Below are 57671 nucleotides of genomic sequence, written 5' to 3'. Positions count from 1 at the left end.
CAACGAGTTCTACAAGCACGTCAGCCATGACTGGCAGGACCCGCTCGAGGTCATCCGCATGCAGGCGGAAGGTACCTTCGAGTACACGGCGTTGCTGTTCATCCCCTCGCACGCGCCGCTCGACCTGTTCATGCGCGATGCCAAGCACGGCGTGCAGCTCTATGTGAAGCGCGTGCACGTGATGGACGACTGCGACGCGTTGATCCCGGAGTATCTGCGGTTCGTCAAGGGTGTCGTCGACTCGCAGGACCTGACGCTGAACGTCTCGCGCGAGCTGCTGCAGCAGGACCGGCAGATCCAGCTGATGCGCAAGCGGCTTGTGAAGAAGGTGCTGTCGTCCATTAAGGACATGCAGGCCAACAACCCGGAGCGCTACAAGACGTTCTGGACCGAGTTCGGCCGCGCCGTCAAGGAAGGCCTGCTGTCCGACTTCGACAATCGCGAGACACTGCTGGAGATCTGCTCGTTCGACTCAACGCACTCGTCGACCGAGCAGACCACGCTGCGGTCCTATGTGGAGCGAATGAAGGAAGGTCAGGAACACATCTACTACGTGACCGGCGAGTCGCGGTCCATCGTGGAGAACTCGCCGCACATCGAGGCGTTCCAGGCCAAGGGGTACGAGGTTCTGCTGCTGACCGACCCGGTGGACGAGATGTGGGTCGGCGCCGTGCCGGAGTTCGACGGCAAGAAGTTCCAGTCGATCGCCAAGGGCGCCGTCGACCTCGACGGCAAGGACGAGTCCGAGTCCGACGACGCGAAGTCCGAGCAGCGAGAGGGCTACGCCGACCTGCTTTCCTGGCTCAACTCGACGTTGAGCGAGCAGATCAAGGAAGTGCGGCTGTCGTCGCGGCTGACGACGTCACCCGCGTGCCTCGTCGGCGAGGAGTACGACATCACGCCGACGCTGGAGAAGATGTACCGGGCTATGGGCCAGGAGATCCCCACCGTCAAGCGGACGTTGGAGCTGAACCCGGATCACCCGCTGGTGACGTCATTGCGCGACGCGCACGCCAAGCACCCCGGCGACCCTGGCCTCGTGGACACCGCCGAGCTGCTACACGGCATGGCGCTGCTGGCGGAAGGTGGCGAGCTGGCCGACCCGGCACGGTTCACGCGACTGCTGGCGGATCGCCTGGTCGGCGCACTGCCGGACGACGGTGCGGACGACGCGGACGGCGCGACGTCGAAGGGCGACGCGAACTGAGGCGTCTCCGCGCTGCGAGTTGATCAGCTTCCCGCTCGCCGTGGCCATCGGAACCGGTAGGAAACGGACACCGGTTGGTCACGCACCGCAGGAAGTTGGTCAACTTTCCCGTGCCACACCCGGCTGAGGCAATGAAAGACGCTTTGGCGCTATTTGGGCATACCGTGGGTGCTATAGATCCCTCACGGATTTGACACCCGGTCATCGCGGTGATGCCGGCATCTTGCCGCCCGCGCCGGACATCACCGACGTCACCCGCACCGACAGCGCCGGTACCGGTGAGCGGGAACCGGCCGCAGTGGACGGCGACGGCACGGAGCCGGACACCGACACCTACTGGACCAACCAGACCGGCGATGACCTCCAGGTCAGCTTCACCGGTGGGCGTACCGGCTACCAGGTGCAGGTCGTTGACGGTGACGGCAATGCGGTGACCGCCCCACAGGAGATCACCAGCGACGACGGCGGTGGCACCATCGCGGGGCCAGTCGGCACTGACGACGGTCGGCAGGTGCGCGGCGTGCGGCTGATCAACGCCGCCGGCGCCGGAGCCGCGACGTTCTTCGACGTCGTCGTCGACCGCACCGCGCCTGCGATCGCGAACGCCACCGCCAGCGGCGACCAGGTCACGGTGACCTTGACCGAGATCATCGCGTTCGGCACCGACTTCGCCAGCGACCGGTGGGCCTGGGAACACGTTCCCGGCGGGCGCGACTACTACCAGGCACAACAGGTCGACACCACCGACCGGCGCGACCAGCGACTGCTCACCGTCGAACTGGACGGCAACGGCGAGTTCTGCGGCGTGGACTATCTGTTCGACAACGGCTCAGGAGCAAGGAGGTATGAAGACCGTGCCGGCAACCTGCTCGCCGACACCCTCCCTTGACGCGAGCCGGGTCCCCGCCACCACACGCGCGGGGAAACCCCCGGCACACGCCAACAACGACAACCAGCACCACAGGAAATGAGAACCAGGCCATTCCTCTCGGGCAGCAACCTGGACAGACCGATCGCGCCCCAGTCGGTCGCGCAGCTCGATGCCGAGTCGCAGGCCGGGGACATCGCAGTCCAGCGCGCCAACGCCCTCGGCCGAGACCGGAAATCTGGACGTCGATTGCCGGTCTCGGTGCCGGCCCCGCGACAGCGATCATTCGATGCGATCGATCCGTAGTACCACCTGACCCGATCTGGCACGCCAAGTCGACAGCCATCTTCTATAGGCCCGCAAAAACGGGAGGTGAGACGGCCGGTCTCCGGCCCCAGTTTTGCAGGCATGCTTTGCAGGAAGCAGGCCCCCGCCCGGGATGAGCGGGGGCCTGCAGTGGTGTCAGTTCGGCTCGCGCGACGCGGTGTCGCCGTCGTGCTCGGCCGGCTTGCGTTGTTTGTTGCGTTCGACGTAGCGGACATTGGCTCGACGTTCAGCACGCCGTTTGAAGGTGGGGTCGTCGCTGCGAACCACAATAGCCCGAAGCCCTTCATGAGCCTCCATAACTGTTTCGCCGAGCCAGGTATCGCCTGGTTCGAGTCCGGGCCATCGGTGGAATCCGACCACCCACTCGACGGGCTCAGCCAGCCGTCGGGATGTCGTTGTCGTGGGCGATGTGGTGCCTGATCTGTTCGGCGAGGTGGTCGCCTCGGTCGTCGGCTCCTGTCGTGTCGTCGTGGTCGGTTGCGCGGTCTCCTTGGTGGTCGGCTGAGGTGCGGACGACGTCGTGGTGGTCGACTGTTCTGCGGCGACCGGCGCGGGGTCGACTGCCGATTCGCTCGGTGTCCGCGCCCCGCACGAGGTCAGCAGCAGGACGAGCACACCGACCACTGGCAACAGCGGAAGTGGTTTCATCAGCACATCCCGTCTAGAGCGTGTCTCCCGATTCATCGGGCGAGCATGACGGTGGCGGCGAGGAGTACGCCGCCGAAGTAGGTCCGCGCGTACTTGTCGTAGCGGGTCGCGATTCCGCGCCACTGCTTGAACCGGCCGAAACCGCGCTCGACGGTGTTGCGCTGCTTGTAGAGCTCGGGGTCGAAACCCGGTGGCCGACCACCGGCGGACCCCTTGTCCTTACGGCGTTTGGCCTGGTCGGAGCGCTCGGGGATGGTGTGCCGGAGGCGTCGCCGCCGCAGTTCGCGGCGAGTCGACGGGTGTGAGTAGGCCTTGTCCGCCAGCAGGCGATCCGGCCGGTGCCCGGTCGCGGCCAGGGCCTCGAGCAACGGCGCCAGGCGCGGATTGTCCCCGGCTTGCCCGGCGGACAGCAGCATGGCCACCGGGCGGACACCGGAGGTGACCAGGGCGTGGACCTTGGTGGTCAATCCGCCGCGCGAACGACCGATCGCGTGGTCGTCCGGCTCGGAAATCTTGTCATTCGACCTGGCCCCCTGTGTGGTCCGCGGAGGGCGCGCCGGCGGCATGCTGGTGCGCCCGCACGACGGTGGAGTCCACCGACAGCAACCAGTCCAGCTTGCCCGTATCGGCGTGGTCGGACAGCACATGCTCGAAGATCCGCTCGTACGTGCCGTCGCTTGACCAGCGGCGATGCCGCTTCCACAAGGTCTGCCAGGGGCCGAACTCAGCGGGCACATCACGCCACGGCGATCCGGTGCGAAAGCGCCACGCGATCGCTTCCAGCACCTGACGGTGATCACGCCAGCGCGCACCACGCCGCCCAACATCAGACGGCAACACCGGCTCGATCGACTCCCACAACTCGTCCGTGATCACACCAGTTCTGATCATTCACCGATCATCAGCGAACCACCGGCCGATATTCGGGAGACACGCCCTAGTCATCAGCACACTCCGTCCAGGGATGGGAATGGTTTGCTGCACTGTGTTGTTGACCAGGCTCCGAAGTTGAATTTGTTGCGGGCCCGGACCCGATACCAGTAGGTGACACCTGCTGTGCGTCCGGTGTCGGTCCAGCTCCGTGCGCCGGATCCGAGGGTCGCGACATGGCTGTAGGGGCCGGACTCGCTCGTCGCCCGTTGGACTCGGTAGTCGACGATCGGCCAATTGCAATCATGTTTCGGCTTGGTCCAGGATAGGTCAATCTCGCCGACAGTGCTGCCAGGTGTGGCGTCGAGGTTGCGCGGCGGATACGGCCCGAGATGCACCACGCACTTCATATCCACTCGGCCGTACCCGAATTTCACGTCTCGACCCGACGGACCGAGGTCGACCGAGGTGTTCTGCGCGCGACCTCGCATTTTCGTGTGGGAGTATCCGGGGAATCTGGTCCACGCCACGGCTAACGCGCCGGACACATGCGGGGTGCTCATGCTCGTGCCACTGCCATAAACGTAATCGCTGTCGTCTCTGTTGTAGGTGCTGCGAACGAGTGCGCCCGGCGCTGACAGTTCGGCTGTGGTTCCCTTGGAGGTGAAGTCGCACGATGTTTGTGCTTCCGTGGTGCAGGTCACCGCGATCACCTCGGAAAGCTTGGCCGGATACTCGACACAGAAGCTGCAGGACCCGTTTCCGGACGCCCCGGTGAGCAACCGATTTTTCGTATCGTAGGCATAATCGACGGCATCCGCCTCCGCCGTCGAAAAACCACCTCCGTAGCTCATATTGATCACCAGCAGGTCTTCACTTCGATTAGCGCACCATGTGATCCCCTGTGCGGAATCGAATGCGTTGCCTGGCAGCACCTTGCCGACATAGACACCGACATGCCCGAGTCCGGCGATGCCGGCGTTGTTGTTCTTCTTGGCGACGGCGATGCCCGTCACATGGGTGCCGTGCCCGTGATCGTCATAGGGCGCTGATCGGCCATTGATGAAGTCTTTCCAACCCCGCCACCGCACTGCGTTGGGGATATCTTCGTGGGTCTTCCGCGCGCCGGTGTCCAGGACGCAGACGGCAGCGCTGATATCGCCCGATGTTACATCCCAGGCCTGTGGTGCGCCGATCTGCCGGGGACCGTACTGGTCCGGCCACAACGGGTCGTTGGGAGTAGCTGCAGCCTCACGAGGAGCGTTTACCTCGACGTAGCGCACATTGGGATGAGCGTTCGCCTGCGATTCAAAGTCTTCCGCGGTGTCGGTCTCGACTGTCAGTGCGCGCAGAATCTCGCTTCGCTCCAGAATCACCTCGCCAGCGAATTCCTCAGCATCCGCGACCACGGAAAAGTCGTGGAATCCAACCGTGTATTCTACGGGTTCCGCGAAACTCGACCATGCGGGCGTCGCGGACACCATCCCCGCGGCCACCATTATCCATACCGTTAATGCGACCCCGGCACGCCGAACGATGCGACGAGTTGGCCTGATTTCCGACGCCGGATTATGTTTCGCCAATGTTCCGTCCATATTATTTTGTCCTTTTCTACCCACTTGGACCCGTGCACGCGGACAACACGCTGCCGCGACAGATGAGCGCGGAGGTACCCGAGAAATGGATATCGTGGAATGTGTGCCCGTAGAGCGAAGATTGTTAGATATACCTCTGCGAATAGTTCTTAATTTTCACATTAGTCCCAGATCGCTATAAACCGCTGAATAGGTACTAACTTTGTAAATCAAAATTACTGCTCGTGTTGATCTGTGCGTCGAGGGAGTCCCGGCGGAGCTATTACTCTTCGTCACAGCCCGATGCGAAAACTACTATGGGTAGGACTTGGGTGCAGTGGAGGCTCCGCGCACTATTTCTTGTTCGGCTGGATTCCTGTCTGTCACTATCGAGTTTCGAAAGTGACACATGGGATTCAGTCACGTCTGTCAGGCTGTGTTGACAGTACACGAGCGATGGTTCTTACCGTTGTGCTGCGTGCATCTTCCGCGCCTGGTATCGCCTCGGTACAGACCGGTGTGAACGCCGGGCTCGCGGGATCGAAGGGCAGACCGAACATCGTTCCCGTCATGGGTGAATGACGCTCGTATGGACGACATCAGGTTCCATGCGCCACGTCAAGCGACTAATCAAGCGGCCGGGGGTGGTGTTCTCCCGCGTGCCGTGTCGTATCCGTCGTGCTCCCCGCACGCCCTCTCGGCCTCACCAGTCGGCAATCAACGCTAGCGGGTGCCCACCCAGGGCCTGCGCACTGAAACATCATTAAGCGCGCCCAACCCAGGCAAAGCGTCTTCTACCGCACGGTGGTGACGGTGATGGCCGGGTAACGTTTGGCAGATCCGGTGTCCAGCGTGACCATCGCATAGCCGCTCGCCTGGGCGAACGCGGCTAGATAGTCGTCAGTCCAAGTCTTAAGACTGTTGTCGCGTGCCGACAGCGCGCGCCATGCATGCGCGACCGGCGTGCTTCTCTGCATCCTCGGCCGCGAAAACAGTCTCGATACCCGCATTGGTGATGTCCACGGCACCCGGCTTCGCGCTACCGATAAGGGGCAACCGCACTCGCTTGTGCTCGGCGGGCGGTGCTGCTCTGCCCAGCTCGTGCGTGACCGCGCGGGCGAGGAACTCCGTCAGCGTCTCGCCCCGCACCGCGGCTTCCGCTTTAGCCGCACGAAGCAGCTCCGTAGGCAGATGGACCGTGATGCGCATAGAAGCATCATGGCACCGTCGCCACTCACCCCGCTCGCCAGCGACCCGTGGCGGCGAGGCCGAGCGAGAACAGCAGCTTGTCCTGCGGGTTTTGCAGGCTTCGCCCAGTGATCGACTCGATCTGCTTCAGCCGATAAATCACCGTGTTGCGATGGCAGTAGAGGTCTTCCGCGGCGTGTGTCGGGGAACCGTCATGCGCGAGCAGCGCCGACAACGTCGCCAGCAGCACCTCGCTGGTGTGCGAGGGCTGAGCAAGCAACGGACCGAGCGTCTGATCGACGACCAGCGACGTCACCTCCGGATTGCCCGCGAGCAGCACCTCGGGCAGTCGATCGGTGACGGCGACGATCTCCGTGCTCCCACGCGGCACGGTGTCGGCCGCCCGCGCCGCGAGCAGGTAGGAGGTCGCGAAACCGGCGAACCCATCCTGCGACAGCGCCACCCCGACCCGGCCCGCTACGGCGGGCCGCAGCAGCTCGATCAGATCGGACATCTCGAGCTCGCCCAGTGCGACCAACCCAAAATGCGTTCCTGCCCTGACGTGCCAGTGTGAGGTAGCACCCGCACGTTCCAGCTTGTCCTCCGGCGCGTGCAGCGGCTCGCCCGACAAGTCGTCGAACGCGGCGACGACGCACGCCAGCTGCTCGTCGGCGTCGATCGCGAGCACCTCGCGGGCTTCCCCCGCGAACTCGGGATCGGCACCGCGCCCTTCGGCGAGACCGTCCAGAATGCTCTGCTGACGTTGCAGGTCGCGGCGTTGCAGTCGGGCGCTCTCGCGCCGGTAGGACTCCACCAGCGTGGCGTTCTGGACGTCGAGCGCGTGCCAGATCCGCTGGCCCGCGAGCAGCAGTACGCGATCGTCGATGTCCACCGCCGCGTTGCCCCGCTGATGCAGCAGCGCCTCCCACAGCACCCGCGTCCCGAGGCTGTAGGCGTTGAGCACGAGTTCCATCGGCACGCCCTGCCGCGCACGTCGGCGGCCGGTTTCCCGCCAGACGTGCACCGCCTTCTCGTCCGGGCTGGCCAGACCCGCCATGGTGCGGATGCCGCGCCGAACGTGTTCGCGGGTGTTGTCCCTGACGTCGGCGCGCAGTTCCGGCGGTGCCGACTCGTAGAAGTCCCTGTCCTTCTCCAACAGCGTCAGCGTGATGCTGTCGGCGATCGCGTCGGCTTGGTCGAGCAGCGACGCCCACGCCCGCGCGACCTGTTCCTCGGTGTCCGCGCCGCCGTCGCGCAGCTCGTGTCGGTCAGTGGTGGACGTCAATCCCGGCGGGCTCATACGGCCACGATCGCACTGAGCGCACAGTCTGGCCAAGCCCTGACCAGGAAATCGGGCGATCAGCACGAGGGATTTTGTGCGCCGCGCCCGTTTCCAAATCTGTGCGCGTAGCCCACGGTGGTGTGCACCACAGCACGTCGAGGGAGGTCAGGTGGCTGATAGCACCGCAGCGGACCGGGCGGTCAGCGCGTTCCGAATGTCGGAGATCAGCGTCAACTTCGGCGGCATCGCCGCACTGTCCGACGTCTCGCTTGAGGTCGCGCCGAACCAGGTACTCGGCGTCATCGGGCCGAACGGCGCGGGCAAGACCACGCTGTTCAACGTCGCATGCGGGTTCGTTCAGCCCGACACCGGCACGCTGACCTGGCGTGACCGCGAGCTGACGCGACTCAAGCCGCACCAGCTCGCCGGGCTCGGCATCGGCCGCACGCTGCAGGGACTTGGGTTGTTCGACCGGATGACCGTGCTGGACAACGTCGTCGTCGGCGCGGACCGCCACGCCCGTGCCGGGTTCTTCTCCGGCCTGCTCGGCCTGCGCCGAAGCGCACGAGAGGAACGCGAGTTGCGCGAACGCGCCATGGCGGTGCTCGATGAACTGGGCGCCGCCGACCACGCCCAGGCGTTGCCGTCCAGCCTGCCGTACCCGGAGCGCAAGCGGGTCGCGCTGGCGCGAGCGCTGGTCAGCGAGCCGGACCTGCTGCTGCTCGACGAACCGGCCGCTGGCCTCTCCGGCGAGGACATGGCCGAGCTCGGTGGGTTGATCCGACGTCTATCGCGTCGGATGTCGGTAATGCTGGTCGAGCACCACATGGACCTCGTGATGAGCGTGTGCGACCACATCGTCGTCCTCGACTTCGGCAAGAACATCGCGAGCGGGCCGCCCGAGCGGGTCAAGGAAGACCCCGCCGTGCTCGCCGCCTACCTCGGCGACGAGGTCGAGCACGACCGCCCCGCGACGACGAGGAGCTGACCATGCTCGACATCCGCGACCTCACCGCCGCCTACGGGCCAGTCACCGCGCTCGACGGGGTGTCGTTCACCGCCCCCGAAGGCAAGATCACCGCCGTGCTAGGCGCGAACGGCGCTGGCAAGACGTCGTTGCTGCGCACGATCTCGGGACTGCTGCGCCCCACCAAGGGCACGGCATACCTGGCGGACCAGGACCTGAGCCGCGTGCCGGTCGAGCGCATGTCCCGTCTCGGCCTCGCACACGTGCCAGAGGGACGCGGCGTCATCACCGAGCTGACCGTCGAGGAGAACCTACGCCTCGGCAGGCTGGGCCGCGCCGACCGCGCCAAGCCCACTGACCTGGAACGGATCTATACCCTGTTCCCCAAGCTCGCTGACCGCAGGCACAAGACCGCCCACGTCCTGTCCGGCGGCGAGCGGCAGATGCTGGTCATCGGCAGGGCATTGCTGGCGACGCCGAAGGTGTTGCTGCTTGACGAGCCGTCGCTCGGTCTCGCGCCGCGCATCGTGGCGCAGATCTTCGACCTGCTCAAGTCCTTAGTGGAGTCAGACGGACTCACCATCGTGCTCGTCGAGCAGAACGCCCGAAGTGCACTGTCCATCGCGGACTACGGCGCCGTCCTCAACCTCGGCAAGCTCGTCGTCCACGACGACGCGGCCGTGCTCGCCGCGGACGACACTCTGCGCCACGCCTACCTCGGCTTCTGATCCGGTTCCCAACCCCTCGCGACCACGGGAGACCTCGTGCAGCAGTTCCTCACCACGGCGTTGAACGGCCTCACGCAAGGCATGATCTTCGCCGCGTTCGCACTGGCCTTGGTGCTGATCTGGCGCTCGACGCGGATCGTCAACTTCGCCCAGGCGCCAATGGCGATGATTACCGTCTACATCGCACTGGTCATCATCGACGCCGGGTACTCCTACTGGCTCGGTTTCGCCGCGGCGTTGCTCTCGGGGCTGTTGCTCGGCGCCGTGGTAGAACGGGTCGCGGTCCGGCCAGTCGAGGACAAGCCGCACATCAATGCGGTGATCCTGACGCTGGGGCTGTTCATCGTCATCCACGCGCTCGCCGCGGTGATCTTCGGTTCGCGATACCGGTCGTTTCCCGCGCCGTTCGGCCTCAGCGGGTTCCAGCTCGGCGACATGAACATCGCGCTCACCGGGTTCGGCGTGTTCAGCATTCTCGCCGTGCTCGCGGTGATGCTGCTGTTGGTGCTGCTGTTCCGCTTCACCAACGTCGGTCTGATGATGCGGGCCTCCGCGTTCAACCAGGAGGTCGCCCGGCTACTGGGGGTCCGGGTGACCCGCATGCTCACCCAGGGCTGGGCACTCGCGGCCATGGTCGGATCGCTGTCCGGGCTACTCATCGCGGGCGGCAACTTGGTTCATCCGGCCTACATGGACTCCGTGGTCGTCTTTGGTTTCGTCGCCGCCGTCCTCGGCGGGCTCGACAGCCCGATCGGAGCGGTTGTCGGTGGACTGATTCTCGGCATCTCGTTGAGCTTCGTCAGCGGCTACATCGGCTCCGAGGTCGTCGCGCTGGCCGCGCTTGTGATTTTGATGGTGGTGCTGCTGGTCCGGCCCGGCGGGTTGTTCTCCCACGCACCGGCGAGGAGGGTCTGACATGACGGCGTTCGCACAACGACTCTGGTACTCGACGCTGCCGCGGCACCTACTGCTGGCTGGCGCTGGGCTTATCGCGGTGATCCTAGTGCTGGAGAGCACCAGCGCGTTCCGCAATGGACAGTTCGCTGTCATGGCCTACATGGGCATCGCGGCGGGCGGACTCACCGTGTTGACCGGACTGAACGGACAGTTGTCACTAGGACACGGCGCGTTCATGGCGATCGGTGCGTACACCACCGCGTTGTTGCTGTCCGATCGGGACAGCGCACCACCGCTGCTCGTGGTACTGCTCGTCGCCACGCTGGTGACTCTGGTGATCGGCGCGGGCGTTGGCGTCGCGGCCGCCCGGCTGCACGGACCGTACATCGCGGGCGCGACGCTGGCGCTCGCCGTCGCTGTCCCCGGCATCGCGCGGTACTTCCAGGACACGCTTGGCGGCGAGCAGGGACTGACCGTCACCGTGCCCGACGTCCCTGGCTGGTTCGCCGACGCGGCGTACTTCGTCACCGCGAACGACCTCAGCAGCAGTAAGTACGTCGCCTACATCGGCTGGATCAGCCTGATCGTCACCTACGTCCTGCTGGCGAACCTGTCGCGCAGCCGCGTCGGACGGACCTGGCGCGCCGTGCGCGACGACGACGTCGCCGCCGAAATCGCGGGCATCAATCTGGGGCGCGCACGCGTGCTCGCGTTCGTCGTCAGCACCGCGTGTGCGGGGCTTGCCGGTGCGGTCCTTGCGCTCGCGGTGCGGCTCGCGGCGCCAAGCGGGTTCATGCTCACGCTGTCGCTCGCGCTGCTCAGCGCGGTCGTGCTCGGCGGGCTCGGCAGCCTGACCGGTGCCCTGATCGGCGCTGCGCTGTTGACGTTCCTGCCCCAGGTCGTCACCGGCATCGGGCTCGACGCGGGGCTAACCGACCTGCAAGCCGCCGAGCTCGCGCCCCTGGTCTACGGGCTCACCACGATGCTCGTCGTCATCCTCGCGCCAGCCGGCATCGTCGGCACGGCCCGGATCGCATGGCGCCGACGTCGCTCCTGACTCACAACCAGACGACAGATCACCGACAGGAAGGGCGAACAGATGACAACGTGGTCACGGCGCGTTGCGTCGATCACCAGTGTGCTCACAGCCGGGGCAGTGCTCGCGGCATGCGGCGCTGGCGGCAGGCCGGACGACGGCGAGGGCAGCGCCGCGGACGTCGTCGGCGTCACGGAGGACACCATCACGATCGGCGCTCATTTCCCGCTCACCGGCGTCGCAGCACCCGGGTACAGCGAGATTCCGAGCGGGCACAAGGCGTACTACGACTACGTCAACGCCAACGGCGGCATTCATGGCCGCAAGATCGAGTTCATCGTGCGCGATGACGCCTACGATCCGACGAAGACCAGCCAGGTCACCGACGAACTGGTGCTCTCGGACGAGATTTTCGCGATGGTCGGCGGGCTTGGCACGCCAACGCACAGCGCCGTCGTCGACTTCCTCAACAGCGAGAAGGTTCCGGACCTGTTCGTGTCGTCTGGGTCGTTGCAGTGGGGCGACGACGTCGAGTCGAAGCCCTACACGTTCGGGTGGCAGCCTGACTACGAGACCGAGGGCAAGATCATCGGTCAGTGGGTCGCGCAGCACATGCCGGACGCCCGCGTCGGGTTGTTCCTCCAGGACGACGACTTCGGCGAGGACGGCGAGAAGGGCGTGCGGCAGTATCTTGACGACCAGATCGTCGCCACCGAGCGCTACTCCTCGGGCAACACCGACGTCGCACCGCAGATCGCGGCGCTGCAAGCGGCTGACGTGGACCTCGTCCTCGGCTTCAACACGCCGTCGTACACCGCGTTGACACAGCTCACCGCGAAGAAGCTGAACTTCGACCCGACGTGGTTCTACAGCAACGTCGGCTCCGACCCCGAACTGGTCGGCTCGCTGCTCGCGCGGTTCTCGGAGGGCGCGGTCAAAGACGGCAGCAGTCTGCTCGACGGCGTGCTGACCACGGAGTACATCCCCGGCGTCGACACACCCGACAACCCGTGGGTCGAGCTGTGGCAGGACGTGTGGGACGAACACGGCGGCGACGCCGAGCTGACCAACTACCGCGTGTACGGCATGTCGCAGGCCTACACGTTCGTGCAGGCACTGCAGGCCGCGGGACCGAACCCGACCCGGGAAGGCATCGTCGAAGCGATCGAGCAGTCGGGTGCTGAGTTCGAGGGACCGGCCCTGGCGCCGTTCCGCTACACCGCCGACAGCCACATGGGCATCTCCGGCCTGCGGGTGTCGGAACTGAAGGACGGCAAGGCCGAGGCCCTCACCCCAGTGCTGGTCACCGACATCGGTGACACGCCGATCACTGAGGACAACTCCGGGGCGGGCAACGACCGCCCGCCAGAGGACGGCATCCCGGACCCGAAGAACTGACCGGGGGCGCGGAAGGGGGACACGGCGTGCGCCACCACAGCCGTGTCCCCCACTCCGGCCGCCGTGTCCGACACTCGTGACGCCATATTAGGCAGTCACGACGTCGCGAGTGTCGGACACGACGTCCTGAGTGTCGGACACGGCGCGCTGGGCGGTTATGGCAGGTCGAGCAGGTTCTCGACGAGCTGGTAGCCGGTGTAGGTGAGGGCGTAGGACCGCAGGCCGTACGGGTGCGGGTTCTGCTCGGTCGGTTCCGGCAACAGGGCACCGGCGATACGGATACGCCCCTGCCCAACCGGCAGTTCACCCAGCGACACCCCGACCTCGGACGGGCCAGGTCCCTTGCTGGTGCGCACCAGCGTCCGCCCGGCCGTGCTGCCACCAGCCGACTCCCACGCCTCCTGCGACACGATCCAGTTCGGCGAGTCGCACCGGTCGCTGTCGCAGTCGGCGTTACCCGAGCCCGACGGGCTCACGTAGTAGCCGACCGGCACCGGCTCGTAGGTCTGATGCCGGTTGCCGAACTCGTGACCGTCCACAGTGGCCTGGCCCTCCGCGGTGCCTTCTTTGTTGACGCCTTCGGCCAGCGGGTGCCGGTCATAGGTAGGGCCTTCGCCGTCGGAGCCATCGTGGAAATCCATCCACCCCGCGTAGAAGAACCCGCCGGTCACCGCATCGGGCTCGATACCAGTACCCAGTGCGGGCAGCCCCGCGATGCCGGAGTCGGTCAGCACCAGGTTGCCGCCTCGTGCGGCGAACCGGGACAGCCCGGACGCGTAGCGTTCGAACTGCCGCGTGCTGTACTCGCTTTCGCCACCGGCCTCCGGCGCGGGATCGGACGCGAACTCGATCGTGCCATCAACGTTCTGCGGCGCCGCGAGGAAGTTCTCCACCCGCACCCGCCAGTCGCCCGGCTCGGGACCGAAGACCGTCACCTGCTCGCCCGTGTTGACGAAAGCGCACTCGCAGCCGCGGTCCTCCCACTCGTCGGTCACGGGGTTCAGCCGCTCCACCCGTAGGTCATAGTCGCTGGGATTGGCCCAGGCCGCCTCGACGACCATGCGGTCGTTGTCGAAGCCGTCGTCCACGGTGAACTCATACGCCGGACTCGACGTCCCCGGGAGCGGCGCGGCATCAGGGCCGAAACTGAACGACTCAGACGGCTGCGGTTCGCCCCGCTCCTGCTCGCCGTTGCTGACGAAGCCGGGCATCAGGTCACCGGCGACGACGACGGTGTCGAACCGGTCCAGTTTCCTGCCCTTGCCTTTGAGAACGTCGTCCACCGGTATCGCCGTGAGCTCACTGCCCTCGGGCACGTACTTGTTCAGGTCGCGGAAGAAGTCCATCCGGGACACGTCGTAGCCGACCTGTTCCGGCTGCTCATAAGCCTGTCCGGAGCTGAACGAGATCTCATAGCTTGTCGGCAACGCCCGCAGCGGGTTGGCCCGGATTCGGTACGGCCCCGGCGGCGGGTCGTTGAGGTCGATCCGCGCGCCGGCCTGCAGGTAGATCGGGCTCTGGTTGAAGTAGCGCGCCACCTCGTGGCAGCCCTCCTCGTCGCCCGGGTGCAGTGGCGGGCCGCAGTAGTCGAGGATCAGCTCACCCGCGGAGTTGCCCGAGATGCCGCCGAGGTTGCCAAACGTGGCCTCGACGGTCAGACCGCCGTTGAAGAACCCGTCCGACATGCCTTTGACGTCGAACCGGAACTCCTCGATGCCGGTCGGCGAAGTGTGCGTGATGGTGTCCTGGGTCGGCATACCTTCCGGTCCGTCGACCGGCTCACCGCCCGGGTTGGTGACACGCTCCGGGTCGAAGATGTAGCCGACCTCGCCGTCCGGCTGGAACTCGACGGCGCGCTCCTCAAGCATTGAGGCGATCTGCGAGTAGATCAGGCCCTTGTTGCCGTCGATGTGGAGCTGCTCGATCTCGGGATCGTAGACGGTGTTCGGCGCGAGATGCGACAGCGCCATCTCGTTGTCGATGCCGACCGCGTCGAGGCCCATCGGGGACTCCATCCAGTCCGCGAACGCGCCGGTGACCTGGTAATTGATGGTGTCCCACACGGTGCCCCACTGGTCGGAGCACATCGGCACGGTGCCGCCGAACACGGGTTCCTCGACGTCACCGGGGCAGCCCTCTTCTTGCGTGGCGATCAGGTTCGACCAGGACAGCCGCTTCTCCGAGTCCCGGAACGTGCGGATCGCGGTGTCCACGGTCCGTTCATTGCGCTGGTAGTCGCGCTGGCCAGCACCCAGCAGCGTGAACGAGAACGATGGCGCGGTCACCATCCCGTGCAGGTCGATCGCGCCCTCGAACCTGCCCGCCGACGTCTGGTCCTTCACCGCCGTCAGGTACTCGGCGAAGCTCCTGGTCTCGGGCTCGCTGCCCGGAGTGTACTGCTGCTCGGTGTAGCCGATGGTGGGCCAGTCGCGGTTGAGGTCCATGCCGTTGCCGTTGTAGCGCTGGTAGGACACGCCGCCGTCAGTGACGTCACCACGCCGCCAGCCGTCCGGGTTGGCCAGCACGAAGTAGATCACGGAGTTCCGCAGCGTTTCGCTCGCCGTCGGTCCGGAGTTGGACGGCTCCAGGATCGGTTTGGGGAACGGTCCCTCGTCGGCGCAGGCCGGTGCGGAGTCCTGGTCCTGCTCGCACGACGCCCAGGTCACCAGCTCCTCGGCGGCCCTGATGCCGCCTTCGAGGCCCGCCCGCTCGATGCCGTGAATGGACAGCACGTACGCGAAATGCTTGCGATCCGGCTCGGCCACCGGTGACTGGTTGTCAGTCACTTTCACGACACGCAGATCACTGCGCAACCGGGACAGGTCCTCCCGCGGCAGGCCCGCGCTGCGCATCTCCTCGCGGAACTGGTCGCCGAACTGCTCACGCAGGTTATACAGCCGCAGGTACCGGGGGTAGCGGTTCTCTAGGAACTTCAGCCCGTCGAGCGCTTCCTGATACTGGATGAACTGTGTCGCGCAGACGTCTCCCTTGGCCCACGGGCTCGTGCCAGCCTCGCCGTCGAGGCACCCCTGCGGATCGGGAAATACCCGCTTGAACTGCTCGTAGGTTTCCTCTGTCGTGGCGACCGGGGTCGCGGCGCTCTGCGATGCGCCGACCAGCGTCAGTAACGCGGCGACAACGACGACCGACCCGACCAACGCGATGATGCGACGCATCGCGGCACCTCCCGAACGGCAGGAGCTGAATATGTGTCGTGTTCTCCTGGTGGCATTAACGACGACACGGCACGGAAGGTACGCGTAGCGCGATGGTCAGTCGTGCACGCTGCCCGGCGGTGTACGCCCACCGCTGAGCTGGGCGAACAGACGCTCCAGCTGCGCGCGGTTCAGCGTCATGAACCGCCCCTCTGACTCGACCAACGGCACGTCAGGGGCCTCAGCCGTGGTGATCACACCACGCACCGTGGTACGACTAGCCGCCTTCTCGACCGCCACGGCATGAATGCGCAGCGGCACGCCCAGCGGGACCGGTCTGAGGTACCGGACGGTGAGGTCGGTCGTGACGCCAGGACGGCCCGACGACGCCGCGGCATGCCCCAGCGCCTGGTCGAGGAACAGCGCACTCATGCCGCCATGGCCGTACGACGGCGGCCCCTCGTGCATCGCACCCAGCGTGAAATGGCCCGTTACCTCGTCGCCGTCGTGGACGAAGTCGATCGGCGGCGCGACCGGATGCCCGTCCCCGATCACCGGGTTGTACATGCGTACTCGGCTGGTCAGGTCGTCGACGCTGGCCACCTCGGTGATCGCACGCTGCCGCTCGTCGAGCCGATCGGTCAGCCGACGCGCCTCCTTGGCGACGTGCCGTAGCTCCTCTGGCGCCACCTCGGTACGCACCGCGGTCTCGACCAGCGCACGCAGCTCCGCGCCGAGCTCGGCGACGGCGGCGCGCCGATCGGCCATCTCGTCGGTGGCTTCGTCGACACCATGCTCGCGATCGGATTCTCGATTCACGGCACCTCCTCGTAAGAACGCGTTCCACGTTGCCACGCGGAAGCGTCGTTCTCCAAGCGCCGTCAACGCGATACTGCACACATGGCCTGTGGATCAGTCCCAGTCCGGCCGCAGCGGCATGCCGGAGCGGGCGCCGTCCAGCTTCACGCCGAGTGACTGGTGCAGCTGGATGTTGTTCGTCTCGAACCCGATGCGGGACGCGACCAGGTACAGCCGCCACGTCCGCGCGCGCTGCTCACCGACCTCCTCAACCGCCTCGTCCCAGTGCTCGTCGAGATTGTCCGCCCACGCCGTCAACGTCTTCGCGTAGTGTTCACGCACGTTCTCGTCATGGCGCAGCTCGAACCCGATGTCGTGCATCGTCGACATGATGTGGCCGGGGCTGAGCAGCTCGCCGTCCGGGAAGATGTAGCGGTCGAAGAACCCCTTCACGCTCGACGGCCGCGAGTTGTCCGCCCGCGTGATGCAGTGGTTGAGCAGCCTGCCGCCGGGCCGCAGCTTCGCGTACAGCGACTCGAAGTAGCTGGGCAGTTGCGATCTTCCGATGTGCTCGGTCAGCCCGATCGAGCTGATCGCGTCGAAGTCGCTCTCCTCGACGTCGCGGTAGTCGAGGTGCCGTACCTCGGCGAGGTCACCGAGACCGCGCTGCGCGATGGCCTTCTGTGCCCACTCCGCCTGCTTGCGCGACAGCGTGACGCCGAGCGCGCGCACGCCGTACTCCTTGGCCGCGTGCATCACCATGCCGCCCCAGCCGCAACCGACGTCGAGCAGCCGCATTCCTGACCGCAGCCCGAGCTTGCGCGCGACCAGGTCGTGCTTGAAGTACTGCGCCTGCTCCAGCGTGGCGTCCTCGTTGGGATACACCGCGCAGGTGTAGGTCATGGACGGCCCGAGGATCCACTCGTAGAACCGGTTCGAGACGTCGTAGTGGTGCGCGATGGCAGCCTGGTCACGCTCCGGCGAGTGCTTACGTCCCCGCAGCCGCGCCTCGAGCGCGGGCCGCTTGACCGGGTACCGCACCCGCGTCCCGAGCAGCCGCGCCGCCATCCGCGCACGCAGCGCCGGTGAGAGGTCGGAGACCCGCAGCGTGTGCATCCGGGTAAGCGCGCCGTGCAGGTCACCGGCGATATCGAGATGGCCCGTGATGTAGGCACGGGTCAGACCGAGCTCGCCGGGCGCGGACGCCAGGTACGACACCGCGTAGGGCGAGCGCACCTCGAACCGGACAGGGGCGCCCTCGGTTCCGGCACGGCTGCCGTCATAGGCGCGCACTTCAGACAGCTCACTGTCCCCAATGGCTCGCATGAACAGTTCGGCAAGGCGCATTGCCTACCTCCCTCGTACACATTTGTCGTACCACCCCGGCAACCGTCCATCCGGGTCATAGCGGCGTTTGAGCTGGTCGTGTTCCGCTCCGTTGTAGAGCTTGCGGAACTCATCCTCGGTGTAGAACGACGTCGAGTACAGCGATTTGTGTCCGTCGAGCGCTGTCACCACCCGTTCGATCTCGGCGTTACGATCGCCGACCTCCTCGTCGTCGCGCAGGTCCACAGCGGACCAGAAGCCGACGTTGACGTAGAGCGTTTCGGGTTCGAGCGGGTACAGCGGCCACGTTCGCGTACCCCGCAATCGCAACGGGCACAACCAGATCGGTGTGATGCCGACGTCGCGGTGGAAGAAGTCCATGAACTCCGCGAGACGGTCGACTGGCACCTCGATGTCCTGGATCACCGGCTCCTGCCGGGGCGCGCGGGTCAGCGCACGTACCCGGTCGCTGAACCGATGCCGCCGGTCCCACGCCACGATACGACGGTACACATCGGAGCGCAGGTACCGCTTCGGCCACAGTGGACGGACAAGCGGATGCTGCGCGCCAAGCGCCCGCGAGCACCAGAACCAGTCGGTGTCCCAGCGCCACAGGTAGTCGCGGACGCTCAGCGCGTCGCTGGTGCGCTCGCGGATCGAGTGGTAGTAGATGCGATTGCCGGTGTAGTCGCTGCGCGGGCCGATGTCGTCGGTGAACCGGCCTAGCGTCAGGTAGTACTCGTCCGGCCCGAACACGGTGCCATCGATGAAGTCGACCGGCGCGGCATCGTCCCCGTGCGCGTGCCGTTTGCAGATCTCGGCGATCGCCTCGGCGCATTCGGTGGCGTTGGCGAACCGCAGGTGCCGCAGCGCGACCGTAGGTCGCACCGGTTCCAGCTCGATCCGCAGCCGCACGGCGTAGCCGAGGGTGCCGTAGGAGTTCGGGAAGCCGAAGAACAGGTCGCTGTGCTCATTGTCCGGTCGCGCGAGCACGACGTCGCCGTTGCCAGTGAGGTTATCCATCTCAAGCACCGACTCGTGCGGCAGACCGTTGCGGAAGGAGGTCGACTCGATGCCGAGCCCCGCGACGGCCCCGCCGAGCGTGATCGTCTTGAGCTGCGGCACGACCAGCGGCATCAGCCCGTGCGGCAGAGTCGCGTCGACCAGGTCCTCATAGGTCGTCATGCCACCGACGTCGGCGGTGCGGGCGTCCGGGTCGACGTCGAACACACCGCTGAACGCGCTGACATCGAGCACAGGGCCGGTGGGCGGCTCGCGGAAACGAAACAGATTCGAGGTGCGTTTGGCCAGCCTGGGTGGCGTGCCGGGTGGCGCGGACGCGAGCTGCTGTCGCAGGTCGCGTACCGCGTCACCGTAGGTCGACGATGCCCTGCTCCCGCCCATGTAGTCCAGGATATGCCGAAATGATCGTTGTGTGCCGCTGGAACGAGCCACCAAACGCGTGCGCTGCGCCGAATGGTCGCCTCTGACCCCTTGGTGGAGTACCCCATCACGCGAGTCGGCACACTGGCGACCTCACCCCGCGAGTCCAGTCGCAAGCAATACCACGCCGAGCGAGCCAACCAGGGCGGCTGACGACGCGCCGCGGGCCAGCGCGGCGCGTCCCTTGCTCTGCGCGATGCCGTGCACCGACGTCGCCACCATCACCAGCGCGAACAGCACAAGCTTCGCCGCGAGTAGCCTGCCGTATCCTGGCTCGGTCAGCGACGCCCACGTCACTCCCGCGTCCACCGCGAGCAACCAGCCGGTCGCGATCTGCGTCGGCAGGAAACCCGCCATCGTGATCATGGCGAACCGGCGGCCTACCGACTTCAGCGCGACGCCCCGCTGCTCGACCGACAGCGCACGCCGCAACGGCGGCAGCACCACCAGCACGAGCGTGAGCTGCCCGCCGACCCACAGCGCCGCGCCCACGACGTGTAGAAACCGCACGAACGTCCAGACGTCGATCACGGCGTCACCGCCACGACGCCCCGCGCGCCACCCTCGGCGTGGCGCATGTCGTGGTCCACGAACGGGTACCGGCCCGCCTCGGGGAAGACCAACTCGGCGAAGCCGCCCTGCGCCGTGCCGAGGTCGAGCACCTGCGCTCCCCCGCTGCCGCCGTCCAGCAGGTACGCGCCCTCCTTATAGACGACGTCGAACTGCCCGCCGACCACGTGGAACGCGACCTGGCCGCCCGGCCCGGCGTTGACCACCCAGAACCGGACCCGCTCGCCCGCCTCCGCGGCCAGCGGCGCATGGACGTACTGCTCCGCTACGCCGTTGAAGTGCCAGCCGTCCGGGTCGCCGTCGTTGAGGGCGGCGACCTGCGCGGCGCTGCCGGGCTCGCCGGAGTACAGCTCGCCGCCGACCAGCAGATACTCGCGGTCGGCATCCGGCAGCTCCGACGGGTCAATGATCACCGCGCCGTACATACCGTTGGCGATGTGCTGCGTCATCGGCGGCGTCGAGCAGTGATACAGCCACGCGCCCGCCTTGGTCGCGGTGAACCGGTAGACCAGCCGCTCGCCGGGTGCGAGCGTGCGCATCGGCTCGTCCGGCGCGAGCGCCCCGGCGTGGAAGTCGATGCCGTGGCCCACCTCAGCCTCATTGACGACGGTGACCACGAACCGGTCGCCAACCGTGCCACGCAGGGTAGGACCAGGTACGGTTCCGCCGAACGTCCAGCGCCGTTCCCGCCTGCCGGGCGCGGTCTCGATCCGCTCGTCGGTGATGCGCAGCGTGACGCGGTGCACCGTGCCATCCGGTGCCGGCTCCAACGTGGCGTCGCGCGGTTCAGTGACCCCGACATCGTTGGACGTCGGCACGGCGGCGCCCGTGCGCACCGTCATCGTCATGCCAGCAGCGCGGTGACCAGCGATGGTGCACCAGCCATCAAGGTCGCCGTGGTCTCCTTCGATGACACCGACGTCGATCGCCTCGGACTCGCCCGCAGCGAGCCTGCTGGTGCGGGCACCGTTGGCCAGCCGCAAGTCGTGCGGCATGACGTCGGTGTTGGTGACGGCGAGCCGCAGGCGCGTGCCTGCGGGGACGGTCACGACGTTCGGAATGATGCGCATGTCCGCCAGCGTGACCTCGACAGTGCGCACCGGCGAGTCGGCAGCGGACGCACCATATGGGGCATCAGACGTCGCACCGGACGGGCCGCCGCTCACGGCGAACCCGCTGGCGAGCAGCACCGCGATGACGCCCACCGACAACCCGGCGACCGCGCCGCCGCTCCCGGCAGGCGGCAGCGCACCGCGCACCGCGACCGGCATGGCCACCGCGAGCCCCAGCGCGACGAACACGCCGAAGCACAGCGCGGCGAGACCCCACCCAAGCAGCGGCACCGGGTCGGGCAACGGCAACGCGGCAAGCGGCACGGCGACGTTGGTGCCGATCACTCTGGCCAGCCACCACCGGTCCAGCACGGCGGCGACGCGCTTGTGTTCGGCCGGTCCCCTGCCCAGCACGGCGGGCAGCAACTGGGTGAGCGCGCCGACCAGGATCTGCGCGCCGAAGCCGAGAACGACCAGTGGCAGGACGCGTTCGACCACGACCGGCACCGCCGTCCCCGCCAGCAGCAGGCCCGCGTCCACCAGCACCGCCGTGAGCAGCCAGAACATCGCGGCGGCCATAAGCCACGGCGCGGGACGTCGAGGTCGCTGCCGCAGCATGGCCAGCTCGAACGGCGCGAACACGATACCAGCGCCCACGGCGTACCCGAGCAACCCCACCACCGCGAGCGGTGTGTTGGCCACCGCGAAACCGGTCGCCGCGAAGGCGAGGCTGCCGACGAGCAGCGGCAGGCAGCGGCGCGCGGTACGCAACGAGTGCTCCGGCATCTTTGTCCGCAACGCCGTCGGCCACAGCGTGAACAGCGTGCCGAGCACGGAGAGCCCGAGCCAGCCGAGCAGCGTGACGTGCACGTGGGCAGCCCAGAACTGGCTGTAGAACCCCATGCCACCCGCTGTCAACGCACCGCCGAACACCCCGCCCACGGCGAGTGCGGCAGCGGCGGAGGCGTAGTAGTGGGTGAGGTAGCTGTACTGCCCGGCGAGCGCGTGTCGCCGGATGCGCAGCAGGTGCCAGGCGTGCCACGCCGCGAGCGCGGACACGCCGGTCGCGCCGGTACCGGACAACCAGTGCAGGTCAGTGAGCACCCCGGCCAGCACGAGCACCACCGAGACGTTGAGCACGGCCAACCGCAGCGCACTCGCACTCTCGGACGGTGCGGGTGCCCGGCACAGCGCGACGACGAAATGCTCCGACCACACCAAGATCGCGTTGGTGACGGCACCGAGCAGAAAGGCGTGCAGCGCGAGCCAGGACGGCAGGCCGAGGGTGTCGTGGCTGACGAGCAGAACGACGGCGGCACCGAGCCAGCCGAGCACAAGGAGGTTTCCCCATGCGGTCAGCGGGCCCTTCATCCGCCGTCGCCTGCCCGGTGACGCGAGTCCAATCGGAATACTCGTGGGCTCAGGCATGATCACAGCGCACCCGATGGGGACCGGTCACGGACAGAGACGAAGGTCCTTTGCCCATTCGACGTTCGGCCGGGTTCCAGAGGCTGCGACACATTCCTGTCCGGTTTCACCCGGTTCCGGGCGCGACAACCCCAGGAAGCCCACCGGCCCTGCGCCGCGGGAGGACTACGGCGCGCGGTGTGACCTCGGCCGCGACGCATCATCCGGGCGAGCGCACGCCCACCCGGATGACGACGTGTTTGTCATCAGTCGCAGTGGCCACCCTCGACGGCGGCACCGTTCTCGCCTGCCGTGTTGGTACCTTCCTGAGCGTTCTCCCCCTCGCCCTTGTCGTGCAGCGCGAGGTTGCGGCAGTCCTGCTGCTCACTGGGCGGGGTCACCGAACCACCGTGCGCGGCGGCGGGGGACGCTCCGAACAGCAGGCCACCAGCGGCGGCCAGCGCGGCGACGGCAGCGTAGGACTTCCGGCGCGTATGCGACATCTGTACTCCTTATGTCGGTTTCCGTCGGGCCGGATCGCGGCTCACCCGGCTGGTAACCGAGTGACCACGTCATCCGAGTGAGTGAACACCATTACGGATTACGACGAGAAGAGCAAGGGTCTGCCGCCGCATCGCCAGCGACCGACGTCGACGTCCAAGCGACACGGCACCGTAACCTGTTAGCGACGCGAACGTTCGGCGGGCCACTACGGGAGCACGCACCATGACGCAGCGAGGTGTTCGGTGAACACCAAGGCCGCGCTGTACATCGGCGGGCTGCTCGGTCCCTTCGGAGGTGGCGTGGTCGCCGCTATGCTGCCGGAACTCGGCGACAGCTTCGACGTCTCACCCGCGCTCGCCGCCTCGTCGCTGACGACGTACCTCCTGCCGTTCGCCCTGGTCATGCTCGTCTCCGGCACCCTGGGCGAACGCTGGGGGCTCAGCAGGTCCATTCGCGTCGCCTACCTGGTCTATGTGCTCGCCGCGCTGCTCTCGGTCGTCGCGCCGTGGTTCTGGTTGTTCCAGGTCAGCAGGGGCCTGCAAGGCGTGGCGAACGCCTTCACAACGCCGCTGCTGCTCACCAAGCTCGCCGCGATCACACCAGCGCATCGGCTCGGCCGCACCGTCGGCACCTTCGGCGCGATGCAGGCCATCGGGCAGACATCGGCGCCGCTGATCGGTGGACTCGCCGCCGAAGCGTCGTGGCGCTGGGCGTTCGCGGGTATCGCCGTGGTCGCCCTCGCGCTCACTGCCAGCCCGCTGCCCAGCGACATGCCCGCCACCCCGATGTCGATCACGGCGACATTGCGCAGCACGCTCCGCCCGGTCGTGCGATGGCCGATCGGGACAGCCTTGCTGCTCGGTACCTGTCTCGCCGGTCTGCCGTTCCTCGTCGCGTTCCGGCTGGACGACGCCTTCGCGCTCAGCCCGTCGCTGCGCGGCACGGTGCTGACCGCTTACGGCGTCGCGGGCATCATCGGGGCACGGTTCGTCGGCGGCGCGGCGGATCGGTTCGGGGCGCGGGCGGCGGTCAGCGGCGGACTGCTGCTCGGCGGACTCACGCTCAGCGGTATCGCGCTGTCCGATTCACTCCCGCTGGTCACGGCGGCCTGGGCGATCGCGGGGCTGAGCACGCAGCTGACGCTCGTCGGCGTCAACACCACCGTGCTCGCGGGTGACGGCACCACCCGAAGCTCGGCGATCTCGGTAGTCACTTCGGCACGATTCCTCGGTATGGCGGCGGCGCCAGCGGCGTTCACCGGCCTGTACCGCACCGATCCCGCACTCGGTTTCCTGCTTCCCGCGGCATTGCTGGTGTTCGCCATACCCGCCGTCGTGACAGGTTGGCCCCATCGCGCCGCGACGTCCGCCGCGACCCGCTGAACGGCCCCGACCCGCATCGATGCATACGAATCTTCCTCATTGCCTGCGATGTATCGATTCCGAACAATGAGGCACAATGAGTTCCCACCGTGCACCTGCGGACAGCTGCACGCGCGAACGGGACTGGTGATGACGTGACGGCGCTGAGCGCGACGGCGCACCGATCGCCGGTCGATCGCCTCCCCGCCGAGGTGACGACCTACGTCGGTCGCGACACCGAGATACGCGAGGTCAAACGGCTACTTGGCGCGGCGTCGATCGTGACGCTGACCGGGCCGGGCGGCGTCGGCAAGACACGGCTCGCACTACGGGTCGCCGCCACCGTCGGCACGACCTTCCGCGATGGCATTCTCTACGTCCCACTCGCCGAGCTGCGCGACGAGAACCTGCTGGTCAACACGATCGCCAACCAGCTGGCGCTCGGCGACCGGTCGGCGCGGCCGACGACCGACGTGATCGTGGACGCGCTGCGCAGCAAACGGATGCTACTGGTGCTGGACAACTGCGAGCACCTCGTCGCGGCTTGCGCACGGCTGACGTGCACGCTGGTCACGGCCTGCCCCCACCTCGTCGTGCTGGCCACGAGCAGGCAGTCGCTCGGTGTCGCGGGTGAGCGCGTCTTGCCAGTGCCCCCGCTGGCCGTTCCCGCGCAGGGCGAACGACCGCAGACCCTGGAACGCTACGACGCGGTGCGGCTCTTCATCGACCGTGCGACCGCCGTGGTGCCCTCATTCGAAATCACCCCGGACAACGTCGACGACGTGATCAGCCTGTGCCGCAGGCTCGACGGCCTGCCGCTCGCGATCGAACTCGCCGCGGTGCGGTTGCGAGCGCTGTCGGTACGCCAGCTCGCCGAGCGGCTCGACACCCAGTTCATGCTGCTCACCGGCAATAATCGCACCGCACCCAGCCGCCACGAGACGTTGCGCGCGCTGATCGACTGGAGCTACGACCTCTGCACCGAGCCGGAACGGTTGCTGTGGGAGCGTGCGTCGGTGTTCTCCGGCAGCTTCGACCTGGACGCCGCCGAACAGGTGTGTTCCGGCGACGGCCTCGCCAGCGCTGAGGTCCTCGACGTCATCGACGGGCTACTGGACAAGTCGATCCTCCTGCGGGATGAACGCGACGGCGAGGTCCGCTACCGGATGCTGGAGATGATGCGCCAGTACGGCGAAGACCGGCTGCGCAAGGCGGGGGCACAGCTGCGGTTCAAGCGGCAGCATCGGGACTACTACCTCGCGCTCAGCGAACGTTTCGAGGCGGACTGGATCGGGCCGAACCAGGTGTACTGGATCGACCGGTTCCGAGGGGAGAACGCCAACTTGCGGGTGGCGCTCGACTTCTGCGCCACCGATCCCACCGAGGCCGTCGTCGGCCTGCGGATGGTGTTCGCGTTCAAGGAGTACTGGATCATCTGCGGCATCTGCGAGGGCAGAATCTGGCTGACGAAGCTGATCGACACGGCCCCTGCCGACGCCGCTGGCAGGGCGCACGCGCTGTGGATCTACGCGTTCTTCGCGCTGGTACAGAACGACCTCACCGCGTACGAGGACGCGCTGGCCAAAGCATCCGAAGTCGCCGAGCGCACCGACGACGACCGCGCTCGCGCCTACGTACACCACGTGCGCGCCTACGCCGCCCTGATCGGCAACGACATGCCCACCGCCGTCGAACTGTTCCGCATGGCGGGCCGGATGTTCCTCGAGCAGGGTGATGTCAGCGCAGAGCTGTGGTCGAGTTTCAACTATGGCCTCGCCCTCGGTCTGGCAGGCGACCTCGACGGTGGACGCCGGGTGCTCAATGACTGCGTCGACACGTTCGCCGCGCGCGGTGAGGTGTTCTGGCGGTCGTGGGCGCTGTGGTCCCGCTCCGCGGTCGAGTACCTGCGCGGCGACATCGACGCCGCCAGGGAAGCGGGGCTTGAGGTGCTGCGGATGCAGCAGCGCGTCGACGACCAGGTGATCATCGCGTTCGCGCTCACGGTGATGGCTGGCTGCGCCACCCACCGCGACGAGCCGGTCAGGGCCGCACGGCTGCTCGGCGCCGCGACGACGGTGTGGCACACGCTCGGCGCGTCGCCGACGCACTATGGGGCGTTCGTCGACCCGCTGCACCAGGACACCGAGCGGGTCACGGGCGAGTTGGGCATCGAGCGAGCGGGCAAGGAGTTCACCATCGGCGCGGCGCTGCCGACCGACGCGGCCATCAGCTACGCGCTCGGTGAGGAACCGACCGAGCAGGCAGACCCACGCACCCCGCTGACCAAGCGGGAAGCGGAGATCGCGGAGCTGGTCGCCAAGGGCATGACCAACCGGCAGATCGCGTCGACGCTGGTCATCGCTCAGCGCACCGCGGAGACCCACGTCGAGCACATCCTCACCAAGCTCGGCTTCACCAACCGGGCGCAGATCGCGGCGTGGGTGGTCGGCGAGCGGCAGAGCTGACCGCGCGGCGCCTCACCGCCGCGCGCGGCCGATGACCACGCCGTACAGCCGGAGCAGTACCGTCACGCGTCGGCCATGCGCACACCGGAGTCAGCGGCGGTATCGAAGTGGTCGTCAACCACGACGACGTCGGTGCGCCCTTCCCGTTCCAGCAGTGACGCGGCGATGGCCGCGCGGTAGCCGCTGCCGCAGTGGATCCAGATCGTGCCGGACGGCAGCTCGCTCGACCGCGCGGTCAGCTCGTAGAGCGGGATGTGGACGGCGTTCTCGACGTGGCTGTCGCGGTACTCGTTGTTGGTGCGAACGTCGAGAACGACGTCGGGCAGTGGCAAGCCGTTGACCCGCGTGCCGGACTGCGCGGCTGCCAGGTCGGTGAAGCTGGCGGTCGCGGTGCTGCGCAGCTGGGTGGGGTCGGCGGCGAGCTCTTCCGGCTTGCCGGTCGCGGCGGCGGCGAACTTGTCGATGCCGATGCGGGCTAGCTCTCGCTGCGCTTCGGCGACCTCGTCCCGGGTCTCGCCCACCAGCGTGATCGGCGCGCCCCAGTCGATCAGCCAGCCGAGCCACGTGACCATCGCGCCGTCGAGACCGAGGCTGATAATGCCCGCCAGGTGCGAGACGACGTACGCCTTGCGGGAGCGCAGGTCGATGACCCACTCGCCCGCGTCGAGCCGCTTGGCCAGCTCCTCTTTGTTGGCGCGGTCCGGCTCGCGCAGGTCGACCGGCTCCGGGCCTGCCAGGTTCTTGACACCCATGTGCGCGTAGTACGCCGGGTAGGCATCCAGCCCGGCGAGGGTCTGTTCCACGAACTCGTGTTCGCCGAGGGTCAGCGCGGGGTTGATCATGCGCTGCTCGCCAACCGTGGCGGACTCGCCCGAGGATTGCGTTGCGGAGCAAAAGCTGCCGAAGCCGTGCGTCGGCCAGATCCGCGCGCCGTCCGGCAGCATGTCGGCGAGCTTGCGCGCGGAGGCGTGCTGGTGCCGCGCCAGCTCCTCGCTGTGGTCCTCACCGAGCAGGTCGGTGCGGCCGGTGGTGCCGTAGAGCAGCGAACCGCCGGTGAACACGCCCACCGCACTGTCCTTGCCTTCGAGCACATAGGACAGATGGTGGAACGTGTGGCCCGGCGTGGCGACCGCACGTAGTCGCATGTGGTCGGACAGCACCATGACCTCGCCGTCGTGCAGCGGCCGGTGCCGGAATGGGGCGTTGTCCGCGGCGGCGACGCCGTACTCCGCGCCGGTCAGCCGCGACAGTTCGAGCCCCCCGGAGACGTAGTCGTTGTGCACGTGAGTCTCGACGACGGCGGCGATCCGCACGCCGAGCCTACCCGCCGCGGCGATCACCCGGTCGATGTCGCGCTGCGGATCAACGACAACGGCGACGCCACCGTCGGTCGCGAGATAGCTGCGGTCCCCCAGCGAGGACGTCTCGATCACCTCGACGCTGAGTCCGTCGGCGGGGTCTCCGCCCTGGCTTGTCGACGTCACAGGTCCCACTCCCTTCGACCCTACGAGGGTTACCCGCAGGGGTACTCACGGAAACCGGTCACGCAACGCGGGTCACGCCAGAGCCAGGAACAGCCGTTCAAGCTCCTGCTCGGTCATCTCGGGTTCGTCACCGTTGTCGCGGGCCTGCTGGCAATACCGCATCCCGCTCGCCACGATCTTGAACCCGGCACGGTCCAGCGCACGGGACACCGCCGCGAGCTGCGTCAGCACCTCGGCGCAGTCCCTGCCGTCCTCGATGGCCTCGATCACTCCGGTCAACTGTCCCTTCGCTCGACGCAGCCGCACCAGCGCGTCTCCGATCGACTCCGGCTTGATCTCCACGACGTCCACCTCCATGTTGCCGCTATCCATCCTACTATACCCACCGGGGTATTTCAGGGGTCTATTTCGTGCGGCGCGATGCCTTGAGGTTGCTCACATCGCGGCGAAATCTCAGCCCGTATTCAGCCGCGATCGATACGGTCACGCGCGTGTTGGATATCAGATCGTGGCTGACGTCGGCGCTGACACGTGTCTACCTCTACCGCGCGCGCAAGCGGGGCTTCGACCTGGCGAAGCTGCCGTTCCTACCGGAGACCGCGCTGCGTCCGTTGAGACGTCACGGCCTCGATCCGATCCCGGAGCTGCGCACGATGCGCGAGCACGCACCGGTGAGCAAGCTGCGGATTCCGTTCGGCGTTAACGTCTGGTTGGTCACCGGCCACGCCGAGGCCAAAGCGGTGCTCGCGGACGCGAAGAACTTCAGCAACGACTTCGGTAACGTCGTCGGCAAGGCGGGCGCGCACGCGGAGCAGAACCCTGGCGGGCTCGGGTTCGCCGATCCGCCGCATCACACGCGGCTGCGCAAGCTGCTGACGCCGGAGTTCACGATGCGTCGTCTCTCGCGGCTGACGCCCGGTATCGACGCGATCATCACCGAACGGCTGGACGAGATGGCCGCCGCCGAAGGTCCGGTCGACCTGGTCGAGTCGTTCGCGTTGCCCATCCCCTCGCTGGTGATTTGCGAACTGCTCGGGGTGCCGTACGAGCATCGGCACGAGTTCCAGCAGCTCAGCATGCAACGGTTCGACCTGTTCGGCGGCGCGGACGCCTCGCTCGGCGCGATCTCGCAGTCGCTGGATTTCATGCAGCGGTTCGTCGAGCAGGAGCGGGAAGAACCGGGCGATGGCCTGATCGGCATGATCATCCGCGAGCACGGCGACGAGGTCACCGACCGCGAGCTGGCCGGGCTCGCCGACGGCGTCCTCACCGGCGGCTTCGAGACCACCGCGAGCATGTTGGCACTCGGCGCGCTCGTGCTGGTGCGCGACCCGGACGCGCGCAAACGCGCGATGCACGACAACGGCTCGGTGCGCGACCTCGTTGAGGAGCTGCTGCGGTACCTGACGGTGGTGCAGGTCGCGTTCCCCCGCTTCGCGCGTCGCGACATCGAGATCGGCGGCACCCGCATCGCGGAGGGCGACGTCGTCGTGTGCTCGCTCAGCGGGGCGAACCGCGACGCCGCGCTCGGTCCCGGTATGGAGGACTTCGACGCGAGCCGGCAGCCGACGCAACACTTCGCGTTCGGCCACGGCGTGCACCGCTGCATCGGTGCCGAGCTGGCGCGGATGGAGTTGCGCGCGGCGTTTCCCGCGCTGCTACGTCGGTTCCCCGACATTAGGCTCGCCGTGCCGGAGGACGAGCTGGAGTTCCGGGAGACGTCGATCGTCTACGGCGTGGAGTCGTTGCCCGTGGTGCTGCGTCCAGACAGCTACGGAAACAGCAACCACAACCCGGCCACGAGGTAGGCGACCAGGAACACCACCATCGGCGCCTCGCCGGAGGCGCCACGTTCGGCGATGCGGAGCCGCACCGCACGGTCATGCGCGACGACGACGGCCACCGCGTGTCCCAGGACCACGGCGACCACCGAGACGCTGGCGATGATCGTCGGCGTGGCGATGGCGGCGCTGGCATCGGACGCGCTCGCGCCGAACAGGCCGCCGTCGGTGATCATCGCCAAGGTGCGGAGCACCGTCCGCTGGCTGTCATAGACCGCGACGGTGTAGTAGTGCGCGATCATGTAGCCGAGCGTCAGGGGGATCAGCGCGGCGGCGAACCACCCAGGCAGCCCCCGTACGCGGCCCGTCGTGCGGGCCGCGAGGATGTAGACCGCCGCGATGACCGCGACCACGAGCAGGAGCACCACGATCGCGAGCACGCCGGGAAGCGCGCGGCCCCTGGTGAGTTCCAGCCAGAACAGCGTGTCGGTGATGCTGTCGAACGACGTCGAGCCGAGCAAGATCGCCAGTACCGCGACCACGCCCGGCCTCGGCCGCATCGAGGCGAGACCGTCAAGCGGGCTCCGCACGACGAGCACGCCATCCTCACGACGTCCCAGCGGGGCGAGGTGCGCGGCGAGTCCGGAGTAGGCCTCGAACGGATCCGCCTGGTCGAACCACCGGGAGCCGAACAGCAGCGCCCCTAGCAGCATCGCGACCGCGTAGCAGGTGAGGCCAAGCAGCAGCAGCGGCGGATCGGCCCGCGCGTCCGGCACCAGTTCCAGCCAAACGAACCCGAACAGCAGCACGGCCGCTGGCCAGTAGCCCCACCGGCTCGGCAGGTCGAACCAGCCGTCCGCAGGGTCGGTGCGGTTCAACCAGGCGAAGGCGGCATGCACGGCACGCAGCGGGTTGATCCGCCGCCACACCGGCCCGACCACTGCCGACAGCAGCGGCACCCACACCCACAGCAGCTCGTACACGATGCCGCCTGCCGGATTGCGCTGGGAGTTGTCCGGCCCGAACAGGAGCACCGACACCAGCCCGGCGGCGGCGAGCACACCGAACGCCCGCAACGCCCAGCGCGACGCGGTGGAGTCGAGCGCGGCGGCAACCGCCGTTGGCAACGGCCTCCCGGCGGACGCGCCGCGCAACCGCGGCTTCCGCCAGGTGTAGCTGAGCATCACGAACGTCACCGCTACGAGGAGCAGCGCACCCGTCATGACGACGCCGAACGGCAGCGGCAGATCCTCTCGCCCACCAACACCGTGGGCGAGTACATCCTCGGGCATGCTCCTCCAGCCGTCGCGGCAGCGCGGTCAGAGTGATAGTGCCATGAGGGCGACCGGCCGCTATGAGCTGTGTGCGATGTCGACCACCAACTTGCTGATGCCCGCATCGGCATCGACGAGTGTAAAGGCGCGGAACGGCAGGTTCTCACGGACGCCGAGCGCGATCGTGGACTGCCCCTCGAAGAACCCGGCGAACCGCACCTCGCGCAATGTGCGCCAGTCGCGCAGCTCATCGGCGGTGTAGAGCCGGTTTCCTGGCCTGCCGAACGTGCCGGTGCTCTCCGGGTACCCGCTTATCGACGCCCGTACGATCACCTCGAGCGCGGCATCCCCCGCGACCGGGTACGGCTCACCGGAGCCATCGGCGCGCACGACATCGACGTAGCGCACCAGAGCCCCCGGCTTGTTCGTGCCGTCGATGTCGAAGACCACCCGATCGAAGCACTTGTGCTGCCCGATACGCGCCTGGAACAGCCGGTCCCTTGAGCTGCCCGGCTCACGATCCGGCCGGAAGTCCCACGTCGAGACGCGCCGACACGACGGCCCCGTCCGTTCCGTTGTGGTCGTGGCCGGTTCATCCGTTCTCGTGGTTTCCGGCTCACTCGTAGCCGTCGCGTCGGTGATTGCTGTTGTCGTCGGTGACGTCGTGCCGGTGGCGTCGCCCGCGACCGGCTGGCCGTCCGTGCAGCCCGCGGCCACGAGCGCCACCAGCATCACCAACGTGCCCGCTATACGTGTCGTTGTGCGCATGTGATCACCCTCCTCCATCGTGCATGACGGTGTGTACTCCCCGTGATGCACGACAAGGACCGGTGGTCACAGAAAACGACCAGACCGTCGGCATGTGTCACGACTGGCTTGGTCTCATGTCCTCACCACTCGGGACCAACGGCCGCTGCGGCGACGCCCGCCACAGGCCCATGCTCCTGCTATGCGAGTACGCGACGTCATGACGAGCCCGGCCATGACCGTCCGCCGCGAGACGGAAATCGCGACGGCCGCCAAGCTACTGTGCGACCGGGGATTCACCGCGCTGCCGGTCGTCAACGACGATGATGAGCTGGTCGGCATCGTCACCGAGGCCGACCTGGTCGCGCGGCGATTTCCACCCGACCCGAGGTACCGGAGCGGCCCGGACGACGGTGTGATCCTGGCACGGGCAGGCTCGACGGTCGCGGACGTGATGACCACCGACGTGCTCACCGCACGCACGGGGACCGACGTCGCGGCGCTTGCGGAGCAGATGCTGACTCGTCACGTGCGCAGTGTGCCGGTGGTCGAGGGTGACCGAGTAATCGGCGTCGTCTCGCGCCGCGACCTCGTCCGCACGTTGGCGCGCGACGACAACATGGTCGCCCGCGACGTCCGGCATCGACTCGAGATCTATGGCGGGCCGCTGCGCTGGACGGTGTCGGTCCACAACGGTGTCGCGCGAATCCGCGACACCCGCGACGACCTCACCGACCGCCACGTCGCCACGGTGATCGCGGAGTCCGTGCCAGGGGTGACGCGGGCGGAGGTGAGGTAAGCGCTACTGGTGGCCAGGCGGGGTGCCGCCATTGCCGACGCCGTTACCGCCGCCGTTGCCACCGGAGCCGTCGTCGTCGGAGCCGTCATCGCCGGAGCTGAGGGCGTCGGGACCGTAGCCGAGGATCTTCACCGACGTCTTGCCACCGCGGCGGGACAGCCGGATGTCCACCCAAGTCTCGTTGTTGCCCTCGTCGGCCTCGGTGAACAACCCGCCCTGGTCGGCGGTGGCGCGCAACCGATACTTGCCGTTATCGACCGAGGTGATGTCGACGTACTGATCGGGAAGGTTCCACGGGTACTCGTCACCCCACCCGATGGACAGCCCCATCGAGACGTCGAGCGAGTCATGGTGGCCACAGGTCACGTGGCTGTACTGCGGGTTGTCCGGCGCGCCGGGCAGGTGGAGCGCGTACGGGTCGGTGTCGAAGAAACAGAATCCACCCTTGGCGGCCGTGCCGACCTTGGCACCGTTGTCCAGCCGCAGCAGTTCATAACCTGCCAGGTCACGCACGTGCCAGTGGTCGTGGCCATCACCGCCATAGACCATCTCCGCCGTGGTCGGGATGTCCGTTGTCGACCCGTCTGAATAGTGCATCCGCTGCGCGACCTCGAAGGACGAACTGGTGTCCGGTCGGGAGGCGAACAGCTCGAACGGGCCAGATCCAACGTTGACGACCATCGCGGAGAACCGTAGCTGTTCGGTGCCGTCCGCGGTCGTCGCGACGGTGAGGTCGGTCAGGTGGGCCATGCCGAGATCCGCGGGTTCCGCTGTGGGTGCCGCGGTGGCCTGCGTAGGGGCGGCGAGCACGCTCGCCAGCGCGACCACCGCCGCGCTCATCCAGTGACGACGGGACATCGGTAACTCCTCTGGTCGAAGGCCGTAGGCCGGGCGCACGCGTGGCGCCCGGCCGTTGACGTACGGGGGGACCCGCTACTTCTTGGGATCTGGGTCCTTCTTGTCGTCACCGAGCGAGAAGCACAGGTGACTAAGGCCGTACGGCTTGCCGTTCTTCGCGTTGATTGGCGCGGTGAGGTCGGTGTCGCTGAAGACACCATCCCCATAGTCGTACCAGTTCGCGTCCGGACCGCCCTTGACGATGACGTCGGTGACGAGCACGGTCGAGCTGAAGTCGAACGACGATCCGTGCACCGTGATGGTGACTGGACCGTAGGTACCGCTTTCCACGGGTTCGATCTTCAGGTCACCCGTGCAGTCCGGGTTACCACTGAGCACGGTGGGTGTCACTGACGCCGCTGCGGCGCTGAGCGTGCCGCCGAACAACGCGAGTACGGCGGCGAAGACGCCGATAGCGGCTAATTTGGCTAACTTGACCACGACGAAAGCTCCTTGTGAACAGGCGCCACTCGACTGGGCCGAATGGCGGGCGACGGAACGGGCGAGCCAACTGCCGGAACGGCTCAGCCCAGATGTCCTAAATGCCTGACTCTTCGTCGTGATGCGGCGGAAAGTTACGCACTGATCTAAGCGGAATTGGCACGCCGGGTTTGACAGGCGAGTACCTCGGTCGCCTCACTGACCGGAACAGGACCGCCGAACAACATCCCCTGCGCGTAGTCGCACTGCAGCAGCCGCAGCCGATCGGCCTGTGGCGTTGTCTCGACGCCCTCAGCCAGCACGTCCAGCTCGAGCGAATGCGCCAGCGAGATCGTGCCCGCGATGATCTTGTCGCGGGCGGGGTCGACCACCTCGCCCTTGCGAGACGACGACAGCAGTGAACGGTCGATCTTGAGCTGGTGCACCGGCAGCCTGCCCAGGTGCGCCAAGTTGGAGTAGCCGGTGCCGAAGTCGTCGATGGCCAGCCGGACACCCGCCGCGGCGAGCTCCCGCAACGCGACCAGCGCACCTTGGGTGTCACCGGCGACCGCACTCTCGGTGAGTTCCAGTTGCAGGCACATCGCGGGCAGCCCGACTTGGTCCAACGTGCCGAGCACGTCCGCTACGAATGTCGGCTGGCGCAGCTGCGTCGCCGCGACGTTGACGCTCACATAGAGGTCATCGAGTCCGAACTCGTCGAACCAGCGCCGCGCCTGCAGGCAGCCCTGCTCAAGCACCCACTGCCCGAGCGCGTTGATGTTTCCGGTCTCCTCGGCGACCGGGATGAACTGGCCGGGCGAGACCCGGCCGAGCCGAGGATGGTCCCAGCGGACAAGCGCCTCGAACCCGCGCACGCTGGAGTCGGCGAGCGAGACGAGTGGCTGGTAGTGCAGCAGGAACTCATTGTGGGCCAGCGCGGCGGGCATGGCCGTCGCGAGGCTGTGTCTGGTCAGTTCCTGTTCCCCGCGCGCTGGGTCGTAACGCTCCCAGCGCCCGCTGCCGTGGGCTTTCGCCTGGTAGAGCGTGACGTCGGCGGCGCGCATCAGCCGTCCGGGATCCCGGCCGACCAGCGCCGAGTGGACGACACCGATACTGCCGGTGACGCTGAGCTGCTCGCCGTCGAACTCGATCGGCCGCCCGAACACGGCCAGCATCTTCTCGGCTTCCCGCGCGACCCAGTCAGGGCTGCCGCAGCGCTCGATCAGCACGACGAACTCGTCGCCGCCGAGCCGGGCCACCGTACAGCCGTCCGGTTCGACGGCCTTGCGAAGCCGGTTCGCCGCCACCCGCAGCACATGGTCGCCCGCGTCGTGGCCAAGGCTGTCATTGATGTTCTTGAAGCCGTCGAGGTCGAGGTAGCACAGCCCGAGCGGCTGTTCGGCCGCCTCGAGCCGCTCGAAGAACAGCGTGCGGTTGGGCAGTCCGGTGAGCGCGTCGTGCCGGGACTCGTGCCAGAGCCGGTTCTGCAGCCTGCGCCGCTCGGTGACGTCGACGGCGACACCGATGAAGAAGTCGGGCGTGCCCGTACGATCCCGCACCGCCGTCATGGACAGGTCGATGTTGGCCACCCTGCCGTCGGGTCGTAGGTGTGCCGTCTCCAGCCGGAATCGGCCAATGTCGCCCGCGACGAGCTTCTGGAACTCACCGTAGGCGTGGCCGATGTTGTCCGGACCGATGACCTCGGAGATGGTGCGACCCCTGATGTCGTCCGTCGCGCGGCCGAGCATGCCGGCCATCGCCTCGTTGACCTCGAGCACGGTGCCGGTCAGATCGACGACGCCGATGCCGACGGCGGCACCGGCGAAGACCGCCTGGAACCGCGCCTCGCTGGCACGGCGCCGTTCCTCGGCGGCACGAGCGGCGGCGAGCGCGGCGCGTTGCGTCGTCTCCTGCTCCGCGAGCACGGTATCCCGAAGCGCGATCGCGAAGCCCTCCGCGACAGCACCGTGCAACCGCGAGAGCCTGGCCATGAGAGCGCCATTGCCGACGTCGCTTCCGATCTCACTGCCGAGTTCGGCCACGAACTCGTCGCTGAGCAGCGCGAGCGTGCGGTTGAGCACCGAGGTGTCGCGGTAGTGCGCGTCGATGAGCGCCTTACCCACCGCCCTGCCAAGCTCTGGACGAAACGGCGTCGACCGCATCGCCTCGGTGAGCTGCTCGGTCAGCTCCCGCAGGAAGTCCTCGAGCTCGGCTCGTGTCATCGCCGGTGCGACAGCGCCCTTGAGCGAGGAGGCCCACCTCGTGGCGAACCGTTCGACCGAGTGCGCTGTAGTCATGACGTTCAGCTCGCGGGGGCGTCTTTTCGACCGACCCCCGCGAGCCCCAGGGATCGGCCGGGTTCCTCATCGATGTCGGCCTCGGATTCCGGCCGCCACAACGGCAATTCCACCACACCAGGGTCGATCACCGTAAGACCGTCGAAGAACGACGTGATCTCCTCCCTTGTTCGGAAGATGATCGGTACCCCGCTCTGGTTGCGCGCCTGATCACCAAGCTGGGCGGCGTCGTCTGGCCGGTTGGCGCTCGATAGATGAGAGATCACGACGAAGCTGCCTTCTGGCATGGCGTCACGCAGCGTGGCCACCACCTCGTGCGGCCGGTCGGTGTCGGAGAGCAGATGCAGCACCGCGACGAGCAGCACCCCGACTGGCTTGTCGAAGTCGATGAAGTTACGCACGCGCACGTCCGCCAGCAGGTCAGCGGGGGAACGCAGATCACCCTCGATCGCGGACGCTCGCTCGTTACCGGCCAGGATGACCTCGGAGTGCGCGACGGCGACCGGATCGATGTCGACGTAGAGCACCTTGCTGTCCGATGCGGCGCGCTGCGCGACCTCGTGGGCGTTGCCGACGGTCGGTATGCCGGAGCCAATGTCGAGGAACTGCCGGATGCCCATGTTGACGAGATGTCGCACCGAGCGGCGCAGGAACGCGCGATTACTCAGCGCGACCTTCGGCAGATCCGGGACCAGCTCTGCCGCGTTGGACGCGGCTTTACGGTCGACGTCGAAATTGTGCGAACCGCCGAGCAGCGCGTCGTACATGCGTGCCGGGCTCGGCACCTCCATGTCGACACCCTCCGGCGCCCAGGATGGTCGCTTGGCTGCCACCGCATCCTCCACCTCGGCGAGACATTATGCGAGGAAAGCCTACCCGAGGACACCAGCTACGTGCGCATACCCGAATCTTGTCCGCATCTCAATCAGATTGTGGGTTCCACGGAACCAAACGGCCGCTAGTGTGATCACCCATAGCGATCATCGGCTGGGCACGATTGGACCTGCACAATGTGCCCCCGATCGCGCGACAATGGGTGGTGCACATCACAGTCGGGGCAAAGGGATGCGCAATGGCAAAAGCCGTAGTTCACCAGTCACAGCAACGCGACGCGGAGGAGGACGCGCGACGCGAGCTGGAACCTGGTGCCGCGGCTGCCAACGGCCAACCACCCGATCACGCCGCCGAGGACACCGGTAACGACCTTCAGGACGCCATCGCACTACGCAGGCTGCTCGCCGTCGCCACACTGACGCCCGCGCAGGCTGGACTACTCGCGGTAGACCTGATGGACACGCTTGTCACTCTTGAGGAGCGTGGTGCGTGCCCGGACCAGGTGAACGATCGTTCGGTGCTCGTCCGGCGGGACGGCACCGTGGCGCTCGCTCCCTCGCCCGAGGCAGCGAGCGGCACCGGCACCTCGGCGTCAACCGCGACAACGGACACGTCTGGCGCGAATGGGAGCGCGCCGAACGCGGAGTCCGATGAGGACAGCGGCGGCGATGAGACGGGCGGCGGCACCAACGGCAGCGCGGCAACCAAGGCACGATCGAACGGCAGCACGACCAAAACGAAGACGAGCACGCGGTCGCGAAGTGGCACGAAGAGCTCTAAGGCGACGCGCGGCCGCAACGGCACGGGGAAGCCTGCGGCGAACGGTAAGGGGCGTGGCGCTGCCACCCGCGGCGTCGAACAGCTCCCCGTCGCGGCGACGACGGCGAGCTCGCTCGTGCGGCTCCTCATCGCCCACACCAGAGGCGGCAGCGCGCGCAGGAAAGTGGACGCCGCGCTGCTGACCGACCGGCTCGCCGGAACCAGCACCGACCTGATCGAACTGCGCGACAAGGTGAGCGGCGCGGTCCGCGAACTCGCGGCGGGCGACGACACCGGCTGGGACGACTGGACGACGGCGACCCGCAGGCAGATCACCGCACTGGTCACGGCGACAGTGGGCCGCACGGCACAGCATGACAGGACGCCGGAGGGCACCGCGGTACGTCAGGACGTCGAGACAGGCGGTTCGGCGAGCGACATCGACAGCGGAACCGGTAGCGAACAAGGCGGCACGGACACCGCCGACGCGGCGGAGACGTCCAGCTCGCTGAGCCTCGCACGGGGCGACCTACGCGGCGCGCGACGTCGCGCCTGGTACCGCAAGCGGCGGCTGCCACGCCGCAAGGCCGTAGTGATCACCGTGATCGTGGCACTTGTCGCGGCCGCTGGCTGGTGGGCGGCGCCGCGCGCGTGGTCCGAACTGCGCCGCGGCTGGGAGGCGGTGTTCACGACGAGCGAGCAGCCGTCACAGCAGCTGCCACCGGTCGCACCACCCGAGGAGGCGAGCAGCGGCGGCAAGACGACCGGTCAAGCGGCGGGCGGCAAGAAGGACGACAAGGACGACGACAAGCCAGGGGCGGTGCCGCGGCTCGCCCCGAAGGAGGCCGGACCAATCAACGGCGTGACGATCGAACGCGCGGAAGGAGAATGCACTCGCGGCGAGGTGTGCCCGGTGCGGGTCGACGTGATGCTCGACGCATCGGCGACGCAGCGGGAGGTCAGCTGGTCGCTGCGTATCGTGGATCGCTGTACCGACAAAATTCGCAAACGCGAAGGTGTCACCATGACCGCGGCCGCTGGCTGGGGCCAGGTGTACGGCATCAGCCGTCCCGCACTGCCGGATTCGCGTGCGCTCGCGATCGTCGCGGTGACCGACACCCCGGCGAAGGCCGCGTCGGCGCCGCTGCTCGTGTCCGCCAACCGAGCCACCTGCTGAGGCCGTCATGCGCGCGCAACAGGACCACCGCGTCGCGGATCCGTGGTTGATCCTCGCTGCCGCTGTTCTCGGTGGGCTCGGCCTGCTGAACCTGGTCTCACTCGGCATGGCCGACCTCGCGATCCGCCACGGCATGTTCGTGGTGCTCGGCATCGGCCTGCTGCTCGTGGTGAGCCGGGTCAGGCTGACGGAGCTACCCCGGATCGCGTGGACCGTCTACGGGATCGCGATCGGGTTGCTGCTCGCCGTCCCGGTGTTCGGCGTGACCATCAACGGCGCACGACGCTGGATCGACTTCGGACTTTTCACCGTCCAACCCGCCGAGCTGGCCAAGATCGCGGTCGTGCTCGCGCTGGCGACGCTGCTCTCTCGCGGCTACCGCATCGGCCGCTTCGTGCTCGGGCTCGGCGTCGCCGCCGTGCCCGCCGTGATCGTCGCGCTGCAGCCGAACCTGTCATCGGCCATCGTGATCGGCTCGGCGGCTGGGCTGATGCTGGTGTTGGCCAGGGTGCCGTTGCTGCCGTTGCTGCCGCTGTTCGGGCTCGGCGTCGCCGCGCTGCCCCTCGCCGTGCTCGTACTGCGGCCGTACCAGCTCAGCAGGGTGCACGCCTTCCTCACCGGTGCGCGCGACGCCGACGGCCCCGGCTGGGCCGCGATGCAGGCCGACATCGCCATCGGCGAGGGCGGGCTGTTCGGCATGGCCCGCGAACCGTTGTATGGGCTGCGGTCGAGCTATCTGCCCGAGCGCGAACACGACCTGGCGTTCGCCAGCCTTGTGCATGGCTGGGGTTTGGTCGCGGCGGTGCTGGCCGTCGCGGCGATCCTGGTACTGGTCTGGCGCTGCGCCGCCGCCGCGCGGCTGGCGCGCTCGCGCGAGGCCGCGCTGATCTCGTCCGGCGTCGCGGTGCTGTTCGGGTTGCATGCCGTCGTGTCGATCGCGGTGAACCTCAGTCTCATCCCGCACACCGGGCTGCCCATTCCACTACTCAGCTACGGCGGCACCACGGCGGTCGTGCACCTCACCGCGCTCGGGTTCGTGCTCGCCGCGCGGCGCGACGGCGTGCAGCGTCCCCTGTGGGCGCCGCCGCCGAAGCGCAGGCAGCACCCCCGGCTGGTGCGCTCCGGCGCGTTCGGGCTCACGATCGGCCTTGTCGGCATGTCGATGACGGCATGGCAGCTGCAGGTCGCCCGCGGCGATGAGCTGCGGCTCCAAGGCGAGCACCAGATGACCCGCTGCATCCGGCTGCCAGCCGAACGCGGCGTCATCACCGACGCGAGCGGCGCGCCGCTCGTCCGCAACGGCACCGAGTACGAGGTGCGCGTCGTGCCGGGCCTGTTCCCCGACACCGACGAACGCGCGAGAGGGCAACTCGCGAAGGTCGTCGGCGTCAAGCGCACCGAGGTGGAGACCGCGCTGCGGGAAGGCACCGAGCTGTCGGTGCGCGTCGGCAGGGTCCCGCCGAACGTGGCGCGGCAGGTCGCCGACGCCGAGCTGCCCGGCGTGCTCGTGGTTCCGTCCGAACGCAGGTCGTATCCCTACGGGAAGATGCTGGCCACGGTGCTTGGCTTCGTCGGCACCGCCGACTCCAACGACATGGAGCGATGGCCCAACATCGCGCTCGGCGCGACCGTCGGCAAGTCGGGTATCGAGCGGCAGTACGACGCCGTGTTGCGTGGCGTGGACGGCAAGCAATGCGTCTACGTCGACCCAGGCGGGCGGCCGGTCGCCGCGGCGGAGCGCGTCGACCCGATCGCGGGGCACGATCTCCGGCTCAACCTGGACCTGTCGATGCAGCGGGTGGCGACCAAGGCGCTGGCCAAGGCGGTGCGCACCAGCCCGGGTGACCTGGGCGCCGCGATCGTGATGGACGCCCGCACCGGTGCGGTGAAGGCGATGGCGAGTGTGCCGTCATACGACAACAACGTCTACAGCCCGCCGGTTGACATGGACAAGCTGCGGAAGGTGGGCAAAGGGCCGGGCCTGCCGATGTTCAACCACGCCACGCAGGTCGCGGCGCCGCCCGGTTCGACATTCAAGATCGTCGTGGCGTCGGCCAACATGAAGTACGGCGCGCTGCCGCCGGGACGGACCATCCCGACCGGTGGGGCGTACACGTATGGCGGCCACACCTTTAACAACTGGAAGCCAATGGGGCCACACAACATGTTCCAGGCGATCCAGTGGTCGGACAACGTCTACTTCTACAAGCTGGCCGCCCAGCTCGGGCCGCAAAAGATCGCCAACGTCGCCAGGCACCTCGGCATCGGCTCGCCGACCGGGATCGACTTGCCCGGCGAGGCATCCGGCTTCCTCGGCACGCCGAAGACGGTCTCGGAGATCGGCGGGCACTGGTATCCGGGCTCGACGGTGCTGATGGGCATCGGGCAAGGCACCGTCACGGCCACGCCGTTGCAGCTGTCGCGCTGGACCGTCGGTGTCGGCACCGGGAAACTCGTCACGCCGCAGCTCGCGGGGTCGTACGGCGGCGCGCAGAACATACCGATCACGGGCACCGAGCCGAAACGCCTGCCCTTCGCGAACAAACTGGGCCCGGTGCGTAAGGGCATGCGGCTGTCGGCCGCGGAGGGCACCGGCGGGCAGCTCGCCAAGCTGCCGATCACCGCGCTGTCCAAGACCGGCACGGCACAGGACCCGAGTGCCCCGAACGGCGGCACCCACGCCTGGTTCTCCGCGCTCGTCCCCGCGGAGAACCCGCGGCTGGTCGTAACCGTGATGGTGCGTAGCGGCGGCTACGGCTCCGCGGTGTCCGGCCCGGTGGTGACGCGGATCTTGGAGCACTATCTGAAGAACCGGGATTAAGGATTACGGAGATGAACAAGTTCACGAAACACAAGTCGGGGAGCGCGTAATGGGTGGTTTTGGTATCGACCTCGGAACGGCGAACACGGTCGTCGGCGAGCCGGAACGAGGGATCGTTCTCAACGAACCGTCGGTGATGCTGGTGAAGCGCACCGCACCAACCAAGGCGGTCCTGGTCGGGTCGCAGGCTCGCGAGCTGATCGGGCGCACACCGCACGGTTACGAGACGCAACGTCCGCTGCGTGACGGCGTGATCGTCGACCTGGAGTCGGCACGCTCCTTCATCGGCGCGATCATCCGCAAGGTCGCGCACCGCTGGTGGCTCGGCCTCCGCCCGCGAGGCGTGATCGCGGTGCCAGCGGGAGCGACCGCGCTGGAACGCCGCGCGCTGCTCGAAGTCGCGCACGAGGCGGGGTTGCGCAAGGTCGCGCTGATCCCAGAGCCCGTCGCGGGCGCCCTCGGCTCCGGCATCGACCCGCTCGAGCCACGCGCGCATCTCGTCGTCGACCTCGGTGGCGGCACGGCCGAGATCACCGGGTTCTGCTTCGGCGGCATCCTGACCCACCGCAGCTGCCGCGTCGCGGGCGACGAGCTCACCAACGCGCTGTATCAGTACCTGCGCGTCGAACACCAGTTGGTCGTCGGTGAGCTGACGGCGGAGGATCTCAAGAAGCGGCTGCACGAGGGTGACGCGGACGAGCCGCTTGTCGTGGAGGGCCGCGACGCCGCGAGCGGGCGTGCCCGGCTGGTGACGCTGGAGACCGAGGAGGTCGTCGACGCGCTACGGCCGACGACCATGGAGATCGTGCACACTCTGACGGCGTGCCTCGAGGACCTGCCGGCGCAGGCTGTCGGCGACGTCATGTCGGAGGGCCTGCTCGCCATGGGCGGCGGGTCGATGCTGCGCGGCTTCACACAGTTGTTGGAGGAGTCGTTCGGCTTCCCGGTGAAGACGGCGGAGCGTCCGCTGACGTGCGTTGCCGAGGGTGCCACCCGCGCGTTGGAGCTGCCGGACGTCCTGACCGTCTACGGCGACTGACCGGCTGGCTGGCGCGGGCCGGTGCGCACCCCCAGCCAGCGCACCGGCCTCCACGGCTGTCAGTTCGGCCGACTTCGCGCCGTCCCGGCACCGCGTTAGAGCCTCGCGGCGAGCCGGGTGCCCTGGTCGATGGCGCGCTTGGCGTCCAGCTCAGCGGCCACGTCCGCGCCGCCGATGACGTGTGTGCTCACGCCGCGCTCGGTGAGGGCGTCCGCCAGGTCGCGTTGCGACTCCTGCCCCGCGCACACCACGATCGTGTCGACGTCGAGCACCCTGTTCTGCTCATGTTTCTTGCCGTAGGAGATGTGCAGACCCGCGTCGTCGATCCGGTCGTAGCGCACGCCGCTGACCTGCTCGACCCGCTTCGCCTTCAGCGCCGCGCGGTGCACCCAGCCGGTCGTCTTGCCGAGCCCCTTGCCGATCTTGGACGTCTTGCGCTGCAACAGGTAGACCGTGCGCGGGGACGCCTCCGGTGCTGGCTTCGCCAGACCGCCGCGCGCGGCGGCAGGGTCGGTAACGCCCCACTCGGTACGCCAGGCGTCGACGTCCAGGGTGGGTGAGTCGGCGTGCGTCAGGAACTCGCTGACGTCGACGCCGATGCCGCCCGCACCGATCACCGCGACCCGCTCCCCAACCGGCTTGCCGTGCCGCACGGCGTCCACATAGGACAGGACGGATGGGTGGTCGATACCGGGGATCGACGGCACCCTCGGCGTCACGCCGGTCGCCACGATCACCTCGTCGTAGCCTCGGTCGGCGAGGTCGTCGGCGGTGACACGAGTGGACAACCGCAGCTTGACGCCGGTCCGCTCGATCCGTTTCGTGTAGTAGCGGATGGTCTCAGCGAACTCCTCCTTGCCGGGGATCTTGCTCGCGATATCGAACTGCCCGCCGATCTCGGCTTCCGCCTCGAACAGCTCGACGTCGTGACCGCGCTCGGCGAGCCCAGTCGCCGCCGACAACCCGGCAGGACCCGCCCCGACGACAGCGATGCGCTTCGCATGGCGAGTCGGCAGCAGGTTCAACTCGGTCTCGTTGACCGCACGTGGGTTGACCATGCAGGTGGCCTTCTTCAGCGAGAAGGTGTGGTCAAGACACGCCTGGTTGCATGCGATGCAGGTGTTGATCTCGTCGGAGCGGCCGGACTCCGCCTTGAGTACCCACTCCGAGTCGGCGAGGAACGGTCGCGCCATCGACACCATGTCGGCATCGCCGCGCGCCAAGACCTCCTCCGCGACCTGCGGCATGTTGATGCGGTTCGACGTGACGACAGGGACGTCGACGTGCGGCTTGAGCTTCGCGGTGACGTTGGTGAACGCCGCTCTCGGCACCGACGTCACGATGGTCGGCACCCGCGCCTCGTGCCAGCCGATGCCGGTGTTGATGATCGTGGCGCCCGCCGCCTCGACCTCCTTGGCCAGCGCGACGACCTCGTCCCAGGTCTGGCCACCGTCGACAAGGTCCAACATGGACAGTCGGTAGATGATGATGAAGTCGTCACCCACCGCGTCGCGGGTCTCGCGCACTATCTCCACGGCGAGTCTGCGGCGATTCTCCGGCGAGCCGCCCCACGCGTCCGTGCGCTTGTTGGTGCGCGGCGCGAGGAACTGGTTGATGAAATAGCCCTCGGAGCCCATGATCTCGACGCCGTCGTAGCCAGCCTCGCGGGCGAGCGCCGCGGCGTTGGCGAAGTCCGCGATCTGGCGGCGCACGCCGCGACCGGACAGTGCCCTCGGCCGGAACGGGTTGATCGGAGACTTGATCGACGACGCGGACACCGACAGCGGGTGGTACGAGTAGCGGCCCGCGTGCAGCAGTTGCAGCGCGATCTTGCCGCCCGCCTCGTGCACGGCATCCGTGACCGTCCGGTGATTGCGCGCCTCGGCGTGCGTGCTCAGCTTCGACGCGAACGGATAGAACCAGCCGGTGCGGTTCGGGGAGAAACCACCGGTGACCATCAGCCCGACGCCACCCCGTGCCCGCTCGGCGAAGTAGGCGCCGAGCTTGTCGAAGTCCGACGCGCGGTCCTCGAGGCCGGTGTGCATCGAGCCCATCAGCACGCGATTGCGCAACGTCGTGAAGCCGAGATCGAGCGGCTGCAACAAGGTGGGGTACTCGGTCATGGTGATCCTTCGGTGTCGGCCGTGCGGTGGGGGGTGTCATCGGCTCGGGGACCGTCGGTGGCGGCACGGTCGCGGTGGAGGGCGGTGAGCAGTTCGTCGCACCACTCGAGCTGGCCCTGCTCGGCCCTGATACCGCCGCGCAGGACGAGGTACTGGTGCAACCGCTGCCCCCGCAGACCGGCGGGGTCACCGAAGTCGCGCTTCTCGATGACGCGGTAGACGTCGAGCCGCTCGGCATGGTGCGCACGGTGCCTGGCGATCTCCTCGATCACGACATCGGGATCGCCGAGCGACGCGCCCCTGATCTTGACGGCGAGTTCGCTGCGCACCGTGACCGGCTCGGTCGGCTCGGCGAGCCAGCGAGAGAGTTCCGCCCTGCCGCCGTCCGTGGCGCGGTAGACCTTCTTATCCGGCCTGCCCTCCTGCGCGACGTCGGTGACGGTGACCCAGCCGCGCTCCACCATGCGCTTGAGCGTCCGGTAGATCTGCTGGTGGCTGGCCGCCCAGAAGAAGCCGATCGACCGGTCGAACCGCCGCGCCAGCTCATAGCCAGACCCGGCCCGCTCCTCAAGCGAGACCAGGATCGCGTGCTCCAGCGCCATGGCGGGAAGATTACTATGCAACTAGGCGCATAGCAACTAGTTGCATAGGTGCCACGATGTGGATCGTGAGGCAAAGTGGTCGCTATAACGACCAAAACGTCTCATGATCCACCCGGCGCGGCCGTCAGCGTCGTTCACCGCACGACGTCACCGCGCGCTCAGACCCCGCTAGACGCGCGATGCTTCGCGCCACCGGCCGGCGCCTTGCCGGACGACGCCGCGCCATCGGTGCTGGGGCCGGAGCCGCCGTCGCCCGCCGAGCCCGCACCGGACGCCGTGCGGCGACGCACGTTCGGCGCACCGTAGGCGGCCATCGCGTAGCACCAGCCGTAGAAGCCGATCAGCACCAGCCACGAGGTGTTGACGACGCCGTACGCGGCGGCCCACAGCCAGCTCGGGACGTCGTCCTTGATCTCGCGCTGCAGGAACTCGCGCTCAGTGATCAGCTCGACGGTCTCGCCGTCACCGGTCACGATCTGCCGCCCCTTTGCCGACTCGATGGCCGGGTCGTTCGGCGCGTGCAGCGGCAGCGCCATGTGCACCGTCGGTGCCTGGTGCAGCCGGATCAGCGTCTTCCAGTTGCCGTAGAACGGCAGTTTGTGCTCGGAGACGTACTCGCCGGGCGTGCCGGTCGGCACCATACGCACCCGAAGCACACCAGGCGCGTCGCCCATCGGATCGCGCGGCAGGTCCGGCTCCGCGTTGGCATGCCGACCCTGCCAGGCCAGCGCGTAGAACCACACCGCGTCGTCGGCCGCGGCGGCAGGCTCCATCGTGACGGCAACCCGCGCGAGGCACTTCTCCTCGCCGTCGCACTCCTCCGCCTGGCGACCGTCCTCGTACGTGACGTCGCTGAGCTGGACCGTGCCGGTGATCCCGTGGTTCGCCGTCGGTGGCGCGAACACCGCCATCAGTGCGATGAACACCAGCGCACCGGCCAGCCCCGCGCCGTGCTTGCGGAGCACGCCGCCCTCACTTGGCGAGGTCAGCGCGACCTGACGGCGCTGCCAGAACCCGAACAACGCGCGTCCCGGCGCGACCGCGAACCCGAGCCGCCCCCTGCGTAGCACGGACTCGAAACCGTCGAAGGACGTCTCGTGGCTGACGCCGTCACGGCTGCCGATCCGCTCCAGCATCCGGACGTGCCATCCGGCGAGCAGACCACCGCCGATCGCGGCGGCCGTCGCGACCGCCAGCATCAGCGGCAGCGCGGACGCGGGCAGCGGCTGCGGCAACGGCATGAAGACCTTGCTCCACTGCCACTCAGCCAGCATGCCGAGCGTGCCGACCAGCACACCGGACGTCACGCCGAACGCGATACCCCTCCGAGGCGAGACGACCAGCGCGACCAGCTCGATCAACACCGCCGACGGGAGGAACAGCAGGAACCGGGCGAGCAGGACGTCGTCCAGCAGCGCGGTGGTGCCCATCAGGAACAGGTGCGCGCCGATGTAGATGCCCCAGGCGAGCAGCGCGCCGCCGGGCCCGAAGTAGGCGCGGACGGCGGTGAAGATCCATCCGATCAGGAAGCCGGCGATGATGAACTGCGTCGCGGCCGGGAACTGGGGCACACCGAGGTCGAACTCCATCAGGAACGCGAACGGCACGATGCACACACTCAGCGCGATGGCGCTGCGGAGCTTGCCCGCGAACCCGAGTGCGCCGGGGTAACCGAGCTGGCGCGCCTCGGCGAACAGCAGCGGGATGCCGAGCACGCAGGTGACCGCGCCACCGATCATCATGATGTGGGTCGGGCCCCACTCGGTGACATCCTGACCGAACAGCCGGTGCCAGACGTCGTCGGCCGGGAAGCCGACCAGCGCGATCGCACCAGCCGCCGTGATGATCATGGCGCCCATCGGGGCGTGCCAGCCGGGTGCGATGCGGAAGCTGCGGCGCGGGAGCTGGCCCTTGGCCAGCGTCATGCTGATGATGCCCGCGCTGAAGAACCCGAGGATCGCCAGGAAGATCGGGTAGTGCGACGGGTTGGCGAGCGGTCCCTCGTCGCGGCCGTTCTGCATGTGGGTCGCGACGTCCCACCACACGCCGAAGCCCGCGGTGAGCAGCGCGGTGATGGTCAGGTACGACGGCAGCCCCGCCCAGCGCGGTAGGCCGTCCTTGCTGGCGACCCAGTCGGCGGCGCGGCCGATTACCGTCGGCTTGCCCGCGCGTTCGCGAATCAGGAACCACCCGACGGGCAGCATCACGCCGAGGCTGATCACGAGTGCGATCAGCACCTCGCCAATCGCGGCACCACCAGCCGGTGGCGCGGGTAGCGGCTGTTGCGCGACGAACATCGGTGTTCCTCTCCGGGTCCTGCGGGCGACACGGCCAGCGAGCCAGCGCAAGCGCTGTTACCTATCGTAGCTGTGACTGGAAGTTACAGGTAACTATGGTGCCACGAATAGCACGGAGTAAGCCAGATCACCATCGGGTCATTCGCCGTGCTCATCACAGTTGTTCGCACATCACCGGAAGACCAGAGCGTTGACCAGCAAATCTACTCATCGGTAGCTTTTATCTAGACGGACGTCTAACCGCCGTCACCGACCGCGAGAGGTGCCTCATGTCGACGTCGCCGCAGTCCATGCTGGCTGAGCCGTTCACCCTGCCCTGCGGGGTGACACTGCCGAACCGCATCGCCAAAGCCGCACTCAGCGAAGGCCTCGGCGACAAGCGCAACGCGCCGAGCCCCCGGCTGCGCAGACTGTACGAGCGCTGGTCGACGTCTGGCGCCGGACTGCTGGTCACCGGCAACGTGATGGTCGACTACGACGCGATCGGCGAACCCGGCAACGTCGTCGTCACCGACGACCGCGACAGCACGGCGCTGTCCCAGTGGGCCGCCGCTGCCACCGCCAACGGCGCACACGCCTGGGTACAGATCAACCACCCTGGACGTCAGGTGCCCCGAACGCTCAACTCGCGACCGGTGGCACCGTCGGCGATCGGCGTCGATCTGCCCGGCGGCACGTTCGGCACTCCGAGGGCGCTCGAACATGACGAGATCGTCGACATTATCGACCGGTTCGCCGCCACCGCGAAGACCGTGACCGCCACGGGCTTCACCGGCGTGCAGATCCACGCGGCACACGGCTACCTGATCAGCCAGTTCCTCTCGCCGCTGTCCAACCACCGCACCGACGACTGGGGCGGCACGCCGGAGAAGCGCCGGCGGTTTCTGCTCGAGGTAGTGCGCGCCGTCCGCACCGCGATCGGCGCCGACGTCCCGCTCGGCGTGAAGCTCAACTCGGCGGACTTCCAGCGCGGCGGCATGACAGAGGACGAGTCGCTGCACGTCGTGCTCGCCCTTGCCGACGAGGGCATCGACCTGCTGGAAGTATCCGGTGGCACCTACGAGTCCGCCGCGATGATGGGAGTGTCGTCGGAGCCGGTCAAGGAGAGCACGCGGAAACGCGAGGCGTACTTCCTGGACTACGCCGAGCGTGTCAGGGCCGCGACGTCGTTGCCGCTCATGCTGACCGGCGGGTTCCGCACCGCCGAAGGCATGGCCGATGCTCTGGCCTCCGGCGCGGTCGACGTTGTCGGCCTCGGCAGGCCGCTGGCGCTCGAACCGGACCTGCCCGCCCGGCTGCTGTCCGGCGCCACCGCGGCCAGCGACGTCCAGCCCCGCCGCATCGGCATCCGCGTGCTAGACAGCGCCGCCGAACTGTCGTGGCACACCGTCCAGCTCTGGCGGATGGGCGACGGTAAGGACCCCGCGCCGCGCAGACATCCGCTGCGCAACCTCGCGCAGTACTTCGCGACCACCGGCGTGCAGAGCTTTCGCAGGCCGAAGCGCGGCTTCAGCGGCTGACGACGGCTCGCGGCCCTGGTACCGGCGGGCGAGCGCTGGAAGACTGGCCGTATGTGCCGCAACATCAAGGTCCTGCACAACTTCGATCCACCAGCCACCGACGACGAGATCCACGCGTCCGCACTGCAGTACGTCCGCAAGATCAGCGGGTCATCGAAGCCGTCGGCCGCCAACGCCGAGGCGTTCAACACGGCCGTCGCCGCCATCGAGGAGGCCACCCGCACGCTGCTCGACTCGCTCGTGACCACCGCACCACCGAAGGACCGCGAAGTGGAGGCCGCGAAAGCCAAGGAACGCGCCGCCCGCCGGTTCGGGTGACGCGTGGCTCGGCCATCTCCGGATCTCGGGATCGTCATCGTCGACGCACGGCGTCGATAGGGTGGACGCCATGCCCAGACTCAGCAGAGCGGAGAGCCAGGCGCGCACCCGCGAGCAGCTCATCGCGACCGCGAAGGAACTGTTCCTGCGGGACGGCTACGGCCCGACCTCGCTGGACAAGGTCGCCGACGCCGCCGGGTACTCCAAGGGCGCGGTGTACTCCAACTTCCGCAACAAGGATGAGCTCTGCCTCGCCGTGCTCGACGACATCCATGCCGAGCAGGCCGCCCGCATCGCCGAGGTGATCACCGGTTCGACCACCGTCGAGGAACGCCTCACCCGGTTTCAGGAGTGGGCGGAACGCAACATCGGCGACCAGGCATGGACCGCGCTCGAGGTGGAGTTCGCCGTCAACGCGCGCCGCGACGAGCGGCTGCGCACCGAGCTGGCGCGCCGCGACAAGGGCATCCGCGACATCATCGCGGGTCTGGTCACCGCCAACTCGACGGAGTTCGGCCTCGACCTGCCGCTGTCGTCGGACGACGCGGCGACCGCGCTGCTCAGCCTTGGCATCGGGCTCGGCATCCAACGTGCCATCGATCCCACCATTCCGGTCGGTGTGCTCACCGACGTGATGCGACTGGTCGCTGGCCGCGCGGTCAGCGAGCGCTGAGGCGGCGTTCCAGCGCCGCGAGGTCGGCCTCGGTGTCGATGTCGGCGGGATCAGCGACGTCGCCGCACTCCACCTCGGTGACGACCTCGGGATGCGCTCGCAGGTAGGCCCGCGCGCCGACGTCGTCATGGGCCGCGTCGGCGGCATCGGCCCAGAGTTCCCTGCGCAACAACACCGGGTTGCGCTGCCTGCCTTCGTACGTGGCGATCGCGGCCCGCGCGCCGCTCTGATAGGCGGCGATGAGGCGGCGCACCACGTCCGGGGTGATCAGCGGCTGGTCGACGAGTGCGAGCACGACGGCGTCGACGTCATCAGGCAGCGACGCGAGCCCCGCCCGCAGCGATGAGCCCATTCCGGTGCGCCAGTCCGGGTTGTTCACCAGCGTGACGCCGGGCAGCTCGACGTCCACCGCGCCGGTCACGACGTGCACCGGGGCACAGCCGGCCTCGGTGAGCACCGCGACGCCACGCGCGGCCAGCGACGTCCCACCCAGCTCGACCAGCGCCTTCGGCCGCCCGAGCCGTGAGCCCTCGCCAGCTGCCAGCAGCACCCCCGCGACCGTCATCCGCACCTCCTGTCTCAGTCACCCGTCCGCGCGAGTTCCGGCACCGGGACTCGCCTACGAGAGCGCGACACCGCCACCCCCGCCAGGCACAGCACACCACCAGCCAGCGTCAGCAAGCCAGGCACCTCACCCAGCAGCGCCCACGACATCAGCACGACCAGCGCGGGAGCGACATACGTCGTCGAACACATCTTGCCGGCCGTCGTCCGCGCCAGCGCCGTCCCGGACACGCCGACGCTGGCGGGTTTCCGCCGTGGCCCTGCCGCTGTCTTCACTCGGCCGTGCAACCGATCACTCGCGCGATCTCGTCAGGGAGGCGACAATCCTGACGAGACGGGAGCGACGCCATGATCGAACATCCGACCCGAGTGATCCTCGCGGCGAGTCTCGCCGGTGCGCTTGCCATCACGGCATGCGGGACGCCACAAGCGCCCGCCGCCAACGGCAACGCTAGCACCAGCGGCGACCCCGCCGTCAGTGACGACCAGCGCTACACCGCGACGGGAACGGTGCTGGAGAACGAGTCGCACGGCCCGCAGCTCTGCGGCGTCGTCGCGACGTCCTACCCGCCACAGTGCGGTGGCCTGGACATCGTCGGCTGGGACTGGGACGAGGTCGAATCGCAGGCACAAGGCGACGTCCAGTGGGGCGAGTACACGGTCGTCGGCACATGGGACGGCGAACGGCTGCACCTCACCGAGCCCCCTTCGCCGCCGGAGCCACCCGCCGAACCGACTCCTGGTGAGCCCGCTGACGAGAGCACGACGCCGTGCGAGGAACCCGATGGCGGCTGGCAAGACGTCGATCCCGACAAGGCCGGCCCCGAAGACCAGCAGCGTGCGATCACCCGCGCGCGGACGGCCTCCGAGTTCGCCGGAGCCTGGCTCGATCCACTTGGCCCGCCGCGAAAGGCGGTGCTGAACGTGAGCTTCACCGGCGACCTCGCCGCCAAACGCGAGTGGATCCGTGAGGTGTGGGGCGGCCCGTTGTGCGTGAGCAAGGCCGAACGCAGCTACGAACGGTTGGAGGAAGTCCAGCGGGAGATCAAGGACGTCCCCGGCTTCATTTCGGGCGGCATCGACGAACCTGGCAACGTCGTGCGGCTTGAGGTCTACGTCGCCACCGACGAACTGCGGGACGAACTCGCTGACCAATATGGACCGGGAACGGTCGAGTTGACCGGTTTTCTGCAACCGGTGGACTGACCGGCCCCGTCGCCTCGCCCCGCCCTATCGGGTCGATGCGCTAGCATGCACCCCCTGCGCGCAACACGAATGGGGGACACACGATTCATGATGCCCACGCCAGGTTTCAGCGGCTGGGTACCGCCCAACGGAATGGCCACCCCACCGCCACCCGCACCACGGCCCCGTAAGCGGGTCCGGCTGCTGGTCCTGACGCTGGTGCCCACGCTGGCGGCCGGCGGCGCGGTCGCGGCGGCCGCGCTGCTGATCCCGCCGCCAAGCACGCCCGGACAAGCCAGTGCATCACCAGGGCTGATCGCATCGCGGTCCGAGCCCACGACAACCACTACCACGCCACCCAAGCCGCCCGCGTCTAGCGAGCGGCCCCGGCCACACGGACGCGTCGTCAAGACAAAGGACGGCAAGAGCGAACTGACCGTGCCGAAGCACTGGCGCAAACCAGGCAAGGACGCCGACCTCGGGGACCTCGCACTCAAGATCGGCGACCCGGACCAACCGCGGTTCGTCGTCGTGGTCACCGCCAACAAGCGAAACTTCGCCGGTTTCGGCGAGTTCGCTGCGCTGGTTCACGACTCGGCACGGTCCAACCTCAAGAAGATGCGGGTCAAGCACAAACGCCACCTGACCGTGAACGGCATGCCCGCGGTGCGCTGGCACTTCGTCGGCAGCTCCGGCGGCACGCGGTTCGTCTACTGGGCCACCGCCTTGCGAGGCGACAAGGCGTTCTACGAGGTCATCGGCGCCACGACACCGTCGCATGCCGCCAAGGCGGGGCCGGTGATCCAGCAGGTGATCAACAGCTTCCAGGAGACGGCGATCGACGTCTGACTCAGCCGACGACGATCTCGCCGGACGAGTTGACCTCGACTTGCCGCTTCGGCAGCGGATCCGAGGCAGGGCCCTGCGCGACCGAGCCGTCAGCGGCGTTGAACTTGCTGCCGTGACAGCCGCAGTTGATCGTGCCGCCCTCGACCTTCTCCACGATGCAGCCCTGGTGCGTGCACACCGCGCTGAAGCCCTGGAAGTCTCCCTCTGACGGCTGCGTGACGACGACCTCGGCGTCGGCGAACACCGCCCCGCCGCCAACTTGGACGTCGCTGGCATTGCCCAGCACGGTGCCCGTCTCCGGCGCGTCGCCCCCGCTACTGCCACCGTTACCGCCGTTTCCACCGCCGTCGCCGCTGCCGCAGGCGGCGACCCCCGCGACGCCAGCGACCGCGAGCGCGCCCGCCCCGGCGACGGCCGCCCTGCGCGGGATCGACGTTTCAGTGGTGTCCTTGCTGTGGTGGTTCTGCGGCATGACTCGTCCTTGTCGTCGGGGTGACTCGTTACACCCTATTCGTACGAGACCCTCGGTGCGGATTTCACGCTGACACGGAAATTTTCGGCGTGCGCCGCGAAACTTCTCAGCGTTCGGGCGACGGTTGCCGCAGGATACGGCTAGCCAGCCAGGAAATCTGTCGCGCGACCTCTGCCGCTGGCGCCAATGGCATGACGAGGTGGCTGACCACCAGCCGAACGATCGACTCGACGACGAGAGTGCGCTCGGCCTCGTCGAGTTCGATCTCGGGCCAGTGATCGTTGAGGTACGTCAGCAGGACGCGGGTCGCGGCGGCCAGGATCGGCCCTGAGCGGGTGGTGACGAACGGCAACAGCTCGGTCGCACCACCGCGCGTGGCGGTCAGTATGGCTTTGAGCAGCGGGTTGACCTCGGCTTCGCCGAGCGTGTACTCCACGGCCGCGGTGATGGCGTCGAGCAGGTCGTCAGGGTGCTGGTCCAGAATGGCGGCGATACCGTCGAGGAACCGCTCCGCCTCACGCATGGCGAGCGCCTCGCCGAGGCTGGTCTTGTTGCCGAACTCGTTGTAGACGGTCTGCCTACTGACACCGACCGCACGGGCGACGTCGGCCATCTTGAGCTGGTTCCACCCGCCAGCAACGAGGGATTCGGACGCCGCATCGAGGAGCTGCTCACGCAGCAGCGACCGCACCGATTCCCGGAACGTCGAACGCGCTGTCGCCACGACCCCAACTGTACGGGGCGGGCGCCTCACTCAGGCAGGCGACGGCGACCGGCGAAACCCAGATCACGCCGGTGGTACCAGTCGATGCCGTCCTCGCCTTCCAGCCAGCACAGCAGCACCTGCTCCCCGTCCAGCTCGGACGGGAAGTCGAGCAGCAGCGGCGCGAAGCCCTTGATCTCGGCGCCGGACTCCTGGATGAGCGTGATCAGCTCGTCAAGACGCGCCTGCTTGGCCTTGAGCTCGGGCAGCCCGCCAAGGTCCGAAGGGCTGCCGCCCGGCGACGTCGCCACCGCGAGCTCGGCCGCGTCCGCCCGCAGGGTGACGACCTCGTCGATCACCGGACGGAGCTGGCGCAGCTCCGCACGCGCTTCCTCCACCGTGAACAGCGACATGTCCTGAGCGTCCCACGTGCGCCCCCTGGAGGTCGTGTCCCCCGTTCCCGACGCCGTGTCCCCCGTTCCCGACGTAGTTGATCACGCCTACTCGCGTTCTTGCGCGAAAATGTCTGGTTAACCCGATTTCGCGAACAACAGCGCGAGTAGACGTGATCAACTTTCCGGGGGTGTCACTCCCGGAGCCAGGCCTTCGCCTCCCGCACGCCGTCCACCGTCAGCTGGTGTCCGCCAGGATGCCGATGGATCCGCACTTCGGCCGAGCGTGCCCGCAGGTCCGCGACCAACTGTTCCGTCGATGGCAGCGGCGCCATGGGGTCCTGCTCGCCGTTCGACAGCAGCACCCGCGTGCCGGTCAGGTCACCCTCCGGCGGGTCGGGCAGCGGGCGCATCGCGGCGAACGCCGCCACCTCGCGCAGCGCGTCCGGTCGCAGCAACACCGTGGCCACCGCGATGTTCGCGCCGTTGGAGAACCCGACAGCGACGAGCCGCCGCCCGCCGAAGCCGTACTTCTCCCGTGCGGCGACCAGGAAGTCCGCGAGTTGGTTGGCGCGCACGACGACGTCCTCGTGGTCGAACACGCCCTCGGCGAGCCGCCGGAACCAGCGCGCCATCCCGTTCTCCGACACCGGGCCAGCGGGCGCCAACACTCCGGCGGCGGGCTCCAGCTCGCGCGCGAGACCGAGCAGATCCTGCGGCGACCCGCCGGTGCCGTGCAGCAGCAACAGTACCGGCGCGTCGGGGTCGCCCTCCGTGTAGGAGTGCCGGAGACTCAGGGCCGCCGTCATGCCCGCAGCCTTTCCGCGACCTCGGGGTTGTTCTCGTCAGGCAGGTTCAGTTTGGGCAGCGCCGCCTGGATCTGTTCCCGGTTTGGCTCCAGCCACGGCGGGAGCTTGAGCGCCTGGCCGAGTTCGAGCAGCGGCTCATCGATGTTGAAGCCGATGTCCTCGGTCGCGATCTCCAGCAGCGTGCCGCCCGGCTCGCGGAAGTAGATCGAGTGGAAGTACTGCCGGTCCATGATCGCGGTGACCTGGACACCCTTACCTACGAGTTCCTCCCGCCACGCGCGTTGTGTCGCGTCGTCGGGCACCTTCCACGCGACGTGGTGCACGGTGCCGCCCGCGACGAGGCCGTCCGGCGCGTCGGGGGTTACCAGGACGTCGACCAGCGCACCTGGCCCACCGTCCGCGGCCTCGAACCGCAGCCGGTTGCCGTGCTGGCTGTGGAACGTCAGGCCGAGATTGTCGGCGAGCATCGACGCGGTCGCGGCCTCCTTGGCGACGGACAGCGTCACCGAGTGCAGACCGCGTATCGCGTGCTCGGCGGGAACGAACGGCGTGTCCCACGGATCGCGGGGGTCACCTTGTGGGTGAGCTACCAGCGCGAGTTCCAGGCCGTCCGGGTCTCGGAAGGACAGCGTGTCCTCGTTGTCCGTGCTGGTGACGCGGCTCGTCTCGATCCCGGCGTCGGCAAGGTGCTGTTGCCACCACCCGATCGAGTTGGGCGGGACGGAGAACGACGTCGTGGTGGCTTGGCCGTTACCCTGCCGCCCGCCCGGCACGTCGCGCCATGGAAAGAACGTCAGCAGCGAGCCGGGCTTGCCGGACTCGTCGCCGTAATAGAGGTGGTAGGTGCCGGGATCGTCGAAGTTCACCGTGGTCTTCACCAGCCGCAACCCGAGGGTGCGCAGGTAGAAGTCGGCGTTGCGCTGCGGATCGCCACCGATGGCGGTGACGTGGTGCAGCCCGGAGGTCCTGATCGCCATGTCGTGCTCCCTTCTCGTCGATCCCGGCACCAACGCCTCAGCTGACCTTGACCGCCGAAACCTCGAACTCGAGGGTGACCTTGTCGCCCACAAGCACGCCACCGGTCTCCAGCGGGGCGTTCCAGGTGACGCCGAAGTCTTTACGGTTGATGACCGTCGCGCCCTCGAAACCGACGCGGTCGTAGCCGAACGGGTCTTTGGCACTGCCCTGGTACTCGAACGGCACTGTCACCTGCTGGGTGGTGCCCTTGATCGTGAGGTCACCCGTCACGTCGTACGTGTTCTCACCAGTCTGGGTGATGCTGGTCGAGGTGAAGGTGATCTCCGGGTAGTCGTCGACCTGGAGGAAGTCGTTGTTGCGCAGGTGCGCGTCGCGGTCGGCGTTGCGGGTGTCGATGCTGTTGACCTTGATGCTGACGGTCGCGCTGGACTGGCTCGGGTCATCGCCGTTGATGACGGCGGTGCCGGTGAACTCGTTGAACGCTCCCCGCACCTTGGTGACCATCGCGTGCCTCGCAACGAAACCGATCCGGGTGTGAGTCGGGTCCAGCTCGTAGGTGCCGGTGACCTCGCTGGTGAGAGCCGGTGCGCTTGTCGTCATGGTAAACCTCCAATTGGTTGACGTGTCATCTTCACCCTACACAACATGGTTGACGTGTCAACTATTCCGCTACACTGATGGGGTGACACGATGGCTCTCCGACGACGAACAGCGCGCCTGGCGTGCCTTCGTCTCGCTCCAAGCGAAGCTCAACGCGCAGCTCAACCGCGAACTCCAGGCGGAATC

The 57671-nt window shown here is 67.8% G+C and carries 50 protein-coding genes and 1 pseudogene (2 of these 51 running past the window's edge); 20 read left to right on the top strand and 31 right to left on the bottom strand.

Features of this window, described 5'->3' with window-relative positions:
* On the top strand, positions 1 to 1207 hold the 3' portion of the coding sequence (gene htpG, locus ACFQGD_RS05975) for a molecular chaperone HtpG (RefSeq protein WP_345392968.1). 761 nt of this gene lie to the left of the window's left edge; 1207 of the gene's 1968 nt are visible here — the last part of the coding sequence; its start codon lies beyond the left edge, outside the window; it ends in the stop codon at positions 1205 to 1207.
* 190 nt (positions 1208 to 1397) lie between these two features.
* Positions 1398 to 2096, top strand: coding sequence for a hypothetical protein (locus ACFQGD_RS05970; protein WP_390183394.1), 699 nt, complete (start codon positions 1398 to 1400; stop codon positions 2094 to 2096).
* 441 nt (positions 2097 to 2537) lie between these two features.
* Here ACFQGD_RS05970 and ACFQGD_RS05965 read toward each other — a convergent pair whose 3' ends face one another.
* From ACFQGD_RS05965 to ACFQGD_RS05945, 5 genes and pseudogenes are all read right to left on the bottom strand, one after another.
* Positions 2538 to 3050, bottom strand: coding sequence for a hypothetical protein (locus ACFQGD_RS05965; RefSeq protein ID WP_345392961.1), 513 nt, complete (start codon positions 3048 to 3050; stop codon positions 2538 to 2540).
* Positions 3051 to 3082: 32 nt separating this feature from the next.
* Positions 3083 to 3941, bottom strand: a pseudogene (locus ACFQGD_RS05960) (IS5 family transposase).
* 53 nt (positions 3942 to 3994) lie between these two features.
* A complete protein-coding gene (locus ACFQGD_RS05955; protein ID WP_345396089.1) occupies positions 3995 to 5515 on the bottom strand; it encodes a S8 family peptidase in 1521 nt (506 codons plus the stop codon).
* A gap of 891 nt (positions 5516 to 6406) precedes the next feature.
* Complete coding sequence (locus ACFQGD_RS05950; protein ID WP_345396086.1) at positions 6407 to 6703, bottom strand: hypothetical protein; 297 nt, start codon at positions 6701 to 6703, stop codon at positions 6407 to 6409.
* Between the two features lie 25 nt (positions 6704 to 6728).
* Positions 6729 to 7982, bottom strand: a complete 1254-nt coding sequence (locus ACFQGD_RS05945) for a PucR family transcriptional regulator (protein WP_345396083.1) — start codon at positions 7980 to 7982, stop codon at positions 6729 to 6731.
* Positions 7983 to 8178: 196 nt separating this feature from the next.
* Between ACFQGD_RS05945 and ACFQGD_RS05940 the strand changes: the two genes are divergently transcribed.
* Genes ACFQGD_RS05940 through ACFQGD_RS05920 form a run of 5 tightly spaced genes read left to right on the top strand, consistent with a single transcriptional unit; the run spans position 8179 to position 12990 of the window.
* Positions 8179 to 8952 (top strand): ABC transporter ATP-binding protein, encoded by a 774-nt coding sequence (locus tag ACFQGD_RS05940; protein WP_345396127.1) that lies wholly within the window; start codon positions 8179 to 8181, stop codon positions 8950 to 8952.
* Between the two features lie 2 nt (positions 8953 to 8954).
* Positions 8955 to 9659, top strand: coding sequence for an ABC transporter ATP-binding protein (locus tag ACFQGD_RS05935; RefSeq protein ID WP_345396080.1), 705 nt, complete (start codon positions 8955 to 8957; stop codon positions 9657 to 9659).
* 36 nt (positions 9660 to 9695) lie between these two features.
* Positions 9696 to 10574 carry a branched-chain amino acid ABC transporter permease gene (locus tag ACFQGD_RS05930; RefSeq protein ID WP_345396077.1) on the top strand — a complete coding sequence of 293 codons (879 nt, stop codon included), beginning with the start codon at positions 9696 to 9698 and terminating at the stop codon, positions 10572 to 10574.
* Between the two features lies 1 nt (position 10575).
* On the top strand, positions 10576 to 11613 hold the full coding sequence (locus tag ACFQGD_RS05925; RefSeq protein ID WP_345396074.1) for a branched-chain amino acid ABC transporter permease: 1038 nt from the start codon (positions 10576 to 10578) through the stop codon (positions 11611 to 11613).
* A gap of 42 nt (positions 11614 to 11655) precedes the next feature.
* Positions 11656 to 12990 (top strand): ABC transporter substrate-binding protein, encoded by a 1335-nt coding sequence (locus ACFQGD_RS05920; protein ID WP_345396071.1) that lies wholly within the window; start codon positions 11656 to 11658, stop codon positions 12988 to 12990.
* A gap of 155 nt (positions 12991 to 13145) precedes the next feature.
* Here ACFQGD_RS05920 and ACFQGD_RS05915 read toward each other — a convergent pair whose 3' ends face one another.
* From ACFQGD_RS05915 to ACFQGD_RS05885, 7 genes are all read right to left on the bottom strand, one after another.
* Positions 13146 to 16166, bottom strand: a complete 3021-nt coding sequence (locus ACFQGD_RS05915; RefSeq protein WP_345396068.1) for a M14 family zinc carboxypeptidase — start codon at positions 16164 to 16166, stop codon at positions 13146 to 13148.
* 96 nt (positions 16167 to 16262) lie between these two features.
* Positions 16263 to 16964, bottom strand: coding sequence for a PaaI family thioesterase (locus ACFQGD_RS05910; RefSeq protein WP_345396065.1), 702 nt, complete (start codon positions 16962 to 16964; stop codon positions 16263 to 16265).
* Positions 16965 to 17057: 93 nt separating this feature from the next.
* On the bottom strand, positions 17058 to 18290 hold the full coding sequence (locus tag ACFQGD_RS05905) for a class I SAM-dependent methyltransferase (protein WP_345396062.1): 1233 nt from the start codon (positions 18288 to 18290) through the stop codon (positions 17058 to 17060).
* A gap of 3 nt (positions 18291 to 18293) precedes the next feature.
* Positions 18294 to 19673, bottom strand: coding sequence for an FAD-binding oxidoreductase (locus tag ACFQGD_RS05900; RefSeq protein ID WP_345396059.1), 1380 nt, complete (start codon positions 19671 to 19673; stop codon positions 18294 to 18296).
* Between the two features lie 132 nt (positions 19674 to 19805).
* Positions 19806 to 20243, bottom strand: coding sequence for a hypothetical protein (locus ACFQGD_RS05895; RefSeq protein ID WP_345396056.1), 438 nt, complete (start codon positions 20241 to 20243; stop codon positions 19806 to 19808).
* Positions 20240 to 22762, bottom strand: a complete 2523-nt coding sequence (locus ACFQGD_RS05890; RefSeq protein ID WP_345396053.1) for a multicopper oxidase domain-containing protein — start codon at positions 22760 to 22762, stop codon at positions 20240 to 20242. Before ACFQGD_RS05890 ends, ACFQGD_RS05895 begins: the two co-directional genes overlap by 4 nt.
* Before the next feature lie 245 nt (positions 22763 to 23007).
* Positions 23008 to 23244, bottom strand: a complete 237-nt coding sequence (locus ACFQGD_RS05885; protein ID WP_345396050.1) for a hypothetical protein — start codon at positions 23242 to 23244, stop codon at positions 23008 to 23010.
* A gap of 243 nt (positions 23245 to 23487) precedes the next feature.
* On the opposite strand from ACFQGD_RS05885, the gene ACFQGD_RS05880 reads away from it, so the two are divergent.
* Both ACFQGD_RS05880 and ACFQGD_RS05875 read left to right on the top strand, forming a co-directional pair.
* Entirely contained in the window at positions 23488 to 24627 is a 1140-nt protein-coding gene (locus tag ACFQGD_RS05880) for an MFS transporter (protein ID WP_345396047.1), read from the top strand.
* Between the two features lie 134 nt (positions 24628 to 24761).
* A complete protein-coding gene (locus tag ACFQGD_RS05875) occupies positions 24762 to 27071 on the top strand; it encodes a LuxR C-terminal-related transcriptional regulator (RefSeq protein ID WP_345396044.1) in 2310 nt (769 codons plus the stop codon).
* A 62-nt stretch (positions 27072 to 27133) separates the two neighbouring features.
* Here the strand turns inward: ACFQGD_RS05875 and ACFQGD_RS05870 are convergent, their stop codons facing one another.
* Positions 27134 to 28555, bottom strand: coding sequence for an MBL fold metallo-hydrolase (locus tag ACFQGD_RS05870; protein ID WP_345396041.1), 1422 nt, complete (start codon positions 28553 to 28555; stop codon positions 27134 to 27136).
* 72 nt (positions 28556 to 28627) lie between these two features.
* Positions 28628 to 28897, bottom strand: a complete 270-nt coding sequence (locus ACFQGD_RS05865) for a metal-sensitive transcriptional regulator (protein ID WP_425557325.1) — start codon at positions 28895 to 28897, stop codon at positions 28628 to 28630.
* Between the two features lie 149 nt (positions 28898 to 29046).
* Between ACFQGD_RS05865 and ACFQGD_RS05860 the strand changes: the two genes are divergently transcribed.
* The gene (locus tag ACFQGD_RS05860) at positions 29047 to 30363 is read left to right on the top strand and encodes a cytochrome P450 (protein WP_345396038.1); all 1317 of its coding nucleotides are present in this window, start codon (positions 29047 to 29049) and stop codon (positions 30361 to 30363) included.
* Here the strand turns inward: ACFQGD_RS05860 and ACFQGD_RS05855 are convergent.
* Both ACFQGD_RS05855 and ACFQGD_RS05850 read right to left on the bottom strand, forming a co-directional pair.
* A complete protein-coding gene (locus ACFQGD_RS05855) occupies positions 30327 to 31628 on the bottom strand; it encodes a hypothetical protein (RefSeq protein ID WP_345396035.1) in 1302 nt (433 codons plus the stop codon). The genes ACFQGD_RS05860 and ACFQGD_RS05855 overlap by 37 nt on opposite strands.
* A gap of 60 nt (positions 31629 to 31688) precedes the next feature.
* Complete coding sequence (locus tag ACFQGD_RS05850; RefSeq protein ID WP_345396032.1) at positions 31689 to 32378, bottom strand: AMIN-like domain-containing (lipo)protein; 690 nt, start codon at positions 32376 to 32378, stop codon at positions 31689 to 31691.
* A 181-nt stretch (positions 32379 to 32559) separates the two neighbouring features.
* On the opposite strand from ACFQGD_RS05850, the gene ACFQGD_RS05845 reads away from it, so the two are divergent.
* Positions 32560 to 33156, top strand: a complete 597-nt coding sequence (locus tag ACFQGD_RS05845; protein ID WP_345396029.1) for a CBS domain-containing protein — start codon at positions 32560 to 32562, stop codon at positions 33154 to 33156.
* 3 nt (positions 33157 to 33159) lie between these two features.
* Here the strand turns inward: ACFQGD_RS05845 and ACFQGD_RS05840 are convergent, their stop codons facing one another.
* From ACFQGD_RS05840 to ACFQGD_RS05825, 4 genes are all read right to left on the bottom strand, one after another.
* Positions 33160 to 34014, bottom strand: coding sequence for a lysyl oxidase family protein (locus tag ACFQGD_RS05840; protein ID WP_345396026.1), 855 nt, complete (start codon positions 34012 to 34014; stop codon positions 33160 to 33162).
* A gap of 75 nt (positions 34015 to 34089) precedes the next feature.
* Positions 34090 to 34494: a hypothetical protein gene (locus ACFQGD_RS05835; protein ID WP_345396023.1), complete on the bottom strand. Its 405-nt coding sequence runs from the start codon at positions 34492 to 34494 to the stop codon at positions 34090 to 34092.
* Positions 34495 to 34640: 146 nt separating this feature from the next.
* Positions 34641 to 36770 (bottom strand): putative bifunctional diguanylate cyclase/phosphodiesterase, encoded by a 2130-nt coding sequence (locus ACFQGD_RS05830; RefSeq protein WP_345396020.1) that lies wholly within the window; start codon positions 36768 to 36770, stop codon positions 34641 to 34643.
* A gap of 5 nt (positions 36771 to 36775) precedes the next feature.
* On the bottom strand, positions 36776 to 37603 hold the full coding sequence (locus tag ACFQGD_RS05825) for an SAM-dependent methyltransferase (RefSeq protein ID WP_345396017.1): 828 nt from the start codon (positions 37601 to 37603) through the stop codon (positions 36776 to 36778).
* Positions 37604 to 37842: 239 nt separating this feature from the next.
* Here ACFQGD_RS05825 and ACFQGD_RS05820 point away from each other — a divergent pair, with 239 nt between their 5' ends.
* From ACFQGD_RS05820 to mreB, 3 genes are read left to right on the top strand one after another with little or no spacing between them, the layout of a single operon-like run.
* Positions 37843 to 39540 (top strand): hypothetical protein, encoded by a 1698-nt coding sequence (locus ACFQGD_RS05820; protein ID WP_345396014.1) that lies wholly within the window; start codon positions 37843 to 37845, stop codon positions 39538 to 39540.
* A gap of 7 nt (positions 39541 to 39547) precedes the next feature.
* The gene (locus tag ACFQGD_RS05815) at positions 39548 to 42361 is read left to right on the top strand and encodes an FtsW/RodA/SpoVE family cell cycle protein (protein WP_345396011.1); all 2814 of its coding nucleotides are present in this window, start codon (positions 39548 to 39550) and stop codon (positions 42359 to 42361) included.
* A 49-nt stretch (positions 42362 to 42410) separates the two neighbouring features.
* Entirely contained in the window at positions 42411 to 43400 is a 990-nt protein-coding gene (gene mreB, locus ACFQGD_RS05810; RefSeq protein ID WP_345396008.1) for a rod shape-determining protein, read from the top strand.
* A gap of 95 nt (positions 43401 to 43495) precedes the next feature.
* On the opposite strand, the gene ACFQGD_RS05805 is transcribed toward mreB, so the two are convergent.
* The 3 genes from ACFQGD_RS05805 to ACFQGD_RS05795 form a co-directional block, all read right to left on the bottom strand.
* A complete protein-coding gene (locus ACFQGD_RS05805; RefSeq protein WP_345396005.1) occupies positions 43496 to 45523 on the bottom strand; it encodes an NADPH-dependent 2,4-dienoyl-CoA reductase in 2028 nt (675 codons plus the stop codon).
* Positions 45520 to 46125: a PadR family transcriptional regulator gene (locus tag ACFQGD_RS05800; RefSeq protein WP_345396002.1), complete on the bottom strand. Its 606-nt coding sequence runs from the start codon at positions 46123 to 46125 to the stop codon at positions 45520 to 45522. Before ACFQGD_RS05800 ends, ACFQGD_RS05805 begins: the two co-directional genes overlap by 4 nt.
* A 158-nt stretch (positions 46126 to 46283) precedes the next feature.
* Positions 46284 to 48422 carry a hypothetical protein gene (locus tag ACFQGD_RS05795; protein ID WP_345395999.1) on the bottom strand — a complete coding sequence of 713 codons (2139 nt, stop codon included), beginning with the start codon at positions 48420 to 48422 and terminating at the stop codon, positions 46284 to 46286.
* Positions 48423 to 48691: 269 nt separating this feature from the next.
* On the opposite strand from ACFQGD_RS05795, the gene ACFQGD_RS05790 reads away from it, so the two are divergent.
* The 3 genes from ACFQGD_RS05790 (at position 48692) to ACFQGD_RS05780 (ending at position 50933) form a co-directional block, all read left to right on the top strand.
* Positions 48692 to 49942 (top strand): NADH:flavin oxidoreductase/NADH oxidase family protein, encoded by a 1251-nt coding sequence (locus ACFQGD_RS05790; RefSeq protein WP_345395996.1) that lies wholly within the window; start codon positions 48692 to 48694, stop codon positions 49940 to 49942.
* A gap of 51 nt (positions 49943 to 49993) precedes the next feature.
* On the top strand, positions 49994 to 50260 hold the full coding sequence (locus ACFQGD_RS05785) for a DUF2277 domain-containing protein (RefSeq protein ID WP_345395993.1): 267 nt from the start codon (positions 49994 to 49996) through the stop codon (positions 50258 to 50260).
* Positions 50261 to 50330: 70 nt separating this feature from the next.
* Positions 50331 to 50933: a TetR/AcrR family transcriptional regulator gene (locus ACFQGD_RS05780; RefSeq protein WP_345395990.1), complete on the top strand. Its 603-nt coding sequence runs from the start codon at positions 50331 to 50333 to the stop codon at positions 50931 to 50933.
* Here the strand turns inward: ACFQGD_RS05780 and ACFQGD_RS05775 are convergent.
* Together ACFQGD_RS05775 and ACFQGD_RS05770 are read right to left on the bottom strand one after the other, a co-directional pair.
* Positions 50920 to 51498, bottom strand: a complete 579-nt coding sequence (locus tag ACFQGD_RS05775) for a nucleotidyltransferase family protein (protein WP_345395987.1) — start codon at positions 51496 to 51498, stop codon at positions 50920 to 50922. The two genes, ACFQGD_RS05780 and ACFQGD_RS05775, sit on opposite strands and share 14 nt — an antisense overlap.
* Before the next feature lie 14 nt (positions 51499 to 51512).
* Complete coding sequence (locus ACFQGD_RS05770) at positions 51513 to 51773, bottom strand: DMT family transporter (RefSeq protein WP_390183634.1); 261 nt, start codon at positions 51771 to 51773, stop codon at positions 51513 to 51515.
* A gap of 72 nt (positions 51774 to 51845) precedes the next feature.
* Here ACFQGD_RS05770 and ACFQGD_RS05765 point away from each other — a divergent pair, with 72 nt between their 5' ends.
* Together ACFQGD_RS05765 and ACFQGD_RS05760 are read left to right on the top strand one after the other, a co-directional pair.
* A complete protein-coding gene (locus ACFQGD_RS05765; protein WP_345395984.1) occupies positions 51846 to 52703 on the top strand; it encodes a hypothetical protein in 858 nt (285 codons plus the stop codon).
* 87 nt (positions 52704 to 52790) lie between these two features.
* Positions 52791 to 53531 (top strand): hypothetical protein, encoded by a 741-nt coding sequence (locus ACFQGD_RS05760; RefSeq protein WP_345395981.1) that lies wholly within the window; start codon positions 52791 to 52793, stop codon positions 53529 to 53531.
* A gap of 1 nt (position 53532) precedes the next feature.
* Here the strand turns inward: ACFQGD_RS05760 and ACFQGD_RS05755 are convergent, their stop codons facing one another.
* The 6 genes from ACFQGD_RS05755 to ACFQGD_RS05730 form a co-directional block, all read right to left on the bottom strand.
* Positions 53533 to 54003 carry a Rieske (2Fe-2S) protein gene (locus ACFQGD_RS05755; protein WP_345395978.1) on the bottom strand — a complete coding sequence of 157 codons (471 nt, stop codon included), beginning with the start codon at positions 54001 to 54003 and terminating at the stop codon, positions 53533 to 53535.
* Between the two features lie 106 nt (positions 54004 to 54109).
* Positions 54110 to 54727 (bottom strand): TetR/AcrR family transcriptional regulator, encoded by a 618-nt coding sequence (locus ACFQGD_RS05750; RefSeq protein WP_345395975.1) that lies wholly within the window; start codon positions 54725 to 54727, stop codon positions 54110 to 54112.
* Positions 54728 to 54753: 26 nt separating this feature from the next.
* Positions 54754 to 55119, bottom strand: coding sequence for a DUF2203 domain-containing protein (locus ACFQGD_RS05745; RefSeq protein WP_345395972.1), 366 nt, complete (start codon positions 55117 to 55119; stop codon positions 54754 to 54756).
* Between the two features lie 173 nt (positions 55120 to 55292).
* On the bottom strand, positions 55293 to 55907 hold the full coding sequence (locus tag ACFQGD_RS05740; RefSeq protein WP_345395969.1) for an alpha/beta hydrolase: 615 nt from the start codon (positions 55905 to 55907) through the stop codon (positions 55293 to 55295).
* Positions 55904 to 56884, bottom strand: a complete 981-nt coding sequence (locus ACFQGD_RS05735) for a ring-cleaving dioxygenase (protein ID WP_345395967.1) — start codon at positions 56882 to 56884, stop codon at positions 55904 to 55906. The genes ACFQGD_RS05740 and ACFQGD_RS05735 overlap by 4 nt, the downstream gene beginning before the upstream one ends.
* A gap of 37 nt (positions 56885 to 56921) precedes the next feature.
* Entirely contained in the window at positions 56922 to 57485 is a 564-nt protein-coding gene (locus tag ACFQGD_RS05730; protein WP_345395964.1) for a YceI family protein, read from the bottom strand.
* Positions 57486 to 57567: 82 nt separating this feature from the next.
* Here ACFQGD_RS05730 and ACFQGD_RS05725 point away from each other — a divergent pair, with 82 nt between their 5' ends.
* On the top strand, positions 57568 to 57671 hold the start of the coding sequence (locus ACFQGD_RS05725) for a MarR family winged helix-turn-helix transcriptional regulator (RefSeq protein WP_345395961.1). The gene runs 343 nt beyond the window's last position; 104 of the gene's 447 nt are visible here — the first part of the coding sequence; the start codon lies at positions 57568 to 57570; its stop codon lies beyond the right edge, outside the window.

Source organism: Haloechinothrix salitolerans (assembly GCF_042662605.1).
Taxonomy (GTDB): domain Bacteria; phylum Actinomycetota; class Actinomycetes; order Mycobacteriales; family Pseudonocardiaceae; genus Haloechinothrix_A; species Haloechinothrix_A salitolerans.
Note: the sequence above shows the minus strand (reverse complement) of the source record. Positions and strands in the feature narration are given on the sequence as shown.

Coding starts and splice junctions, on each gene's coding strand:
- ACFQGD_RS05965 (WP_345392961.1), bottom strand. CDS start 3,050: ATGAAACCACTTCCGCTGTTGCCAGTGGTCGGTGTGCTCGTCCTGCTG.
- ACFQGD_RS05955 (WP_345396089.1), bottom strand. CDS start 5,515: ATGGACGGAACATTGGCGAAACATAATCCGGCGTCGGAAATCAGGCCA.
- ACFQGD_RS05950 (WP_345396086.1), bottom strand. CDS start 6,703: ATGCGCATCACGGTCCATCTGCCTACGGAGCTGCTTCGTGCGGCTAAA.
- ACFQGD_RS05945 (WP_345396083.1), bottom strand. CDS start 7,982: ATGAGCCCGCCGGGATTGACGTCCACCACTGACCGACACGAGCTGCGC.
- ACFQGD_RS05940 (WP_345396127.1), top strand. CDS start 8,179: ATGTCGGAGATCAGCGTCAACTTCGGCGGCATCGCCGCACTGTCCGAC.
- ACFQGD_RS05935 (WP_345396080.1), top strand. CDS start 8,955: ATGCTCGACATCCGCGACCTCACCGCCGCCTACGGGCCAGTCACCGCG.
- ACFQGD_RS05925 (WP_345396074.1), top strand. CDS start 10,576: ATGACGGCGTTCGCACAACGACTCTGGTACTCGACGCTGCCGCGGCAC.
- ACFQGD_RS05920 (WP_345396071.1), top strand. CDS start 11,656: ATGACAACGTGGTCACGGCGCGTTGCGTCGATCACCAGTGTGCTCACA.
- ACFQGD_RS05915 (WP_345396068.1), bottom strand. CDS start 16,166: ATGCGTCGCATCATCGCGTTGGTCGGGTCGGTCGTCGTTGTCGCCGCG.
- ACFQGD_RS05905 (WP_345396062.1), bottom strand. CDS start 18,290: ATGCGCCTTGCCGAACTGTTCATGCGAGCCATTGGGGACAGTGAGCTG.
- ACFQGD_RS05900 (WP_345396059.1), bottom strand. CDS start 19,673: ATGGGCGGGAGCAGGGCATCGTCGACCTACGGTGACGCGGTACGCGAC.
- ACFQGD_RS05890 (WP_345396053.1), bottom strand. CDS start 22,762: ATGCCTGAGCCCACGAGTATTCCGATTGGACTCGCGTCACCGGGCAGG.
- ACFQGD_RS05885 (WP_345396050.1), bottom strand. CDS start 23,244: ATGTCGCATACGCGCCGGAAGTCCTACGCTGCCGTCGCCGCGCTGGCC.
- ACFQGD_RS05855 (WP_345396035.1), bottom strand. CDS start 31,628: ATGCCCGAGGATGTACTCGCCCACGGTGTTGGTGGGCGAGAGGATCTG.
- ACFQGD_RS05850 (WP_345396032.1), bottom strand. CDS start 32,378: ATGCGCACAACGACACGTATAGCGGGCACGTTGGTGATGCTGGTGGCG.
- ACFQGD_RS05845 (WP_345396029.1), top strand. CDS start 32,560: ATGCGAGTACGCGACGTCATGACGAGCCCGGCCATGACCGTCCGCCGC.
- ACFQGD_RS05840 (WP_345396026.1), bottom strand. CDS start 34,014: ATGTCCCGTCGTCACTGGATGAGCGCGGCGGTGGTCGCGCTGGCGAGC.
- ACFQGD_RS05830 (WP_345396020.1), bottom strand. CDS start 36,770: ATGACTACAGCGCACTCGGTCGAACGGTTCGCCACGAGGTGGGCCTCC.
- ACFQGD_RS05820 (WP_345396014.1), top strand. CDS start 37,843: ATGGCAAAAGCCGTAGTTCACCAGTCACAGCAACGCGACGCGGAGGAG.
- ACFQGD_RS05815 (WP_345396011.1), top strand. CDS start 39,548: ATGCGCGCGCAACAGGACCACCGCGTCGCGGATCCGTGGTTGATCCTC.
- mreB (WP_345396008.1), top strand. CDS start 42,411: ATGGGTGGTTTTGGTATCGACCTCGGAACGGCGAACACGGTCGTCGGC.
- ACFQGD_RS05805 (WP_345396005.1), bottom strand. CDS start 45,523: ATGACCGAGTACCCCACCTTGTTGCAGCCGCTCGATCTCGGCTTCACG.
- ACFQGD_RS05800 (WP_345396002.1), bottom strand. CDS start 46,125: ATGGCGCTGGAGCACGCGATCCTGGTCTCGCTTGAGGAGCGGGCCGGG.
- ACFQGD_RS05795 (WP_345395999.1), bottom strand. CDS start 48,422: ATGTTCGTCGCGCAACAGCCGCTACCCGCGCCACCGGCTGGTGGTGCC.
- ACFQGD_RS05790 (WP_345395996.1), top strand. CDS start 48,692: ATGTCGACGTCGCCGCAGTCCATGCTGGCTGAGCCGTTCACCCTGCCC.
- ACFQGD_RS05785 (WP_345395993.1), top strand. CDS start 49,994: ATGTGCCGCAACATCAAGGTCCTGCACAACTTCGATCCACCAGCCACC.
- ACFQGD_RS05780 (WP_345395990.1), top strand. CDS start 50,331: ATGCCCAGACTCAGCAGAGCGGAGAGCCAGGCGCGCACCCGCGAGCAG.
- ACFQGD_RS05775 (WP_345395987.1), bottom strand. CDS start 51,498: ATGACGGTCGCGGGGGTGCTGCTGGCAGCTGGCGAGGGCTCACGGCTC.
- ACFQGD_RS05765 (WP_345395984.1), top strand. CDS start 51,846: ATGATCGAACATCCGACCCGAGTGATCCTCGCGGCGAGTCTCGCCGGT.
- ACFQGD_RS05760 (WP_345395981.1), top strand. CDS start 52,791: ATGATGCCCACGCCAGGTTTCAGCGGCTGGGTACCGCCCAACGGAATG.
- ACFQGD_RS05755 (WP_345395978.1), bottom strand. CDS start 54,003: ATGCCGCAGAACCACCACAGCAAGGACACCACTGAAACGTCGATCCCG.
- ACFQGD_RS05745 (WP_345395972.1), bottom strand. CDS start 55,119: ATGTCGCTGTTCACGGTGGAGGAAGCGCGTGCGGAGCTGCGCCAGCTC.
- ACFQGD_RS05740 (WP_345395969.1), bottom strand. CDS start 55,907: ATGACGGCGGCCCTGAGTCTCCGGCACTCCTACACGGAGGGCGACCCC.
- ACFQGD_RS05735 (WP_345395967.1), bottom strand. CDS start 56,884: ATGGCGATCAGGACCTCCGGGCTGCACCACGTCACCGCCATCGGTGGC.
- ACFQGD_RS05730 (WP_345395964.1), bottom strand. CDS start 57,485: ATGACGACAAGCGCACCGGCTCTCACCAGCGAGGTCACCGGCACCTAC.